This window comes from Agromyces sp. NPDC058136, from assembly GCF_042884375.1.
Taxonomy (GTDB): domain Bacteria; phylum Actinomycetota; class Actinomycetes; order Actinomycetales; family Microbacteriaceae; genus Agromyces.
Window position 1 is genome coordinate 1,011,441 of record NZ_JBHVUA010000001.1, and the last position, 56,715, is coordinate 1,068,155.

50 protein-coding genes and 3 tRNA genes (2 of these 53 running past the window's edge) are annotated in these 56,715 nt (G+C 68.9%); 20 read left to right on the plus strand and 33 right to left on the minus strand.

Annotation, left to right across the window (positions count from 1 at the left end):
* The 15 genes from lysS to tilS form a co-directional block, all read right to left on the minus strand.
* A protein-coding gene (gene lysS / locus ACFVTX_RS04820) for a lysine--tRNA ligase (RefSeq protein ID WP_386898418.1) crosses the window boundary here: on the minus strand, positions 1 to 863 show its 5' portion. The gene continues 655 nt to the left of window position 1, outside the view; the window shows 863 of its 1,518 coding nt (coding positions 1-863); its start codon is at positions 861 to 863; its stop codon lies beyond the left edge, outside the window.
* A 236-nt stretch (positions 864 to 1,099) separates the two neighbouring features.
* Complete coding sequence (gene panC / locus ACFVTX_RS04825) at positions 1,100 to 1,975, minus strand: pantoate--beta-alanine ligase (protein WP_386898419.1); 876 nt, start codon at positions 1,973 to 1,975, stop codon at positions 1,100 to 1,102.
* Positions 1,972 to 2,730: a Rossmann-like and DUF2520 domain-containing protein gene (locus ACFVTX_RS04830; RefSeq protein WP_386898420.1), complete on the minus strand. Its 759-nt coding sequence runs from the start codon at positions 2,728 to 2,730 to the stop codon at positions 1,972 to 1,974. The genes panC and ACFVTX_RS04830 overlap by 4 nt, the downstream gene beginning before the upstream one ends.
* On the minus strand, positions 2,720 to 4,579 hold the full coding sequence (locus tag ACFVTX_RS04835; RefSeq protein WP_386898421.1) for a PH domain-containing protein: 1,860 nt from the start codon (positions 4,577 to 4,579) through the stop codon (positions 2,720 to 2,722). Before ACFVTX_RS04835 ends, ACFVTX_RS04830 begins: the two co-directional genes overlap by 11 nt.
* Complete coding sequence (locus ACFVTX_RS04840; RefSeq protein WP_386898422.1) at positions 4,576 to 5,118, minus strand: PH domain-containing protein; 543 nt, start codon at positions 5,116 to 5,118, stop codon at positions 4,576 to 4,578. The genes ACFVTX_RS04835 and ACFVTX_RS04840 overlap by 4 nt, the downstream gene beginning before the upstream one ends.
* A complete protein-coding gene (locus ACFVTX_RS04845; RefSeq protein WP_386898423.1) occupies positions 5,111 to 5,584 on the minus strand; it encodes a DUF3180 domain-containing protein in 474 nt (157 codons plus the stop codon). The genes ACFVTX_RS04840 and ACFVTX_RS04845 overlap by 8 nt, the downstream gene beginning before the upstream one ends.
* Positions 5,581 to 6,066, minus strand: coding sequence for a 2-amino-4-hydroxy-6-hydroxymethyldihydropteridine diphosphokinase (folK, locus tag ACFVTX_RS04850; protein WP_386898424.1), 486 nt, complete (start codon positions 6,064 to 6,066; stop codon positions 5,581 to 5,583). Before folK ends, ACFVTX_RS04845 begins: the two co-directional genes overlap by 4 nt.
* Positions 6,063 to 6,446 carry a dihydroneopterin aldolase gene (gene folB / locus ACFVTX_RS04855; protein ID WP_386898425.1) on the minus strand — a complete coding sequence of 128 codons (384 nt, stop codon included), beginning with the start codon at positions 6,444 to 6,446 and terminating at the stop codon, positions 6,063 to 6,065. The genes folK and folB overlap by 4 nt, the downstream gene beginning before the upstream one ends.
* Complete coding sequence (gene folP, locus ACFVTX_RS04860) at positions 6,439 to 7,230, minus strand: dihydropteroate synthase (RefSeq protein ID WP_386898426.1); 792 nt, start codon at positions 7,228 to 7,230, stop codon at positions 6,439 to 6,441. The genes folB and folP overlap by 8 nt, the downstream gene beginning before the upstream one ends.
* A 130-nt stretch (positions 7,231 to 7,360) precedes the next feature.
* Positions 7,361 to 7,954: a GTP cyclohydrolase I gene (folE, locus tag ACFVTX_RS04865; RefSeq protein WP_386898427.1), complete on the minus strand. Its 594-nt coding sequence runs from the start codon at positions 7,952 to 7,954 to the stop codon at positions 7,361 to 7,363.
* Positions 7,955 to 7,978: 24 nt separating this feature from the next.
* A complete protein-coding gene (gene ftsH, locus ACFVTX_RS04870; protein ID WP_386898428.1) occupies positions 7,979 to 9,994 on the minus strand; it encodes an ATP-dependent zinc metalloprotease FtsH in 2,016 nt (671 codons plus the stop codon).
* Positions 9,995 to 10,194: 200 nt separating this feature from the next.
* Entirely contained in the window at positions 10,195 to 10,923 is a 729-nt protein-coding gene (locus ACFVTX_RS04875) for a DUF2652 domain-containing protein (protein ID WP_386898429.1), read from the minus strand.
* Positions 10,924 to 10,954: 31 nt separating this feature from the next.
* Entirely contained in the window at positions 10,955 to 12,658 is a 1,704-nt protein-coding gene (locus ACFVTX_RS04880; protein ID WP_386898430.1) for an MFS transporter, read from the minus strand.
* A 218-nt stretch (positions 12,659 to 12,876) separates the two neighbouring features.
* The gene (gene hpt, locus ACFVTX_RS04885) at positions 12,877 to 13,428 is read right to left on the minus strand and encodes a hypoxanthine phosphoribosyltransferase (protein ID WP_386898431.1); all 552 of its coding nucleotides are present in this window, start codon (positions 13,426 to 13,428) and stop codon (positions 12,877 to 12,879) included.
* A gap of 100 nt (positions 13,429 to 13,528) precedes the next feature.
* Positions 13,529 to 14,620, minus strand: coding sequence for a tRNA lysidine(34) synthetase TilS (gene tilS / locus ACFVTX_RS04890; protein WP_386898432.1), 1,092 nt, complete (start codon positions 14,618 to 14,620; stop codon positions 13,529 to 13,531).
* 62 nt (positions 14,621 to 14,682) lie between these two features.
* Here tilS and ppa point away from each other — a divergent pair, with 62 nt between their 5' ends.
* Complete coding sequence (gene ppa / locus ACFVTX_RS04895) at positions 14,683 to 15,168, plus strand: inorganic diphosphatase (protein ID WP_386898433.1); 486 nt, start codon at positions 14,683 to 14,685, stop codon at positions 15,166 to 15,168.
* Positions 15,169 to 15,284: 116 nt separating this feature from the next.
* On the opposite strand, the gene ACFVTX_RS04900 is transcribed toward ppa, so the two are convergent.
* Together ACFVTX_RS04900 and ACFVTX_RS04905 are read right to left on the minus strand one after the other, a co-directional pair.
* Complete coding sequence (locus ACFVTX_RS04900; RefSeq protein WP_386898434.1) at positions 15,285 to 16,577, minus strand: NlpC/P60 family protein; 1,293 nt, start codon at positions 16,575 to 16,577, stop codon at positions 15,285 to 15,287.
* Positions 16,570 to 17,883 (minus strand): M23 family metallopeptidase, encoded by a 1,314-nt coding sequence (locus ACFVTX_RS04905; protein WP_386898435.1) that lies wholly within the window; start codon positions 17,881 to 17,883, stop codon positions 16,570 to 16,572. Before ACFVTX_RS04905 ends, ACFVTX_RS04900 begins: the two co-directional genes overlap by 8 nt.
* 269 nt (positions 17,884 to 18,152) lie before the next feature.
* On the opposite strand from ACFVTX_RS04905, the gene ACFVTX_RS04910 reads away from it, so the two are divergent.
* From ACFVTX_RS04910 to ACFVTX_RS04920, 3 genes are all read left to right on the plus strand, one after another.
* Positions 18,153 to 18,225 (plus strand) — tRNA-Glu (locus ACFVTX_RS04910).
* Positions 18,226 to 18,279: 54 nt separating this feature from the next.
* Positions 18,280 to 18,353 (plus strand) — tRNA-Asp (locus ACFVTX_RS04915).
* Positions 18,354 to 18,423: 70 nt separating this feature from the next.
* Positions 18,424 to 18,496 (plus strand) — tRNA-Phe (locus ACFVTX_RS04920).
* 37 nt (positions 18,497 to 18,533) lie between these two features.
* Here ACFVTX_RS04920 and ACFVTX_RS04925 read toward each other — a convergent pair.
* Together ACFVTX_RS04925 and ACFVTX_RS04930 are read right to left on the minus strand one after the other, a co-directional pair.
* Positions 18,534 to 19,796, minus strand: a complete 1,263-nt coding sequence (locus ACFVTX_RS04925; protein WP_386898436.1) for a tyrosine-type recombinase/integrase — start codon at positions 19,794 to 19,796, stop codon at positions 18,534 to 18,536.
* Positions 19,796 to 19,993 carry a hypothetical protein gene (locus ACFVTX_RS04930; protein WP_386898437.1) on the minus strand — a complete coding sequence of 66 codons (198 nt, stop codon included), beginning with the start codon at positions 19,991 to 19,993 and terminating at the stop codon, positions 19,796 to 19,798. The genes ACFVTX_RS04925 and ACFVTX_RS04930 overlap by 1 nt, the downstream gene beginning before the upstream one ends.
* 138 nt (positions 19,994 to 20,131) lie before the next feature.
* On the opposite strand from ACFVTX_RS04930, the gene ACFVTX_RS04935 reads away from it, so the two are divergent.
* Together ACFVTX_RS04935 and ACFVTX_RS04940 are read left to right on the plus strand one after the other, a co-directional pair.
* Entirely contained in the window at positions 20,132 to 20,845 is a 714-nt protein-coding gene (locus tag ACFVTX_RS04935; protein WP_386898438.1) for a hypothetical protein, read from the plus strand.
* 250 nt (positions 20,846 to 21,095) lie between these two features.
* Positions 21,096 to 21,713: a TIR domain-containing protein gene (locus ACFVTX_RS04940; RefSeq protein WP_386898439.1), complete on the plus strand. Its 618-nt coding sequence runs from the start codon at positions 21,096 to 21,098 to the stop codon at positions 21,711 to 21,713.
* A 331-nt stretch (positions 21,714 to 22,044) separates the two neighbouring features.
* On the opposite strand, the gene ACFVTX_RS04945 is transcribed toward ACFVTX_RS04940, so the two are convergent.
* Genes ACFVTX_RS04945 through ACFVTX_RS04955 form a run of 3 tightly spaced genes read right to left on the minus strand, consistent with a single transcriptional unit; the run spans position 22,045 to position 25,716 of the window.
* Positions 22,045 to 24,003 carry a DUF3732 domain-containing protein gene (locus ACFVTX_RS04945; protein ID WP_386898440.1) on the minus strand — a complete coding sequence of 653 codons (1,959 nt, stop codon included), beginning with the start codon at positions 24,001 to 24,003 and terminating at the stop codon, positions 22,045 to 22,047.
* Between the two features lie 4 nt (positions 24,004 to 24,007).
* A complete protein-coding gene (locus tag ACFVTX_RS04950; protein ID WP_386898441.1) occupies positions 24,008 to 24,535 on the minus strand; it encodes a three component ABC system middle component in 528 nt (175 codons plus the stop codon).
* Positions 24,532 to 25,716, minus strand: coding sequence for an ABC-three component system protein (locus tag ACFVTX_RS04955; protein WP_386898442.1), 1,185 nt, complete (start codon positions 25,714 to 25,716; stop codon positions 24,532 to 24,534). The genes ACFVTX_RS04950 and ACFVTX_RS04955 overlap by 4 nt, the downstream gene beginning before the upstream one ends.
* A gap of 220 nt (positions 25,717 to 25,936) precedes the next feature.
* Between ACFVTX_RS04955 and mobF the strand changes: the two genes are divergently transcribed.
* From mobF to ACFVTX_RS04990, 7 genes are all read left to right on the plus strand, one after another.
* Positions 25,937 to 28,567 carry a MobF family relaxase gene (gene mobF, locus ACFVTX_RS04960; protein WP_386898443.1) on the plus strand — a complete coding sequence of 877 codons (2,631 nt, stop codon included), beginning with the start codon at positions 25,937 to 25,939 and terminating at the stop codon, positions 28,565 to 28,567.
* 159 nt (positions 28,568 to 28,726) lie between these two features.
* Positions 28,727 to 29,344 (plus strand): helix-turn-helix domain-containing protein, encoded by a 618-nt coding sequence (locus ACFVTX_RS04965; RefSeq protein WP_386898444.1) that lies wholly within the window; start codon positions 28,727 to 28,729, stop codon positions 29,342 to 29,344.
* Positions 29,345 to 29,381: 37 nt separating this feature from the next.
* Positions 29,382 to 29,645, plus strand: a complete 264-nt coding sequence (locus tag ACFVTX_RS04970; protein WP_386898445.1) for a hypothetical protein — start codon at positions 29,382 to 29,384, stop codon at positions 29,643 to 29,645.
* A 299-nt stretch (positions 29,646 to 29,944) separates the two neighbouring features.
* A complete protein-coding gene (locus ACFVTX_RS04975) occupies positions 29,945 to 30,424 on the plus strand; it encodes a hypothetical protein (RefSeq protein WP_386898446.1) in 480 nt (159 codons plus the stop codon).
* 120 nt (positions 30,425 to 30,544) lie between these two features.
* Positions 30,545 to 30,979: a DUF4279 domain-containing protein gene (locus ACFVTX_RS04980; protein ID WP_386898447.1), complete on the plus strand. Its 435-nt coding sequence runs from the start codon at positions 30,545 to 30,547 to the stop codon at positions 30,977 to 30,979.
* 983 nt (positions 30,980 to 31,962) lie between these two features.
* Positions 31,963 to 32,436, plus strand: coding sequence for an SRPBCC family protein (locus ACFVTX_RS04985; protein WP_386898448.1), 474 nt, complete (start codon positions 31,963 to 31,965; stop codon positions 32,434 to 32,436).
* 62 nt (positions 32,437 to 32,498) lie between these two features.
* A complete protein-coding gene (locus ACFVTX_RS04990; protein WP_386898449.1) occupies positions 32,499 to 33,662 on the plus strand; it encodes a hypothetical protein in 1,164 nt (387 codons plus the stop codon).
* A 56-nt stretch (positions 33,663 to 33,718) separates the two neighbouring features.
* Here ACFVTX_RS04990 and ACFVTX_RS04995 read toward each other — a convergent pair whose 3' ends face one another.
* Positions 33,719 to 34,093: a hypothetical protein gene (locus ACFVTX_RS04995; RefSeq protein WP_386898450.1), complete on the minus strand. Its 375-nt coding sequence runs from the start codon at positions 34,091 to 34,093 to the stop codon at positions 33,719 to 33,721.
* Positions 34,094 to 34,194: 101 nt separating this feature from the next.
* Between ACFVTX_RS04995 and ACFVTX_RS05000 the strand changes: the two genes are divergently transcribed.
* Positions 34,195 to 34,830 carry a hypothetical protein gene (locus ACFVTX_RS05000; protein WP_386898451.1) on the plus strand — a complete coding sequence of 212 codons (636 nt, stop codon included), beginning with the start codon at positions 34,195 to 34,197 and terminating at the stop codon, positions 34,828 to 34,830.
* A gap of 121 nt (positions 34,831 to 34,951) precedes the next feature.
* Here the strand turns inward: ACFVTX_RS05000 and cls are convergent, their stop codons facing one another.
* From cls to ACFVTX_RS05020, 4 genes are all read right to left on the minus strand, one after another.
* Positions 34,952 to 36,421, minus strand: a complete 1,470-nt coding sequence (gene cls, locus ACFVTX_RS05005; RefSeq protein WP_386898452.1) for a cardiolipin synthase — start codon at positions 36,419 to 36,421, stop codon at positions 34,952 to 34,954.
* A 230-nt stretch (positions 36,422 to 36,651) separates the two neighbouring features.
* A complete protein-coding gene (locus ACFVTX_RS05010) occupies positions 36,652 to 37,284 on the minus strand; it encodes a glyoxalase (protein ID WP_386898453.1) in 633 nt (210 codons plus the stop codon).
* 106 nt (positions 37,285 to 37,390) lie between these two features.
* Complete coding sequence (locus tag ACFVTX_RS05015; protein ID WP_386898454.1) at positions 37,391 to 38,239, minus strand: EamA family transporter; 849 nt, start codon at positions 38,237 to 38,239, stop codon at positions 37,391 to 37,393.
* On the minus strand, positions 38,236 to 40,440 hold the full coding sequence (locus ACFVTX_RS05020; protein WP_386898455.1) for an alpha-galactosidase: 2,205 nt from the start codon (positions 40,438 to 40,440) through the stop codon (positions 38,236 to 38,238). The genes ACFVTX_RS05015 and ACFVTX_RS05020 overlap by 4 nt, the downstream gene beginning before the upstream one ends.
* A gap of 122 nt (positions 40,441 to 40,562) precedes the next feature.
* Here ACFVTX_RS05020 and ACFVTX_RS05025 point away from each other — a divergent pair, with 122 nt between their 5' ends.
* Positions 40,563 to 41,540, plus strand: coding sequence for a LacI family DNA-binding transcriptional regulator (locus tag ACFVTX_RS05025; protein ID WP_386898456.1), 978 nt, complete (start codon positions 40,563 to 40,565; stop codon positions 41,538 to 41,540).
* A gap of 128 nt (positions 41,541 to 41,668) precedes the next feature.
* On the opposite strand, the gene ACFVTX_RS05030 is transcribed toward ACFVTX_RS05025, so the two are convergent.
* From ACFVTX_RS05030 to ACFVTX_RS05045, 4 genes are all read right to left on the minus strand, one after another.
* Positions 41,669 to 43,438: a beta-galactosidase family protein gene (locus ACFVTX_RS05030; protein ID WP_386898457.1), complete on the minus strand. Its 1,770-nt coding sequence runs from the start codon at positions 43,436 to 43,438 to the stop codon at positions 41,669 to 41,671.
* Positions 43,439 to 43,514: 76 nt separating this feature from the next.
* A complete protein-coding gene (locus tag ACFVTX_RS05035; protein ID WP_386898458.1) occupies positions 43,515 to 44,840 on the minus strand; it encodes an extracellular solute-binding protein in 1,326 nt (441 codons plus the stop codon).
* A 98-nt stretch (positions 44,841 to 44,938) separates the two neighbouring features.
* A complete protein-coding gene (locus ACFVTX_RS05040) occupies positions 44,939 to 45,886 on the minus strand; it encodes a carbohydrate ABC transporter permease (RefSeq protein WP_386898459.1) in 948 nt (315 codons plus the stop codon).
* On the minus strand, positions 45,883 to 46,863 hold the full coding sequence (locus ACFVTX_RS05045) for a carbohydrate ABC transporter permease (RefSeq protein ID WP_386898460.1): 981 nt from the start codon (positions 46,861 to 46,863) through the stop codon (positions 45,883 to 45,885). The genes ACFVTX_RS05040 and ACFVTX_RS05045 overlap by 4 nt, the downstream gene beginning before the upstream one ends.
* A 140-nt stretch (positions 46,864 to 47,003) precedes the next feature.
* Here ACFVTX_RS05045 and ACFVTX_RS05050 point away from each other — a divergent pair, with 140 nt between their 5' ends.
* From ACFVTX_RS05050 to ACFVTX_RS05060, 3 genes are read left to right on the plus strand one after another with little or no spacing between them, the layout of a single operon-like run.
* Positions 47,004 to 48,692 carry a glycoside hydrolase family 13 protein gene (locus ACFVTX_RS05050; RefSeq protein ID WP_386898461.1) on the plus strand — a complete coding sequence of 563 codons (1,689 nt, stop codon included), beginning with the start codon at positions 47,004 to 47,006 and terminating at the stop codon, positions 48,690 to 48,692.
* Positions 48,689 to 50,806, plus strand: coding sequence for a DUF5054 domain-containing protein (locus tag ACFVTX_RS05055; RefSeq protein WP_386898462.1), 2,118 nt, complete (start codon positions 48,689 to 48,691; stop codon positions 50,804 to 50,806). The genes ACFVTX_RS05050 and ACFVTX_RS05055 overlap by 4 nt, the downstream gene beginning before the upstream one ends.
* Positions 50,803 to 51,945: a metallophosphoesterase family protein gene (locus ACFVTX_RS05060; protein WP_386898463.1), complete on the plus strand. Its 1,143-nt coding sequence runs from the start codon at positions 50,803 to 50,805 to the stop codon at positions 51,943 to 51,945. The genes ACFVTX_RS05055 and ACFVTX_RS05060 overlap by 4 nt, the downstream gene beginning before the upstream one ends.
* Before the next feature lie 73 nt (positions 51,946 to 52,018).
* Here the strand turns inward: ACFVTX_RS05060 and ACFVTX_RS05065 are convergent, their stop codons facing one another.
* A complete protein-coding gene (locus tag ACFVTX_RS05065) occupies positions 52,019 to 53,941 on the minus strand; it encodes a glycoside hydrolase family 5 protein (RefSeq protein WP_386898464.1) in 1,923 nt (640 codons plus the stop codon).
* Between the two features lie 198 nt (positions 53,942 to 54,139).
* Between ACFVTX_RS05065 and ACFVTX_RS05070 the strand changes: the two genes are divergently transcribed.
* Both ACFVTX_RS05070 and ACFVTX_RS05075 read left to right on the plus strand, forming a co-directional pair.
* Entirely contained in the window at positions 54,140 to 54,475 is a 336-nt protein-coding gene (locus ACFVTX_RS05070; protein WP_386898465.1) for a DUF3467 domain-containing protein, read from the plus strand.
* A gap of 7 nt (positions 54,476 to 54,482) precedes the next feature.
* Complete coding sequence (locus ACFVTX_RS05075; RefSeq protein ID WP_386898466.1) at positions 54,483 to 56,111, plus strand: FAD-dependent oxidoreductase; 1,629 nt, start codon at positions 54,483 to 54,485, stop codon at positions 56,109 to 56,111.
* Between the two features lie 24 nt (positions 56,112 to 56,135).
* Here the strand turns inward: ACFVTX_RS05075 and ACFVTX_RS05080 are convergent, their stop codons facing one another.
* Positions 56,136 to 56,715 carry the 3' portion of a PHP domain-containing protein gene (locus tag ACFVTX_RS05080; protein WP_386898467.1) on the minus strand. It continues 434 nt past the right edge of the window, so 580 of the gene's 1,014 nt are visible here — the last part of the coding sequence; its start codon lies off the right edge, out of view; its stop codon occupies positions 56,136 to 56,138.

The following is a 56,715-nucleotide window of genomic DNA, read 5'->3' on the forward strand; positions in this document are numbered from 1 at the left end:
GCCTCGTAGGCCTCGAGCATCGCGAACTCGGGCGAGTGCGTCGAGTCGGCGCCCTCGTTGCGGAAGTTGCGGTTGATCTCGTACACCCGCTCGATGCCGCCGACGACGGCGCGCTTGAGGTACAGCTCGGGCGCGATGCGCAGGTAGAGCTCGGTGTCGAACGCGTTCGAGTGCGTGACGAACGGACGCGCCGAGGCGCCGCCGTGCATGACCTGCAGCATCGGGGTCTCGACCTCGATGAAGCCGAGGCCCGTGAAGGTGGCGCGGAGGCTCGCGTTGACATTCGCACGGTCGATGACGTTGCGGCGCGCCTGCTCGCGGGCGATGAGGTCGAGGTAGCGCGAACGCACCCGGTTCTCCTCGCTGAGCTCGTTGTGCAGGTTCGGCAGCGGCAGGATCGCCTTCGACGCGATGCGCCACTCCTTCACCATGATCGACAGCTCGCCGCGGCGGCTCGTGATCACCTCGCCGGCGACGAAGACGTGGTCGCCGAGGTCGACGAGATCCTTCCATGCGGCGAGCGACCCCTCGCCGACCTCGGCGAGGGAGACCATCGCCTGGATGCGGTTGCCGTCACCCGACTGCAGGGTCGCGAAGCAGAGCTTGCCCGTGTTGCGGGAGAACACGACGCGGCCGGCCAGCCCGACCTGCTCGCCTGAGGCTTCGTCGACGCCGAGGCCGACGAAGCGGTCGCGCACCTCGGGGATCGTCGCGGTGATCGGCAGCGACACCGGGTACGCGCCGAGACCGAGGTCGGATGCCTCGTCGATGAGCCGGGCGCGCTTCGCGAGCCGCACGGCCTTCTGCTCACTGATCTCTTCGGCAGTGGGTTCGGCGGGCAGGTTCGGCGTCTCGTCAGCCATGGTTCTCTCTCGTCGGTGCCTCGCAGGCAGAATGTCCGTGCACTCTCGTCGGTGCCGCGGGGGCGGAGTCTCAGTGCATGCTCGTCTCGCCCGATCGGGCGGAATCGTGCGGGTCAAGCCTACTTGCGCTGCCTGTGCGCCAGCACCTCGGAGATCTCCACCGCCTCGGACCGGATCCGCCCGGAGCATCCGAAGCCGTGGCGATCTCCGACGCAGCGGCGCCGCTGTGCGTGCGCTCAGCCGAGCTCGAGCACCCGGTTGTCGATGAGTCGGGTCTTGCCGACCCGGGCCGCGACGAGCGCGAACGCGGAACCCGTCGCGTCGCCGGTGACCGGGAGGAACGTCTCGGGGTCGACGATGACGAAGTAGTCGAGCTCGACGCCGTCGTGGTCGCCGAACGCGCCGGCGGCCTCGGCGAGCGCCTCGGCGGGGCCGTCGACCGCAGCTTCGGAGGCGGCGGCGAGCGCCTCGGAGAGCACGAGCGCGGTCTGCCGTTCGGCATCGTCGAGGAAGCGGTTGCGGCTCGACAGCGCCAGCCCGTCGGACTCGCGCACCGTCGTCACGATCTCGAGCGCGAGCGGCAGGTCGAAGTCGCGCACCATGCGGCGCACGAGGAACACCTGCTGCGCGTCCTTCTGGCCGAACACGGCGACCTCGGGCTGCACGATGTTGAAGAGCTTCGCGACGACGGTCAGCATGCCGTCGAAGTGCCCCGGCCGCGACGCGCCCTCGTACAGGCCGCCGACCTCGCCCGCGACGACGCGCGTCGAACTCGGGCCGTCGGGATACATCTCGGCTGCGGACGGCGCGAACACGAACTCGACCCCGAGCGGCGCGAGCGCCGCGACATCGGCGTCGAGGGTTCGCGGGTAGCGGTCGAGGTCTTCGCTCGGCCCGAACTGCAGCGGGTTCACGAAGATCGACACGACGACGACGTCGGCGAGCTCGCGAGCTCGCGCCACGAGCGCGAGATGGCCGTCGTGCAGGGCCCCCATCGTCGGCACGAGGGCGACGGATGCCCCGCCCGCACGCCGCTCGGCGAGGAGCCCCCGGAGTTCGGCGATGGTCGACACCACGCGGGTGGTCGTCTTCGCGTTGTTCGTTCCGCTCACGCGTCGCCTCCCAGCGGCCGGTCGAATCCGGCCTCGTCGATCGTACCGGCGCCGTCGGGCCACGGCCCGCTGTCGTGACGGGCGAGCGCGTTCTCGACGGCGCTGCGCGCGAGCGCACCGAGCACGGCGCCCGGGCGGGGCACGCCGATCCCGCTGAGTTGCGCGCTCGCCTGGTCGACGATCGCGCTCGAGAACGAGACGACCGTGTCGACCGCCTCTCCGTACGCCGCACGGTCGTCTTCGGCGACGACGAACGGTTCACCGCCCATCTCGACGACGAGGGCCTGCGCGATCGGGAGCACCGGGGCCGGCGCGGTCACGGCGAACCAGGTGCCGGGGAGGCGTGCGAGGTCGAGGCTCGTGCCCGTGAAGGTCATCGCGGGGTGCACCGCGAGCGGAATCGCTCCGGCCCGGCGGGCTGGGTCGAGGACGCCCACGCCGTGCTTCGCCGAGGTGTGCAGCACCAGCTGCCCCGGCTGCCACACCCCGGCCTCGGCGAGACCCGCGACGAGGCCGGCGAGTTCGTCGTCTGGCACGGCGAGCAGCACGAGTTCGCTGCGCTCGACGATCTCGGGCACGGTGAGCACCGGCACCCGTGGCAGCATGACGGCGGCGCGTTCGCGGCTCGCCTCGGAGACGGCGGCGACGCCCGTGAGCGCGTGCCCCGCTCCGCCGAGCGCGGCGGCCAGCACGGCGCCGACCCGCCCGGCACCGACGGTGCCGACACCGAGTCGTCCTGCGCGCTCAGCCGACATGGTCGGCACCGTCCGCGTTCGGCGCGACGGGCGCGGGCGGCTCGGCGTGAGCGGTCGGCTCGGCGTGAGCGGTCGGCTCGGCGTGAGCTGGCTGCTCGGCGGGCGCGTCCGCGGGCTGCTCGGCGTGAGCGGTCGGCTCGGCGGTCGCGCCCCAGTGGTGCGTGGTGTCGACGGCCGCGCGATCGACGGCCTCGTGCGCGAAGCGCTCGAACGCCTGCTCGGCCTCGGCCCGGTCGATGGCGGGCACCACGGGGCTCACCGGGCCCGTCACGGTGTGCAGTCGCAGCTTCGCGAGCCGCAGGGCCCGGTCGATCGGCCCGGCCGACACCGCCACCGACTGCATGCGGGCGAGCGGCACGAGGGTGAGGTTGCGCAGGATCGCGCCGCGGCGCAGCAGCGCGATGCCGTCGACGGTCGCCCACCCGATGCGGCGCCACGAGAGCGGACGCAGCCAGGCTGCGCGGCGCGGCGCAGCCGCGTAGCCGCCGTCGGCGCCCTTGCCCGTGAGCCCGGCGTTGACGAACGGTTCGACCTCGGTCGTGGCATCCGGCAGCAGCAGTGCGAGCACCCGGTGCACGTCGGCGGGCGTGCCGACCGGCAGCACGAGCGTGCGCTGCGCCATCTCGTTCGCGTTCGAGATCGAGGTGCCGGCGACGTTGATGCGGATCGACCACCAGCCGAACGGCCGCCAGAAGACCCACTGGGTCACGTCGACCGCGTGGATGCGCCCGGGCGGGATGGTCTGGTTCGCCGTCGAGAGCAGCCCGTGGCCGATGCGCACCCCGTCGGGGGTGCCGGCGATCGAGTAGCGCAGCGACTTCGTGATGCGCGACCACGTGTAGCTCACGACACCGATGGCGGCGGGCACGAAGCTGAACAGCAGCCACGTCTGGCGGGTCGCGACGCCCACGATGATGATGCCGACGAGTGCGAGCATCCAGATCATCGAGGCGCCGAGCAGCGTCGAACCGATGACCCGCCCGAGCGGGAGGTGCACGACCGACTCGGGCGCCGCGAGCTCGGGGTCGAGCTCGGGCGCGAGGAACTCGTCGACGCGCTGCCCGACGAGTGCGCCGGCGCGCGCGGCGACCGGGGTACGGGCGGGCTGGCCCGGTGCGACCGGCTCGCCGGGCGCGCCTGGCACGGCCTGCACGGTCGGCTCGGTCGCGAGGGCTGCCGCAGACGCCGGCCCCGCGGCATCCGCCCCATCGACGGCAGGGCCTGCGGCCGCAGCGGCGGCCGCCGCCTTCTCGGCCCGAACCCCCGATGCGAGTCGCAGCACGTCCGCGCGCAAGCCGTCGGCGAGCGCCGAACCGAGGTACGCGAGTTGCACGTCGCCCGACTGGCCCGCGACCGAGATGTCGAGCTTCGCCGTGCCGAACAGGCGGGCGAAGAGCGGCCGCGCCACGTTGATGCCCTGGATGCGGTCGAGGCGTGCGCTGCGGTGCGAGCGGAACACGATGCCGCTGCGCACCTCGACCGCCTCGGGCGTGACCCGGAAGGTGTGCATGCGCCACGACAGCCAGAACGCGAAGATCACCACGACGAGCATCGCCACCACGCCGAGCAGCGCCCAGCCGACGAGCCCGTTGTTCACGATGCCGCCGATCGGGTCGTTCGCCCACTCGTCCTGCCAGCTCTCGTAGCGTTCGTCGACGCCGTCGCCGCCCGAGGGCCCGAACATCGGCAGGAACAGCTCGACGGCCCGCTCGCGGAGGTTCGCGATGATGAAGCCGAGCACCGCGATGAACACGAGGCCGCCGCGCAGCAGCGGACTCGCGGGGTGCAGCCGGTGCCACTCGCCGTCGGCGAGCGGCGTCGCCGGCGCCTGGCGCGCGGGTGCCGTCACAGCCCCGCCCGACGGGTCTCGGCGAGGGCGACGAGCTCGTCGCGCAGGCGGTCGGCCTCCTCCATCGGGAGGCCCGGCACGGTGACGGCGCTCGCGGCGGCCGCCGTGACGAACTTCAGCTCGGCGAGGCCGAGCGCGCGCGCGACGGGGCCGCGCGTGATGTCGACGAGCTGCATGCGCCCGTACGGCACGGCCACCTGACGCTGGAACATGATGCCGCGACGGAACACGAGGTCATCGGCGCGCAGCCGGTACTGGATCGAACGCACGCGACGCGGCTCGAACGCGATGCCGAGCAGCGACACGACGCCGATGCCGATCGCGACCCACAGCGCCCACTGCTGGTGCCAGAGGAAGTACACCGCGAGGAACGCCCCCACGAAGATCACCATGCCGATGAGCGAACCGATGACCTCGGCGACGACGTACTTCGGGGAGACCCGCCGCCACTCGTCGGTGCGGGCGTCGGGCGCAGGGTTCGCCACCGGGTTCGCGACCTCGTCGGGCGTCGGGGTCGCGACCTCGTCGTGCTCAGGCATGCGCGTGCTCTTCTTTCTGGCTGTCGGAGTCGTCGGGGGGCAGGGTGCAGAACCACTCGGCGAGCAGGCCCGCGCCGGCGAGCAGCGCGGCGCCGATCGCGGTCGCGAAGGCCAGCCACACGGTGTCGGCCGTTGCGACGACGCTGCGGGTGAGGAGGAAGAACCCGATGCCGAGCCCCACCCCGAGCACGAGCGCACCGCTCAGACTGCACGCCTTGGCGAGCACTGCGACCCGCATCGCCCGGAACGGGTCGAGGCGCTTCGTCGCCTTGCCCTTCACCGCGCGGCGGATCGGCCACGCGAGGATCAGCACGATCGCGGCGACGCCGACGAGGGTGATCGGCAGCGACAGCGGCGGCACGAGCGCCTTGGCACCCGTGCTCACGATCGCGAGGTCGCCGAGATAGCCGATGACGATCCCGCCGAGCACGAAGAGGAACAGGGTCGAGAGGTGGGTGCGCTTCATCGCCTCACCACCACGTCGGATGCCTCGGCGCGCAGCGCCGCCACCCCGCCGCGACCGGGCAGCACCGCGTCGGGGTCGAGGTCGAGCCACGGTGCGAGCACGAACGCCCGCTGCCACGCCCGCGGATGCGGCAGCTCGAGGCGCTCGTCATGCAGTTCGCGGCCGTCGAAGTCGATGAGGTCGAGGTCGAGGGTGCGGTCGCCCCAGCGCTCGGCGCGCACCCGCCCCTGCTCGGTCTCGATGCGCTGGAGCACGTCGAGGAGCGCGTGCGGTTCGAGCGCCGTCTCGATGATGAGCACGCCGTTGAGGTAGCCCGGGGCGTCGTGGTCGACGCCCGTCGTCTTCAGCGCCGGCGTCTCGTACAGCGGCGACACGGCGAGGAGCTCGACGCCCTCGGCGTCGGCGAGTGCGCGTGCGGCGGCGGCGATCGCCTGCTCGCGGTCGCCGAGATTCGCCCCGAAGGCGACGACGGCCCGGCTCACGCCCGACGCCTGACGATCGTGACCGCGACATCCGCGAACGGAACCGTGATGGGCGCCTGCGGCTTGTGCACCGTGACCTCGACCGCCTCGGCCGCCTCGAAGGAGAGCGCGACGGCGGCGACCCGCTCGGCGACGGTCTCGATGAGGTCGACGGGGTCGCGTTCGACGGCGGCGACGACCTGCTCGGCGAGCTCGCCGTAGTGCACGGTGCGGGCGAGCTCGTCGCCCGCGGACGCCGCCGCGAGGTCGACGCCGACGATCACGTCGATCACGAACTCCTGGCCGTCGGCGCGTTCGAAGTCGAACACCCCGTGATGGGCGCGCACGCGCAGCCCCGTGAGGGTGATTCGGTCGCCCTGGATCTCGCGCGTCTCAGCCACGTCGTCCACTCTGCCACGCACCGAGGACGTCGAGGGCGCGCCGCGTGCCGACGACGTCGTGCACGCGCACCCCCCACGCGCCCGCCTGCGCCGAGAGCACGCTCACGACCGCGGTCGGCAGGTCGCGTTCGGCGACGGATGCCCCGTCGGGCAGCAGTGCGCCGAGGAACCGCTTGCGCGACGCCCCCACGAGGATCGGCAGCCCGAGCTCGTCGATCACGTCGAGCCGGCCGAGCAGCTGCCAGTTCTGCTCGCCGCGCTTCGAGAACCCGAGCCCCGGGTCGAGGATGAGCCGGTCGCTCGCGATGCCCGCCTCGAGCAGCGCCTCGACGCGCGCGGCGAGCTCGTCGCGCACCTCGACCGCGACGTCGCCGTACTCGGAGAGCTCGTCCATGCGGTCGGAGTGCCCCCGCCAGTGCATCGCCACGTAGTGCGCGCCCGTCTCGGCGGCGACGCGCGCCATCTCGGCGTCGGCGAGCCCCGCCGAGACGTCGTTGATGATCTCGGCGCCCGCCTCGACCGCGGCGCGCGCGGTCGCCGCGCGCATCGTGTCGACGCTCACCCGGATGCCGCGGCCCACGAGTTCGCGGATGACCGGCACCACGCGGCGCAGCTCCTCGTCGGGCTCGACACGGGCCGCCCCGGGCCTCGTCGATTCACCGCCGACGTCGACGAGGTCGGCGCCCTGCGCGACGAGCTCGACGCCGTGCGCGATCGCCCTCTCGGCGTCGAACCAGCGGCCGCCATCGCTGAACGAGTCGGGGGTGACGTTGACGACGCCCATGACGACGACCGCGGGTCGAGGAGGCTCCGCTGGTTGAGGAGCGCCCGACGAAGGAGGACGCGTCTCGAAACCCCCACCCGCAGGTTGAGGAGCGCCCGACGAAGGAGAACGCGTCTCGAAACCGGGCAACTCACCCATCGCGGGCCCCGATGAGGGCGATGATCTCTGCGCGGCCGACGGGCTCGGCGAGGGCGCCGCGGCTCGCGATCGTCACGGTCGAGCTGCGCTCCTGGCGCGAGCCGCGCGTCGTGACGCAGCGGTGCTGCGCGTCGAGCACGACGAGCACGCCCTTCGGGTCGAGCCCGGCGACGAGCGCGTCGGCGATCTCCTCCGCGAGCCGCTCCTGCAGCTGCGGACGACGGGCGAGGGTGTCGACGACCGCGGGGATGCGGCCGAGGCCCACCACCCGGTCGCCCGGCAGATAGGCCACGTGCGCGGTGCCGACGAAGGGCAGCAGGTGGTGCTCGCACACCGAACGGAACGCGAGGTCGCGCAGGAGCACCACGTCGCTCGTCGCCGGCACGCCGGCCTCGGTCGAGCCGAGCGGCACGGTGTCGGCGAGGTGGCTCAGCGGGTCGATGTCGAGGCCGCCGAAGAAGTCGGCGTACGCCTCGGCGACCCGCTGCGGGGTGCGCTCGAGGCCGGGACGCGCGGGATCCTCCCCGATCGCGAGGAGGATCTCGAGCACGGCCCGCTCGATGCGTTCGGCATCCACTCCGGCCATGTCAGCCCTTCGGGTCGGTGCCTGCTACGCCGTCGCCGGACGCGGGTTCGAGCGCGGTGCGCGCGCCGCGGGCGTCTCCTCGGGCAGCTCGCTCGAGTCGACGCCGCCGTCGACGGCGCCCTGGTCGATGGGCAGCTTGTCTTCGGGGAACGTGATCGGCGGGATGTTCGAGACCGGGCGCTTGTCGCTCGAGAGCCACAGCGGGCGCTCGGGCAGCTTGCGGACGTCCTTGAAGATCTCGGCGATCTGGTTGTGGTCGAGGGTCTCGTGCTCGAGGAGCTCGGCCGCGAGCTTGTCGAGGATGTCGCGGTTGTCGTTGAGCACCTGCCACGCCTCGTCGTGCGCCTGCTCGATGAGCGTGCGCACCTCGACGTCGACCCTGTTGGCGATCTCCTCCGAGTAGTCGCGCTGGTGGCCCATGTCGCGGCCGAGGAAGACCTCGCCCTGCGACTGTCCGAGCTTGACGGCACCGACGTTCGCCGACATGCCGTACTCGGTGACCATCTTGCGCGCCGTCGACGTGGCCTTCTCGATGTCGTTCGAGGCACCGGTCGAGGGGTCGTGGAACACGATCTCTTCTGCGACGCGCCCGCCCATGGCGTAGGTGAGCTGGTCGAGCAGCTCGTTGCGGGTGACCGAGTACTTGTCTTCGAGCGGCATGACCATCGTGTAGCCGAGTGCACGGCCGCGCGGGAGGATCGTGATCTTCGTGACGGGGTCGGTGTAGTTCATCGCCGCCGCGGCGAGGGCGTGGCCGCCCTCGTGGTACGCGGTGATGAGCTTCTCCTTGTCCTTCATGACGCGGGAGCGACGCTGCGGACCGGCGATCACGCGGTCGACGGCCTCGTCGAGGGCGCGGTTGTCGATGAGCTGCGCGTTCGAGCGGGCGGTGAGGAGCGCCGCCTCGTTGAGCACGTTCGCGAGGTCGGCACCCGTGAACCCGGGGGTCTTGCGCGCGAGCACCTCGAGGTCGACGCCGTTCGCGAGCGGCTTGCCCTTCGAGTGCACCTCGAGGATCTTCTGGCGGCCCTTGAGGTCGGGGGCGTCGACGCCGATCTGACGGTCGAAGCGGCCCGGGCGCAGCAGCGCCGGGTCGAGGATGTCGGGGCGGTTCGTCGCCGCGATGAGGATGACGTTCGTCTTCGGGTCGAAGCCGTCCATCTCGACGAGGAGCTGGTTCAGGGTCTGCTCGCGCTCGTCGTGACCGCCGCCGAGACCGGCGCCGCGGTGACGGCCGACCGCGTCGATCTCGTCGACGAAGATGATGGCCGGCGCGTTCTGCTTGGCCTGGTCGAAGAGGTCGCGCACGCGGGATGCACCGACGCCGACGAACATCTCGACGAAGTCGGAGCCCGAGATCGAGTAGAACGGCACGCCCGCCTCGCCGGCGACGGCGCGCGCGAGCAGGGTCTTGCCGGTGCCGGGAGGGCCGTACAGCAGCACGCCCTTCGGGATGCGGGCGCCCACGGCCTGGAACTTCGCGGGCTCCTTCAGGAACTCCTTGATCTCGTGGAGCTCTTCGATCGCCTCGCTCGCACCGGCGACGTCGTCGAAGGTGACCTTCGGGCTCTCCTTCGAGACGAGCTTCGCCTTCGACTTGCCGAACTGCATGACGCGGTTGCCGCCGCCCTGCATGCCCGACAGCATGATCCAGAAGAAGACGCCGATGAGCAGCAGCGGCAGGAGGATGCCGAGCATCGACATGAACCAGTTCGGCTGCGGCACCTCGTCGTTGTAGCCGTCCTTCGGGTCGGCGGCGTCGACTGCCGCGACCACGTCGGCGCCGCGGGGCGTCACGTAGTAGAACTGCACCTGCTTGCCGAGCTTCTCGTCTTCTTCGGCGAGCGTCAGGTCGACGCGGTTCTCACCGTCGACGATCTTCACGGCGGCGACCTTGCCGTCGTCGAGGAGCTCGAGACCCTTCTGGGTCGACACCTCTTTGAAGCCCGACGCGGTGATCAGGCTCGAGCCGATCCAGACAGCGACGATCGCGAGCAGGATGTAGATGATCGGCCCGCGGAAGACCTTCTTCATGTTCATGATCTTGCAAGGCTACCTCGCGGGTACTGGGCGGCGGCTGCCTGTTCGCTGAAAGCGCGCACGGTGGTCGAGGAGCACGGGTCTCGCGATCGGTTCACCGGGTTTCGAGACGCGTCGTCGCTGCGCGCCGTCGCTCCTCAACCAGCAGGGCGCCCCGCTGGTCGAGGAGCGCCGACGAAGTCGACGCGTCTCGAGACCCGCTACTCGACCGCCGATACCGCGGCCGACCCGCGCCGACGGCGTTTGAGCCCGAGCAAGTACGGCATCCCGAGCCCGGCCGCCGCGAAGGTGCGCCCGAGGCGCCCGCGAACGGATGGCCCCGGCAGGGGCGGGAGCTCGGCGTCGAGGTCTCCGACGTCGACGAAGTACGCCCGCACGGTGCCGATGCCCTCGAGGTCCTGCGAGATCTCGTGCACCTCGGCGGTCACGGCGCCCGCCCCCGTTCGGTGGAGCTCGTCGGAGAGCAGCACGTACTCGGGGATCTCGACCGGGTTCTTGAGCATGCGGTGGACGTGGATGACGTCGATGCCGACGAGCTTGATGCGCTCCCGGATGGTCTGCGTCGCGACGTCGCCGACGTGCGCGACGAACTTGAGCTTGAGCTCGGCGGCCTCCTTGCACCCGGCGCACGGGCAGAGGTTCGCGGCGACGTTCTGCCGTTCGAGGTGGAAGGCCCGGTGCATCGCGGCAGCGGTCGAGAGGATCTGCGCGACCGTGGCATCCGGGTCGTGGCCGTTCGCCTGCCTCGAGAGGAACGCCGCATCGCCCTCGATCTCGATGAGATCGAAGCCGGGAGCGGCATCGATCATCTTGTCGAGCATGCGCGCCGTATTGACCTCGGCGTGCGCGAGGCTGAACCGATGGGAGCTCATGTAGTCGGTGTAGCCACCGATGTCCGCGATGAGCAGTACCGCCCGTCCGGACTCCATCCGCTCAGCGTGGCACCGTCGGGCGCCCGCTTCAACCCCGCGAATCGGGGGTGCTCGGCCGCCCGTCGTCGGGCGCACGCGGTTCGTAACGCCCGAGGCGGTCGTCGACCTCGGCGGTGGCCAGCCGGGCGCTCGGCGTGTAGCCGAGCACGACGGGGAGGAAGCGATCAGAGCCGAGCGCCCGCAGCCGGAGCTCCGTCCCGGCGATGACCGTCGCCGTCCGTCGCGTCCGGCGCAGCAGCGCGATCTCGCCGAACCCCTCCCCCGGACCGAGCGTCGCCACCACCCGGCCGTCGCCCACGACCTCCGCCCGGCCGGCCTCGATCACGTAGTAGCGATCGCCGAGCTCGCCCTGGCGGAAGACCGTCTCGCCGCCGGCGACCGCGACCGGCTCGAGCCCCCGGGCGAGCTGTTCGACGGCCGGGAGCGGCAGGGTGCGGAACATCGCGACCTCCCGCAGCAGGCGCACATCGTCGTCGAGCACGCCGACCGTGCGATCGAGACGGCGCAGCGGCACCCAGGTCAGCGCCGCGAGCACCGGGCACAGGAGCCCGATGGCGATGAGGGCGGTCTGCACGCCGAACAACCCGACGAGCGTCGACGCGACGACGGCACCGATGCCGATGAAGACGGCGACGAGGCTCTCGAGCACGCCGAAGACCCGAGCGAGAACCTCGTCGGGGGCGAGCCGGCCGATGAGCGTGAACCCGGCGACGTCGATGAGCGCGTTGCCGACGCCGATGAACGCGAGGAGCCCGAGCGCCGTCGACTGGTGCGGTGCGAGCCCGACGAGCGCGAGCGGCAGACCCCAGAGCCCGACCCCGACCGCGAACCAGGCGCCGAGCCGGCCGGTGCCGACGAGCAGGGAGGCGGCGAGCGAACCGAGCACCGCCCCGACGCCGACGGCGGTCATGAGGGCGCCGACCCCCGGCTCGCCGAGATCGAGCAGCTCGATCGCGACGACCACCGACAGCACGGTGAGCGCTCCGCGGGTGAGGGCCTGCGCCGAGGCGAGCCCGAGGATGAGCAGGAGTCCGGGACTGCGGGCGACGGCGCGGAGGCCGTCGAGCGCCTCGGCGGCGAGGTTGCGGCGGGGCGGGGCGGCCGGGCGCCGCGGCGACTCGTATCGGAGCCCGACGAGGAGACCGGCGGCCCCGAACGAAGCGGCGGCCGCGACGGCGAACACGAGGTCGACCCCGGCGAACTGGAGGAGGACTGCGGCCAGCAGCGGGCCGACGAGCGTCGCGGCCGAGTCGAGGAGCCCGCGCACCATGTTCGCGCTCGCGAGTTCGTAGCCGGTACGGCAGAGGGAGGGCAGGAGCGCCGAGTGCGCGGGCCGGTACAGGGTGGCCGCGATCGTCGAGAGCACGGCCAGCGCGTAGACGACCACGGCCGGCCCGGCGACGGCGACGGCGATCGCCGCCGCGGCGGTCGCGAGACCCCGGACGAGCGAGACGAGGATGAGCACGCGCTCGCGCCGGCCGCGGTCGGCGATCGGGGAGAGCAGCGGGGCGAAGACCGCGGAGGGCACCATGCGGAGCAGTCCCACGAGCCCGAGCGCCGTCGCGCCGCCGTCGCGGTACGCGACGATGCCGAGCGCGACGGTGAACGCCCATTCGGCCGTCCACGCGGCGAGGAAGCTCAGCTGGGCGCGGCGGAGATTCGGGTTCCTCGCGTTGCTCGCGAAGGCGGCGGCAGCGTCGTGCAGTCTGCTCCGGCGCCCGCCCTCGCCCATGGCACGACTCTAGGCCGTGGCGTGCGGCGCCGTTCGGGGCCGGTCACCCCAGTCCGGGTGACCCGACGAAGTCGCCCCCCGCTGGTCGAGGAATGCCGACGAAGTCGACACCCGCCGGTCGAGGAGCGCCGACGAAGTCGACGCGTCTCGAGACCACTCGCCCGGTCTCGAGACGCGAGCTCCTTCGTCGCCCGGCTCCTCGACCAGCGGTGCGGGGCTCAGCTGTAGACGTGCGGCGCGAGGATCGCGACGTCGCGCAGGTTGCGGTAGCGCTCGGCGTAGTCGAGGCCGTAGCCGACGACGAACTGGTTCGGGATGTCGAAGCCGAGGTACTTCACGCCGACCTCGACCTTGGCCGCTTCGGGCTTGCGGAACAGGGCGCAGATCTCGACCGACTCGGCGCCGCGCGACTCGAGGTTGCCGAGCAGCCAGCTGAGGGTGAGGCCCGAGTCGATGATGTCCTCGACGATGAGCACGTGGCGGCCGGTGAGGTCCGCGTCGAGGTCCTTCAGGATGCGGACGACACCGCTCGACTGCGTGCCCGCGCCGTACGAGGAGACGGCCATCCAGTCCATGTTGACGTGGCTCTTGAGCTCACGGGCGAGATCGGCCATGACCATGACCGCGCCCTTCAGCACGCCCACGAGCAGCAGGTCCTTGCCCTCGTAGTCGGCTTCGATCCGCCGAGCGAGCTCGGCGAGTTTCGCGTGGATCTCGGCTTCGGTGACGAGGGTCTCGGTGAGGTCGGCCTGAATCTCGCGCGCATCCATGCGTAAATCCTAACCACCGCGTCGGTCGAGTAGCGCGAAGCGCGTATCGAGACCACGTCGACGGTGGTCTCGATACGCTTCGCTCCTCGACCGACGTGCGTCAGTGGTCGTGCTCGAGGACCTCGGTCGATCCGGTCGTCGAGAACACGAGGTGCCCGCCGGCGCGGGTCGCGAGCGCCCCGCCGGGCAGGTCGATCGGGCCCTGACCATGCCAGTCGGTCGCGAGCCGCGCGACCTCGAGCGTCTGGGTGCGCGAGAGCGACACCCCGAACTCGCTCGCGACGACGTGTCGGATGATGCGCTGCCTGAGCGCCGCCGGGTTCGCGGCGAGGGCTGCGACCGAGACGGCGATGCCGGCCTCGGCGGGTTCGCAGATCTCCTCGATGAACTCGTCGATCTGCTCGGCGAACGCGGTGTCGTCTTCGCGGAGCTGTTCGGCGGTGCGGGCGAGCGCCTCGGCGATGCCGGGCCCGAGTTCGGCTTCGAGCACGGGCAGCACCCGTTCGCGCACGCGCACGCGGGCGTACGCGGGGTCGACGTTGTGCGGGTCGTCCCACGGTTCGAGGCCGGCGTCGAGGCAGGCCTGCCGGGTCGTCGCGCGGCGGATGCCGAGCAGCGGCCTCGCATACCGCCCGCTCACGGGCGCCATGCCCGAGAGGCTCGCCGCGCCGGCACCGCGGGCGAGGCCGAGCAGCACGGTCTCGGCCTGGTCGTCGAGGGTGTGACCGAGCAGGACGAGGGTTGCGCCCGTCTCGCGGGCGACCTCGTCGAGCGCGGCGTAGCGGGCATGGCGGGCGGATGCCTCGGGCCCACCCTCGACACCGACGGTGACGCGCCGCACGACGACGGGGTCGAGTCCGAGTTCTCGGGCGGTGGCGGCGGCGCGCTCCGCGACCTCCGCCGAGCCGGGCTGGAGGCCGTGGTCGACGATCACCGCGCCGGCGGCGATGCCTGCGCGGGGCGCCTCGAACGCGGTCGCCGCGGCGAGCGCGAGCGAGTCGGCGCCGCCGGAGAGGGCGACGAGGACGAGGGGGCGGGGTGCGGGGGTCTCGAGACGCGTCGCCTCCGGCGGCGCTCCTCGACCAGCGGCGGGACCGACGGTGGTGCGCACGGCGCGACGGACGTCGGCGATCGGCGGCGTCAGTCGCGGTCGACGGGGGGCCGTGGCATCCATGTGCTGGTCAGAAGGCATCGGGGTAACCTTATTCCGCCGTGTGCCGAGCGCCCGGCGAGACTTCACAACAAGGAGAGAGCATGGGCGAGTACGCCGCCGTCATCGAGATCCCCAAGGGGAGCCGCAACAAGTACGAGGTCGACCACGAGACGGGTCGCGTGTTCCTCGACCGCGTGCTCTACACGACGTTCGTCTACCCCACCGACTACGGCTTCTTCGAGAACACCCTCGGCCTCGACGGCGACCCCGTCGACGTGCTCGTGCTGCTCGACTACCCGCTGTTCCCGGGCGTCGGCGTCAAGGTGCGCCCCGTCGGCGTCTTCAACATGACCGACGACGGCGGCAGCGACGCCAAGGTCATCGCGGTGCCGGCCGGCGACCCCCGCTGGAACCACATCCAGGACGTCGACTCGATCCCCGAGTTCACGCGCAAGGAGATCGAGCACTTCTTCGAGCACTACAAGGACCTCGAGCCCGGCAAGTGGGTCAAGACCGAGGGCTGGGGCGACGCCGCCGAGGCCGAGGCGATCATCCAGGCCGGAATCGCCGCGTTCCCCGGTCACTGAGACCAGGTCGGTCGAGTCGGCGCGCCAGCGCCGTATCGAGACCCGCGGATGCCACGTGGCATCCGACGCAGCGAAGGGGGCGAGCCGCACGGCTCGCCCCCTTCGTCGTTCCCGGATCAGCCGGCCGGCCGCGCCGCGGCTGAGGGGCTGCCCCAGATGAAGTACTCGCGCACCGGCACGCCTTCGCGCGGTGCTTCGAGGATGCGCCCGCCGCCGAGGTAGATCGCGACGTGGTAGTAGTCGCCGCCCGACCCCCAGAACAGCAGGTCGCCGCGCTGGATGTTCCCGAGCGAGACGGCCTTGCCTCGTCCGGCGAGCGTGTAGTACTGGTTCGTCGCCGAGTGCGTGCCGATGCCGATTCCCGCTGAGGCGTAGGCGGCGCGGGTGAGGCCCGAGCAGTCCCACACGTCGGGCCCGGCGCCGCCGAGCACGTACCGTTCGCCGAGCTGGGCGCGCGCGAAGGAGATCGCCGTCTCGACGGCGTTCTGGTTCGCGGGGGGCGGGTCGGGGTTCGGGGCAGGAGTACCGCCACCGCCGGTGCTGCCACCACCGCCGGTGCTACCGCCGCCCGAGCCGCCGCTGTTGCCGTTGTTGGCGTTGTTCGCTTCCTCGGCCGCTTCGAGCGCCGCTTCCGCCGCTTCGCGCGCCTGTCCCTCGACCCGCTCGCGCTCGAGCGCCGCCGTCGTGTCCTTCAGGGTGGCGAGCTGCGCGTACAGCTCGGCCGAACGCTGCTCGGCGGCGGCGACCGCGCCGAGTGCCGCGTCGGCGGCGGCGCGTGCCTCGGCCGCTCGCGACTCGGCGAGCGCGGTGAGCCGTTCGTGCTCGGTGCGCGCTTCGACCGCCTGCGCGCCGAGCGACTCGGCGGCGTTGCGGTCGGCCGCGGCCTGCTCGTACACGGCCTGCGACTGCTCGCCGAGCTTCGAGGCGGTGCCGAGCTGCTTCAGCAGCCCTTCGACGTCGTCGCCCGAGAACACGAGCTCGGCCGAGAGGTCGTTGCCCGCCGTGCGGGCGAGATGGGCCGCGAGGAGGCCCGCGCGCATCTTCGAGATCTCGGCGACGGCCTCGGCCTCCTCGGCCTGGCGTGCGAGCTTCTCGACCCGCTCAGCGGCCCGGTCGCGGGCGTCGACGGCGACCCGCCACGACTCGTCGGCGACCATCGAGACCTGCACCGCGGCATCCGCCTGCTGCTGGAGACCCGCGAGGAGCTCGCCCAGGCGAGCGATCTCGGCCTGCTTGGTGGCCTCGTTCTGCTTCGCCTGCTCGATCTCGGCCCACGAGGGGTAGTCGGGCTCTGCCGCCGCTGGCGGCCCGACGAGCCCGACCGACGCGGTCACCGCACCCACGGCGACCGCGGAGAAGACCGTCGCGGGCTTCACCCGCGAGATCGGCCTCGTGCGGTTCTCAGCCAAGGTAGACCCCCCGGTCGGCCATGAACGGCACCGGGTTGATGCGGCTGCCGCCGTTGTAGACCTCGAAGTGCAGGTGGCAGCCGGTCGACGCGCCCGTCGTGCCCGACCAGGCGATCTGCTGCCCCGCCGACACCCACTCCCCCGAGCCGACGAGCCGGCCGCCGTCGACGATGTGGGCGTAGCCCGTCGAGATTCCGCCGCCGTGGTTGATCTTCACGAAGTTGCCGTAGCTGCCCGAATAGCCCGAGAAGGTCACCGTGCCGCTGTTGGCCGCGTAGATCGGCGCCCAACACCCCGTCGCGAGGTCGGTCGCGTAGTGGAACGAGCTCGAGCAGCCGCCGCCGCTGCAGATGACGTCGCGGGGGCCGAAGCCGTCCGAGATCCACCCCGAGGCGGGCAGCGCCCAGCCCGAGGTTGCGACCCCGCCCGGGCCGCCGTTCTGCATGGCCTCCTGGCGTCGCCGCTCCTCCTCCTGGCGCCGGCGCTCCTCTTCCTCCTTGCGCTTGCGCTCGCCCTCCTCGTACGCCGCGGTCGTCTTCGCCTCGGCATCCTTCAGGAACGCGAGCTGCGCTTCGAGCTCGACCTTCTTCGCCTGCGACTCGGCGAGCGCCGCCTCCGCGGCCGCCTGCGCCTCCTGCGCCGCCTGCAGTGCCGCCTCGGCCGCGACCCGCAGCTTCTCGCGCTCCACCTGCGCGACCTCGGCCTGAGCGCCGAGCGACTGCGCCGAGTTCGCCTTCTGCTGCGCGGTGCGATAGACGCCCGCGCTGCGCTCGACCATCTGGTTCATGTTGCCGAGCTTCGAGAGCAGCGCGTCGGTCGACTGCGTGTTGCCCGCCTCGAGGAACAGGTTGACGCTGAGGTCGCCCGTGCCCGTGCGGTACAGCTGCGAGGCGACCTGCCCGGCGTTGCGCTCGGCCGCGACCGCCTCCGCTGCCGACGCATCGGCCGCGGCCTGGATCTGATCGGCCTTGTAGACCGCGTCGTCGTACTTCTGCTGCGCGACGAAGAGTTCTTCGGTGCGGCGCTCGGCCTCGATGCGGGTGCGCTCGACGTTCGCCTCGAGCTCGGCGATGAGCCCCGTGATCTGCTCGACCGCCGCGGCACCCGCCGCGGTGTTCGCCTTCGCCTGCTCGACCTCGGGCCACGAGGGGTAGTCGGCAGCGAACGCCGTCTGCGGCGCGGCCACCGAACCGACGAGCGCCACCGCGACGAGGGCGGTGACGGCGAGGGCGCGGCGGGCGACACTTGGGCTCTGCGGGCTCGTTCGTGCTCGGGCGGTCTTCGGTCGACGTGTGGTGCGGTCCATGGTTCCCCGTCCACGCGGGCTTCGGGACCCCGCGCTCCTCGCTCTCGAATGCAGGCAGTGGCAGCCTTCACGATAGGCAGAGCGCGGCGGCTTCTGGGGGATTTGGCGGGCATGTCTGCGGATGTCACGGGGCCGGCGCGAGGCATCCGATGCGGGTGATTCGCGCGCTCGCAGAGGCTGTTTCACGCTCGATCTGCGCTCGTTTTGCGCAGAAGCGAAACAGCACGTATGCTTGCTTCTCGGCGGTCGCGCTGAAGAGCGAGACCTCCGGCCCCATCGTTTAGTGGCCTAGGACACCGCCCTTTCACGGCGGCAGCACGGGTTCGAATCCCGTTGGGGTCACTTTGCAAGGCTATAATTGAAAATCGCAACTCAGTGTTCGCAAGAGCACTACGAGGCCCTGTAGCGCAGTTGGTTAGCGTGCCGCCCTGTCACGGCGGAGGTCGCGGGTTCAAGTCCCGTCAGGGTCGCTCAGGCGACAAGCCCTTTCCCTTACGAGAGAAGGGGCTTTTCTCCTTTCAGGCTCCGTTTCGAGCCTGAGGCTCTGTAGCTCAGTTGGTAGAGCGTTCGACTGAAAATCGAAAGGTCACCGGATCGATGCCGGTCGGAGCCACAGTCAAAACCCCCGGTTTACCGGGGGTTTTTTCGTGTCACCGGGTCATTCCGCGAGGCGGCCGGTGAGGCTGTGCCATTAATGTGCCATTAAGGGTTCGCCTGGTTCGGCGTTGTGCCATTTCCGGTTCTGGGTGGGCTGACTTGGCTGCGCTCGCATCGTTGCTTTCGTCAGCTCGCTTGAGCGCATCGTTCAGTGCTGCGCCGGCTCGGAGCGCGACGCCTTCGCGAGCGCGCGAGTAGCGCTCGGTGACCTGCAGGCTCGAGTGACCGAGGGTCGCCTGCACGTCGGGCGCGGTGGCGCCCGCATCGAACAGGATCGTCGCAAACGTGTGCCGCAGATCGTGAATGCGGAGGTCGGGCCGACCGATCGCCTCGCGAAGCTCCTCCCAGTTCACCGCGCGGCGCGCGTTGTGATTCGTGAGTCGCCCGCCATCTGCCCCGTCGAAGAGCAGGTCGCTCCCCCGCTTGCCTCGTGCCGCAGCTTCGGCGTACAGACGCAACGCGTCGATCAGCGGGACATCCCTCGATTTGTGGCTCTTCGGCGACTGCTCGATGAGCTCGCCGCGCATGCCCGGACTCAGCGAACGGCTGACGCGGATGACGCCGCGCGCGAAGTCGACGTCGCCGACCCGCAGCGCAGTCGCCTCCCCCGCGCGCATGCCTGTGTAGACGAGGGCGGCGAAGTACCGGCGGTAGACGCCGTCGGGAATGAGGTCGAGCAGCATGCTGATCTGTTCGAGCGTGAGCGCCCGCGACACCGGCGAGATCGACTCGCGCATGCTCGGGCGTTTCACCTCGCGGGCCGGGTTGTAATCGATGAACCGCGAGCGGCGGGCGCCGTCGAGGAGGCGCGAGAGCACCGCGAGCGCGTCGTTCTTGGCGGATGCCCCACCCGACCAAGCGACCATCGCCGACTCGATCATGGGCGAGGTGATCTCGTCGAGCCGGTGCCGGCCGAGGCTCGGCTTCACTCGGAGCCGCCAGGCCACGCCGTAGCTGCGGGCCGTCGCCGGGCGGATGGACGACTCGATCGCCGGCCAGTACTTGTCGTACCACTGGTCGAGCGTCATCGAGCCGTTCGGGTTGCGGCCGGCGACCATCTTCGCGAGTTCACGCTTGGCCTCGGCGAGAGTCAAGAAGGTGCGCGATCGCTCGGCAGCGCCGCCCTCGACGCTCGGGCCGACGACGCGGATCTGGTAGCGCTGGCGGTCGGCGCGCCAGCGGATGCCCTCGGGCAGCGGCCGACCCGTGCGCGGATCGACCCGCGACGGGGTGTCTTTCGTCGGCCGCCCGGCCATCAGTGTTCCGTTCCACCCCGCGCAAGCAGTTCGTCGATCGTGTCGGTGCTCCAGAGCAGGTGCTTGCCCATGCGGGCGTCAGGCTCGGGAATCAGCCCGTCGTGGCGCAGCTTGTCGAAGCTCGAGACCGGGATGCGACACCGCTCGGCCGCCTCGACTCGGCTCAGGTACTCGACCCTCCACGCGGTGTCGGCCATGACGCTCCCCCTCGACTCATCGGCCGCCGGCTGGCATCTCGTGCATGCCGACACACACGCGGCTATTTGCAAGTACCTGAGATTATCACCGCACGCGGGTTTCGGCAAGTATCTGAGTTGTGTGGCTAGACTCGTGCCATGGACCTACCCGAGGCTTCCCAGTGGCCGGACCAGTCTCGAGACGGACTCCTCGTCGCAGACGACCTCCCCGAAGGGTGGTACCTGCATCTCAACTTCCCGGGCGACCGCGGTGATGACCCGTCGCTCGAGATCGACGAACTGCTCGGCTACGACCGATGGCTCACCGCGGAGCACGAGCAGTACCGCGTTGCCGTGTCCGACCAGAACGAGACGATCGACGGCCGCTGGCGATACATCGAACACATTGCGACGCACACACGCGTCATGATCCGCCTGCAGCGCCAGACGTTCGCCGTACCGGAGGAAGTGCGCATCACCGGCGTCGTCTACCTTCCTTGGCGGGGCGGCCAACCGATCACGAGCCAGCTCCTCCGCGAGCTGCCGACCGCCCGCATCGAAGCCGCGATCAACAAGCGCCTCTTCGCGATGAAGCGCACCGAGACGATCACCGGCGGCAAGATCGTGCTGCCCTCAGGCCACAAGATCAGCGAGCGCGACCTTCTCAAACCGCTCGGCGACCCGAAGAAGGTGCCCGACTTCTACGAGCTGGTCGCACTGCAGCACGGCCAGCTCACCCGGGAGGGCGACGCGAACCCGAGCGCGACGATGGCGCAGATCAACGGCGTCGCCCTATCGACGGCACAGGGTTGGGTCACGAAAGCGCGCGAGCGCGGGCTCCTACCGCCCGGGCGCCGCGGGCGGGCAGGATAACGCCGCAACGGCCTGGGCAGCCTCCAAGATTGGTGGAGGCCCCGAATCGAGCTACGGCGCACTTGGCGCGTGGACACCCACCTGCTGGCCGCTTCCAGACGGCGGCCCTTGTTGCAGTTGAACACGACAGCTCCCGTCTGGCTCGGGCAACGTCTACGTCGACCCACCGACGGCTTAGGCCCGCCGTTCGTGCGGCGAGCTGCGCGGGAGTCCGTCGCGCATTCTGTTACCAGCTGGCTATCTTGATTTCATGCCGAAGCTGAGCGCAGTCCACGACTACTTTCTTTCTCACGCCGGGCCCGACAAGGACTTTGTCAAAGGTGTTGGCACACGAATGCAACTCGCCGGACGCGAGGTCTTCCTCGACGAGTGGTCGATTGAATACGGCGAATCAATTCCAGGAGCAATTGAGACTGCGCTCCGAGAGAACGAGGCTTTCGTGCTCTTCTGGTCGGAGAAGGCGAAGGAATCCGCATGGACGACCAAGGAGTATCGCTCGGCGGTCAGTCGGTTCATCGACGATGATGATCGCACCCTTGTTCTCGTTCGGCTCGACGACACGGAGGTGCCCGAACTGATTCGGGACATGAAGTGGATCGACGGGCGAGGCGGAGATCCTGACGCCGTAGCTGACGCCCTCATGGGGATGAGAGGCAATGACCGCTTAATCGCTATGCAGAACACGCTCAGCGAACTCGGTATTCGGATGGAGTACTTCCACGGCTATGGGGTACTCCTAGCTTGTCCAAAGTGCGGCGCGACCGTCGACAAGCTTGCCGGTTGGAGCGAAACTGACGACGAGCGCGATGACACGTACGCGGGAGCCCGGTGCACGGTGTGCGGCTGGCACGACGGCGGCGAAATATAGCTCCGAGTATGGGGTGATCATCAGCGACCTCAACTAGAAGCGTAGGAGTCTGCAGAGATGCGCGACCGCAAGTAGGGGCAGATGGATGGCGTGAGGATCGTCACCATCGACGACGCCAGCCTCCTCGTGGTCGACTAGGTCGCACAGGAGATCACCGCCGACCGCCCGCATCGAAGTCGTAATCAACAGGCGCCTCTTCCCATGAATCGCACCGAGACGACGACGGGCAGCAGGATCGTGCTGTCCTCGGGTCGAAAGGTCAGTGACCGCAACTCGCTCGAGGCTCCTACCCCTAACGACGACGCCGAAGTAGGTATCAGGTCAGACGGGGTTACTCAATCCAATCCGCCGGGACGAGAGCATCACCTCTCCAGTTGTATGCGATTGAGTCTTGGAACCAGCCTTCTTCGGTCAAGTCAGCGTGGTCGCTGACCACGATCTGAAAGTGTGGCGCAAGGTCCTGCACGAAGTCGAAAAGGAGTCGGAACATGCGGGTGACTGAAGCATGATCCTCGTCAGCGGGCACCCCTGTCTCTTCAATTGCGGCTCGAACCGCCTTCGACTTGGACTCATAAAACACCTGCGTCGGCTGGTCGAGCATCAACAGGCGCGGCACTGGCGCACCTTGGTTGAGGAACGTCCTGTGTAGCGCAAGGTGGGTCGCGAGGTGGTAACCAAGCCAATTGGCGCCGGATCCGAGTCCTGAAAGCTGCACGGGGCCATCTGCCGTGTCAGTGACGACGGTCAACTTTGCCAGATCGAGCCGCACGCTCTCCTCAGAGTTCTCAAGATTGAGTTCTTGTGCAAGTCGGGTCATCTCTCGCCCAAGCGAGATGAGTGCGGAGGTGAGTCGCTCGCGCGCGGCATCATCATCGAGCTCGCGTTCCAGCGATTCAACCCGCTGCTTCGCTGTGTGTACGGCTTCGTGGAGAGCACGAATGTCCGTGCCTCGCCTGAGCGCCAAGCGCCCCACGGTTGCATCGATGCGTCCACGTACGAACTGCTGACGCTTCGGATCAAGTGGAGCAGCGTCAGCCGCCTGCGCGAGCTCGGTAGCGGCAATCGCCGATTCGACAGCCGTCAAGCGTTCGCGCGTCGCGTGAATCTGACCAGAAACAGCTGTCAGCGCCTTATCTCGACCAGGCTGAACCGCCGCGAGTACTTCGAGCTCTGAGGCCAAGTCAACGAGCCTTGCTTGTAGCTGGATCGGAGTCGGGTCCTCATCGGCCAGGTGCTGGTTGCACACCGGGCAAACATGGGAAGACGAATCTGCTTTGGACGGCAACAGCTCGACACTTCGGAGTCGCTGCAGTTGCTGTGCGATAGCTCCTTCGTAGCTTCCTTCCGTCGCCGTCGACTCGAGTAGCATGCCGCGCTCGTCCAAGAACTGACCCAGTTCCGCCCGCAAGTGGTTCCGCTCCGCGCGAAGCGCACGATGGCGATCTTGAGTCTCAAGATCGAGGGTCGGTAGAGGTTCTGAAGGGACCGTCCTCAGAATGCCCTGAAGGACTTCCAGCGCCAGTTCGGTCGTCGGCGCTCTGTCGATATCAGCGAGCCCGCTAGCGAACGCCTCTGCGAGGAGCGATTGGATCTGCGTGTCATACTCGGAGGCCTCGACCTCAGCCGCTTCCAGCGCGACCTCCGCTCGACGAAGCTGTCGACGCGCAGCCCGGAGTTGCTGATGCTTCTCGGCGTGGTCACCCTTGACGACTCCGAGGAAGAACGGCAATGAATCCTTGATTGACTCTTTCATCCTCGATTCGTCTTGACGGTGGAACAGTAGCGATTTGTTTGCAACCTCTCCCTGGGTCTGAAACAGGAAGATTGCGGCCTGCCCGAGACCAACCTTGTATGGGCTGCGGGTTGATCCTTCCGGCGGATTTAGACGCGCACCCCCGATACCCAGCCGCGCCCCAATCTGGTCTCGCAGGCTGTCTGAGTCAGTGTTCGGAAAGAGCTCGGTGTACGCGGGTAAGTCGAGCTCTTTGCCGCCAAGAAGAAGCATCGCCTGCGTAGTCGAGCTCCGCCCAGGCTTGATCGTTGGCCGGCCGAGGAACGCACGCGTTCCATCGGCGAGCTCCCAGAGAGTTCCGTACCATGCAACTGGCCTGAATGCTTTAGTCCGCGGGATCGGGGCGTCGTCGCGACCAAGGCAGAAATCAACGATGTCTAACAGGGCGCTCTTACCCGTCTTCGAGAACCCTGTGACGATGTTTAGGGATCCGGGCTTGAAGTCAATCGGCTTTTGCCGGCCATCGAAGTTGTAGATCGCTAAGCGGAGTAGCTGCACGACCTCATGGTTGCACACCGAGAAGCGCAAAGAGCGTTGCAGGTGAACCGACGTGTGCGAACCATCGGCCCAAGAAGGCTGCTCGCCCGACGATGTATGTGAGCTCAGGGTCGCGAGTCTTGTTGAGCTTCCACTCAGGGCGCCCAAGCAGCAGCCCTTCCCCTGTAAGCGAGAGCGAGCCCGACCGTAGTCCGTATCGAAGCCCTTCTCTCGTGTACGGCCGCATACTCACGATCCTCCCTGGCAGTGTCGCAAGCAGTGCGGCATGCTCGGTTACCCACTTTGACGCGTGAGAGTCCACGCGAGTAGGCAGTGCTTCCCGGGTATCACGGTGAAGAGCCATTGGAGCCACCAGGAACGCCAGTTCCCACGGCATGCCGTCCTCGGACTCGGATTCGAATGTGTTGGCAGCTGCGACAAGAGATGCCGCAACCAACGCCGGATTGATCATGCTCGCCGTAACCCACGAGCGGTTGTTCCAGTTTGGAAGTTCCATCGCTGTTCGAATCCCAGGCTGGCTTACGTCGGTCATGACGCTCCGATGGTCAGCGTCTTCACCATCTGCTCGAAATCAGGGTGCCATCCCTTGGTGCAGCCGTCCGCGAGCTCGTGCCTGATCCCGCGGGCATAGTAGACCTCCGTGTACCTCGGGCGTACCTGAACTGCAGTGGAGTCCCGCAGCCGCCGATACAGAGCGTTGCCAGCCTTACTTCGATCCTCGTCGCTTGCCGAATCTGGGAGGTCCTGCATCATGTCGTCGTATGCCAACTCCCACTCATCAGCGAGGGCATCCTTGAAGTCGTCAAACTCGGACATCTCGATAAGGTTTCGATCGACCCAGTGAGTCGTTTGGGCTACAGCACGATGAAAATCTGCGACCGCATGCGTCAACATCACCGGGCTCGCGTCGATCCACTGCAACTGATGGACGAATGGCCGGGATCCATAGAGGTCCATTACCTCGTCACCCTTTATGCGTGGGACTGTTGTGATGAGGTTGTCAGGCTGAAAGCCGTCCCGAATGTCGTCCAGTTTCGCCTTGAGCTCCCCCGCACGGATCGACTTACGCGCCTTTCGGAGAAGATCCACTGAGACTCTCAACCACCACGCGTCGAGAACCGCAAGGAAGTCCGCAGCTCGCCCCTGCGGGGCAGCGAGCCACAGCGAGTCCTCCAGAGCCGCGTCAAGATCTTCGATCCGGGCGTGGTTGTCGAGAACGTGGACTCGCTGCAGGATTCCGAGTCGCTCGCTTTCCGTCAACTTCAACCATTGAGCTCGAGCCACCGCGGTCTTAAGCTTCTCCGTCGACGAGCGTGCTGCCTTTTCCAAGAGCTGCGCTGCTGCTACGACATTTCTCTCGGCGTCATCGCGGAGGAGCGCGGCAGCCGATCCTGATGGAGCGGTAGCTGTCGTAACGATCGATAATTCCGGGCCCTCGCTATTTCGTAGGCGAGGGTCATCCATCCATACCTTCAGAGTGCGCCAAAGGTCAGCACTCTTGTCGGTAAGTGACCCGTTCTTATGTTTGTGATGCTTCAACTGGAGCAATTCGGTCGGGTTGCCGCCAGAATCCTCCCAAGCCACGTCGTCAAACCTCTCGAGCGTGAGACTCATGTCAGGCCGGGTGTTCGATCCGCGAATCAGCTCGAGCAGTGCCCAACGCACCTGGTAGATGTACCCGATGGCGCTTCCGGATGCGTCGTGCGATACCACGGGTCCTCCTTGCTAGCGTCTTGCCATCTCTTGAGTATCTTGGCAGGCACCGACACCCGAGCGGAGCCCCTCGACACAGCAAGGCTCGATCCTGAACAGCAATCACTTCCTCTGCGCTCCCTTGCTCGCCCGACAGGCAAATCAAACCTGAATGTACGTATGCTACCGTAGGTAGTTGCAAGAACCTGAGCTAGCTCGGAGGAAGGCGATGCGTGGTGGAGTGATCCTGTACCGGGGTTCCGGGGCCGACGCGCGCCGGTACCTCGAGTCGGATCGCTCCCGCGCAGACGACTACTACCTCGAAGGCGGCACGGCGCTGGCCGAGTTCGCCGTCGTCGACGGCAACTGCGAGCTGATCGGCGAGGGCGCACTCACCCCCGACCAGTACGCCCAGTGGGTCGACTGGATCAACCCGCTCACCGGCGAGCCGATGGGTACGCCCCGCCATGCCGGCGACGCTCGCCACGGATCGCCACGGTTCGCCGAGATGGTCGTGAACGCGCCGAAGTCGTTGTCGATCGCCGCGGCGCTGCACCCCGAGGTATCCGATGCCCTCGATGCGGCGCAGCGCGATGCGGTCGCCGAGATCCGCGTCTGGCTCAGCCAGCACTCGGTCACGCGAGTCGGCCCGCGCGGAGCGCAGCGGGTGGTGCCAGTGGAGCAGCTCGAGACGGTCGCGGTCTCGCACAAGACCTCGCGGGCGGGCGATCCGCACCGGCACATTCACTTCCAGATAGGCACGCGAGTATGGGCGGATGCCGCGTGGCGAGGTCTCGACACGGCGGCGCTGTTCCGGCAGCAGGGCGCGACGCGCGCGCTCGGCACGGCGGTGATCGCAGCGCACCCGCGGCTCGCGGCCGCGCTCGACGCGCATGGCCTGACGCTCGATCCGGTGACAGCCGAAGTGACCGAGCTGAAGCCGTTCAACGCGGCGATGAGCAAGCGTGCCGAGCAAGTCGCGCGCAACCTGGCACGCTTCGAGAAGGACTGGCACGCGGCGCATCCGGACCAGAAACCCGGACCCGCCGCGATGTCGCGACTGACCGCGATGGCGTGGGATCACGAGCGGCCGCACAAGAAGCCGACCCGGCTTGGTAGCGAGGATGCGTGGCGACGCGAGCTCGAGGCATTCGGCTATCGACCTGATCTCGACCGAGTGCCGACGCAACGGGCCGTCGCGCTCGATGAGCTGAGCGTCCAGGATGTCGCGTCCCGCGCGCTCGATCGCTGCGCGGCCGCCGCGTCGACGTGGACGGTGCACGACATCCAGGAGCACGTGTCGCACCTCGTGACCGAGGCCGGTGTGCGAGCCGACCCGACGCCGCTGCGCGAGTTCGTCACGCTCGCCACAAAGCTCGGCGAGGACAACTGCCTGTCGGTGCTGCCGCCCGAGGTGCCGCATCCTGAGCACGTCGCGCACCTCACGAGCGTGCACGTCATCGCCGTCGAGACTCGGCTGCGCGATCTGCTCACTGCCAGGGCCAAGCGGCCGCAGCAACGCATCCCGGACCTGTCGCGCATTTCACAGCGACTCCGACTCGACCCGGCACAGGCGCACGCGGCTGCGGCCGTGGCATCCGCTCAATCGCTCGTCGTCGTGGAGGGCGCAGCCGGCGCGGGCAAGACGACGATGCTCGCCGCTGCGATCAAAGCGGCGGCGATGCAGGGTCGCAAGACGCGCGTGGTCACGCCGACGAAGAAGGCGGCCGACGTTGCGCACCAGGAGCTCGGGGTTGCGGCCGACAGCGTCGCCAAGCTCGTGCACGAGCACGGGTGGCGCTGGAATCGCGACGGCGTGTGGATGCGGCTCGCCATCGGCGACCACGACCCCGATACGGATGCCGCGTACGCCGGCCCCGCGGCATCCGCTCGACTGCGCCACGGCGAGAGAATCGTCGTCGACGAGGCGGGCATGCTCGACCAGGACACCGCGCTCGCGCTGCTGACCGTCGCCGATGAGGCGGGCGCCACGGTCGCCCTGGTCGGCGACCGTGCGCAGCTCGCCGCGGTCGGCCGCGGCGGTGTGCTCGACATGGCCGCGCAGCTGCTCCCTCGCGTGCATCGTATGACGACCTTGCACCGATTCGTCGACCCCGAGTACGCCGCGCTCACCGTGCAGATGCGGCGCGGGGATCATCCGGAAGCCGTCTTCAATCGGCTGTGCGAGCTCGGTCTCGTTGCGATTCATGAGAGCCCGGAGGCGCAGCTCGAGGCGCTTGCGCGGGAGTGGCGTGAGGGGTGCGCAATGACCGTCGCGACGAACGACGAGGCGCGCGAGCTGAATGCGCGGATTCGCGAGGAGCGGGTGCGGGCTGGCGAAGTTGATGACAGTCGCACTGTGATCGGGAGCGATGGGCTGAGCATCGGGTGCGGTGATGTGATTCAGACGCGGCGAAATGACTCCGGCGTACGCGTGGCGAATCGGCAGCTGTGGATTGTTCGGGGCGTGGGCGAGGACGGCGCGGTGTGGGCGACCGAGCGAGTCGCCGGCCATCGGCCGAGATCAGTGCGGTTGCCTGCCGAGTACGTCGCGGAGTTCACGCATCTCGCTTACGCCGCGACTGCGCACGGGGTGCAGGGCATGACGGTGTCCGAGTCGCACACAGTCGTCGGCGATGCGATGGGTGCCGCTGGTGTGTATGTAGGGATGACGCGTGGTCGGGACGCCAATCTCGTACATCTCGTGGCAGCGGATCTGGAAGAAGCGCACGATCAGTTTGTGCTCTCGATGGATCGGGATCGCGCCGATCGCGGGCATGTGCACGCGACGGCAGCAGCACGCGAGTCTGTGTGGGGGCTCACGGTCGACAGGGCACCCAGGAGGACTCCAGTGACAGAGCTGATCCGATGAGGATCCGAGACTCACTGGCGCGGCCCGTCCGAAACGCGAAGAAGTAGGCCTCGCAACAACACAACGGGTGTGACCCCGGCGAAATGGGGTACCAAATCAGATGATGCGTTCAAGTCGGAAATCACATACTATGGCATTCACAAATCGAATGGAGGTCGAATGGATCCGCACGATGCCAAACTCGACAAGCTCATCGGCCGCAACATCGCCACCCATCGCGGATCCTGGTCTCAAGCAAAGATCGCCCGCATGATGGTCGAACGCGGCTGGCAGTGGACTCAAACGACCGTCTCCAACGTCGAGAACGGCAGTCGATCATTGAAGATGACCGAAGCGGCCGACCTTAGCTCCATCCTCGGGGTCACCTGGCGCGAACTCATGTCAGAGAACGCCGAGCAGATGAAGGCCCTGAATGACGGGCTCAGGCATTATGCGGAGACCACCAGAGCACTCAAGAGTTCACTGGATGCGATTCAGGAGGCCCGAACGCACGTGTTCAGCCTCTCTATCGGTGTTGAACAGGCGGGCCTCGAGTTGAGCGAGCTCGACTGGTTCAGGATCTCCGCGGCGATCGACACGCCGATCATGGCGCTCATCGAGGAGTACCGGCTCGACATGAGGTCCGAATTCGCGAAGAACGACGTGCTCAGCGGACACTCCGAATCAGCCGAAGGGACAACCAAGACGTCGAGGCGCGACCCCCTCAAGTACGAGTCACTACTGCTCGAAACCCTCGACAAGGAACGCCAGTGGGCCGCAGGCGCCTCAGCGATCTAGCTCGCTTAGATGGCCGGAGCTCCGATACGGTGACCACGTGAGCTATGCGGACATTTACGAGCTTCTTGGTGGCGTCGAAGACTTCGAGCTGAGGGTGAACAATCGGACAGTCGTGGTGCGCCGAGTCGCACCCGAGCAATGGCTCGTCTACCTCGACGAGGATCTGATTGGTTCGTTTGTGCAGCGCAACCAAGATCGCGCAACCTTCTTCGAGTCCGAGATCGCCAGCGAACCGGGCACTGTCAACTGGGTCAGCGACGACGTGACGGGCCTAATCAGCCGGATGATCACGCTGGCGTAGGCGGCGAGGAGAGGTCAGACAGCCATCCGTCTGCGGGCGGTCTCCGACGCGGATGGATTCCGATTGATCGGCGAGCTCTGCTCGAACGCATTCGGGCCGTGGCGTTCGGGAAGCGATAACGCGGGCCTGCTCTCGATGGCAATGAGATCAAGATCCGACCCGAACGAGAGTGGCCAATTGAATCACGCCGATTCGGTCGCCTCTCAGACCGGCTGTTCGACCGACGACGCAACGAGCTCCATGAATCTGCTCGCGAGCTGCGCGCGTCCCGTGCCACTATCGACCGACATACTGTCGATGTGACGGTTTGTCCAGAAGCACAGCCCAAAGGCATCCAGGGTCTCGTCACGGCCCGAGCTCTGTGGGCCGTTCGTGCCAGCGCCGCGCAACAGGCCATTGACGCTGCAACACTCGCGCTGACCGAAGGCGTCGATAGCGACCCCCTTCGCGAGCTCGCCGGCGCAAACAAGGACATGAACGTGTTCGAGTTGGGCGGGTTGATTGACAGCGCGTTGAGCACCGCGGGTGTCAATGTCGGCGACATGACCGAAGACGACGCCTTGATGATTTCGGCCCGGCACTACGCAAACTGCGTGCTGCAGGGCCAGATGTCAGTTCGCGAGCTAGCCGCCTGGGCGCACTCGAGGTTAGGGCACGAAGGTCCTGAATGGGCTCAAGAGCTTGTAGAGCTCGACGACGCGTTCGATGCGCTCGATGGAGGCTGGGGACGCGAGCCAGATTGGGAGCAGATCCTTGGGCGATTTCTGGTCTCGCGCTAAGGCGCCGACAGTTCATGGTGACGTGACGTCGAGCCGAGCGACCCGATCCGACTGCGCGCGGCGATATGTCCCGGCGACGCTGCGTGCCAGCGGTCTATGCGCTGGCTCTACACTCGGCTCATGATTCAGTCCAGTCGAGCGTCATTCATCGTCTCGTCCTCGGAGACGGATCCCGAAGCGATTTCGAATCTGCTCGGGCTCGAGCCGACCAGGGTCATGAACGCAGGCACACCGCGCGAGTCTGGCCGCGTCTCCGATCACCACACCTGGAGCATCGACACCGGCGAGGTCGACAACACAAGCGACGACCAGACGGGTACGGGCGCCGTTCGAACACTCCTCGAGCTGATCCAACCCGCGCTCGGCAGAGTCTCGCACCTCTCGCCGGATTGCGAACCCCGCATCCAATGGTCGGCCTACTCGGATTCCGTTCAAGGCGGATTCGTGATGCCCGCCGATCTCGCGGCAGCGATCGGCGAGTTCGGTGTCGATGTATACGGCACGGTCTATCTCGACGACATTGAGGACGTTCACGCGCACGCGTCGCTTCGCTGATCCGGTGCCGGCTTTCGGCCGACACGGCCCCGCCGTCAGCCGAAATCTGTGCCATTAATGTGCCATTAAATGCGCGAAAACCAACTGAAACCAACTGTGACAGTTTCGAAGAATCCCTGATCAGCGCGATATCGCTTCCACAAAAATTGAGCGAAAACCGCCCAGGCTCACTGAAAATCGAAAGGTCACCAGATCAATGCCGGTCGGAGCCACAGTCAAGAACCCCGGGAGACCGGGGTTTCAGTTTGCCCAGGACAGCCCTCCTGACCACGGTTGAACCAGCATCTGGACAGCACTGTGACAGCACACGGCCCGAAGGTCGACATCGAGCCGGTAGCTGCTTTCTCGTAAGCGCGAGCGGGGCAGCCTCGGGCGACATCGGGGTGAGCAGAGACCGGCATCTGGTTAGGGGACGCTGTCGTGGGCCTGAAACATCACGCGGTGTTCTCGAGCCGTATGCGAACGGCCTGCACTGCGTCGTTCAAGGTCTCGTATCGCCTGACGACCCCAGGACGCGGTCGCATCCACAGCATCTCGTAGGCTCCGCCCGCGTGGTCGAGGTACCCGATGATCCGGCGGCTGCGGCCTTCCTCGAATCGAGTGTCGCAGACCCGCCACAGACCCTCTTTGAGAGGAACGAGATCGACAAGGTCCCGGCTGATTGTGCTCGCCATGATGGTTCTCCCGCTTGTGGCAGTGGCGGGTGAACCCGGGCAGAACCCCACGATGAGAATGTGGGCGGCCTCGATCCCGAGCCGGCCCGGGTTCACCGGTCAACGACGGCGACATTCGTCTTCATCATTGATGAGGGAATTCTCGATCAGGAGAGGGTGTCTCACAAGACCCCGGTTCGGGGTAGATCAGTGCGGGACATCCATCACGCCGAGACCTCAAGTCCAAGGGGTTGATCGACCTCCGCTTGCTCGGATGGGCGAGGCGTCACCGACGGCCGACCGCGTGACGAGGCGTGTGACGATGTGTGCATGGGATATCGCTCGTTCACGAACAGCCGCAGCATCGAGACGACCCCGGATCGGCTCTGGGAGATCCTGCTGGATCCCAGCGCGATGTCGGAGTTCGCCGACCATCCAGTTCTTGTTGAGCCTGCCGGCCCGTTGCAAGGCGTGGTCGGGGAGACCTGGGCTGAGACACACGGGCCTGAGTGCGACGACGACCGCGTGCAGTGCAAGCTCATCGCGGTCGACGCTCAACGACGGCTTCGCCTGAGCGTGAAGCAGCGGGGCGTCAAGCAGACCGTCGAGTACACCCTGACCCCGATCGACGGCTCACGCACCGAGCTCCAGGAGCGGATCGTGTTTGCACCGACGTTCGCGGGCAAACCCGGGCAGCACGTCGTCTCGTGGCTGCTGCTCGTCACCGGACTGCTCGCGAAGTTCGGAGACGACGAGGGCGAGTCCCTCGAGGCGCTCGCTCGCGCAGCTACCAGCGAAAGCTGACCTGGTCCGCGGCTGAGACACCCGCGGCCGTAATGATTGACCCCGCCTGTAATGATGGAGTCGTGTCGCTTGAAGATGTCATCCAGCTCTCGCTGACGGGCCCGGGTAGTCACCGGCTGAAGATGCGTCCTGGGGTGGGCGTCGTCATCATCGGCCCGAAGGGTTCGCTGCCGAAGCCCGACTTGATGGTGGACCCGGCCGATCGGATCGATTGGTCGGTGTTCGACTCGATTCAGATGTCCTCAGGTTCCCTGTGGCCGCGCCGAATCGTGTACCGCGGAGTCGATACGGCGGTGTTCGCCTGGGCCGATGAGGGCAGACCCGTCGAGCAGTTGGACTTCTTCGCCACAGGCCCTGTCGATCTTGATGCGAGCGAATCGGAGATCGGTTGCTTGCGGGTCGTCTCTTCGGGTCACAGTGTCGGCATCCGTCTTCCGTCTGCCACGCGGTGTCGCCTGCTCGTGTTGGACGGCGATCCGACGACCTTCTCCGTGACGGCGCACACTGACGGTGCAATCCCACCGACCGTGCTCCGCCTCGGGTCATCGCCGCACACACCGACCTCTGTCTCGGCTCCAAGAGCTCTGCCCCCGATGTCAGCGCTCGAAGCGCTCACCGACCTGTCGGTTGAGAACGGCCCGCTCGACGCCCCGTTCGATCTCGGGACTCTTGACCAGTTCCCGGGGCTTCGACGGCTGAAGCTCGCTGGATCGGTGACCGGTCTGGAGCGGCTGGCTTCGCGTGATCTTGATGCGCTCGAGTTGCGCTACATCCCGGATCTGGCCGGCCTCCCTTCGATCGCGACTTGGCCGAAGCTCAGCACGTTCATCATGTGGAATTGCGATGCGAAAGCAAGCAAACTCGTCACACAGGAACTCCGACGCCTTCCACCGACTGAACATCACCGGTCCGTGTCCCAGCCCCGGGACCGGGCGTGGTTCATCCAGGAATACGGTCTCCCGTTCTCCGCATGGCCGGCTCGTTCAGCCAAGCAGGCATCAGCCGCATTCAAACGGGCAGCGAAACTCATCAGCGCCGCCAAGTCCGAGGACGCGGCGCTGGCGGCAGTCGGTGAATTCACTCAGGCAGCGAATCAGATCGACGGACTCGCGACCACTGAACGTGAAGACCTCGCTGATGCGGTGCACCTGCTCGCAGGTCTTAGCCCGATCACCATCAGCGAGAAACTGGCCCTGCGTAAGTTCGACGCAGTGCGCGGCTTCTGACCCCGCTGCCCGGACGGGCAACAGGGGTCTCACGAGGGAGTGGCGAGCAGTCGGAGTCAGATCGACCTGCATGCGACTTGGAATTGCGACTGGGTCGTGTCGAGCAGGGTCGCGAGGGCTGCATCATCGACGAGCAGGTGTGCCCCCAGCCGGTCAGGGGGACCTGAGGTCACCACGTCAGCGAAATCGAGCCAGCCCTCGCGGAATCGCCCTCTGCATACCCACGTTCCGCGAGGCGCCTTCTGAATGAACGGCTCAACTACGGTGGCGAGAAGTTCCGACAGGGTGACATCATGCCCCACCTCGATCTGTTGCTGGCGCCCGTGTGAATCAGCAGCATGCGCGTCCAACCGGTCGATGTCCACGACCACCCCACCCGGTGACAGAGCTGACGTCGAGCGATCTGATGCACTGCGCTTGGACATGGTCATACCCTCAATCATCGCCGCCATACTCAAGTACGGGGGCAGCGGGGCCGCGCGGGTATCACCATCTCGTCAGCAATGTTCGACCTTGCACGCGATGATGCATGATGAGCTTCGATGTTGAGGGTGTGGATCGGAGTCCAGGCGTGACCGGCAAACAGTACGACAGAAGGGCAGTCGCGATTGAGCGCCGCCCGATGCTGTGGGTGATGTTCGGCGGTTCGATTCTCGGAGCCGCGTTGATTTGGGCCCTCTGGGTGCTGCCGATCGCCGCATCCATTGGCAACGCCACCCCCATCCCGCTCGGCGCTGCAGAGGATGTCCAAGTGCGCGCCGGAGACCAACTCGGGATCTGGACGTCGGCGCCGGTCCCTGAACTCGTGCAGTGCGCAGCATCGCAGGCCAACGGGGAGGAGGTCAGCTTCTCTCACGGTCCGACGACGGGGTGGGACACGACGCTCTGGTGGGTGACGCCAGGAGACGGCTTCACGCAACGATTCAAGATCGACGCGCAGACCGAAGGAACGATCAGCCTCCGATGCTGGTCCGGCGCCGCGGGCCCCGGAGGCGACTACCTCATCGCGGGTGACACCTTCATCGACGGCACCATCGGGCTCGGACGAGCGGGTAACAACGACTACCCGTTGAGTGCCGTACTCGCGATCGGGGCCGTGCTCCTCCCGTTCCTTGCCCTCGTGCTCCTTCCGGTCTTGATCTTCGGCCCCCGACGAAATCGCGGCTGACGCGGCACGCGGGCTGCGCCGGCTACGCGACGCACGTCACCGGCAACCCCAACATGCATCGACGCCGACGACCCCGAGTACACGAGCGCCGCGCGAACGAGGCGCACACGTGGCATCCGCCCTATTGCAGCGCGGAGGTCAGCCGCGCGACCCCGTCGAGGAACGTCGCCGTCGCGGGCTCCTGGTTCCACTCCTCGAGGGTGAGCTCGCGGCTGATCGCCCGGTACCCCGCCTCGACCTCGCGCATGTCGCGCACGAACGACTCGCCGCGCACGAGCATCGAGATCTCGAAGTTGAGGTTGAACGAGCGGATGTCCATGTTGCTCGACCCGATGACCGCGACGTCGTCGTCGACCGAGAGGTGCTTCGAGTGCAGGATGTACGGCCCAGGGTAGAGGAAGATGCGCACCCCCGCCTCGAGCAGCGGGCGGTAGTACGAGCGCTGCGCGTGCCACACCGAGCCCTGGTCGCCGATCTCCGAGACGAACAGCTGCACCTCGAGCCCGCGGTACTTCGCCGAGGTGATGGCGTACATCATCGCCTCGTCGGGCACGAAGTACGGGCTCGTGATGATGACGCGCTCCTGCGCCGCGTTCACGAGCGAGAGGAAGAGGCGCAGGTTCGTCTCCTGCGCGAACGACGGACCGCTCGGCACGATCTGGCAGACGAGCGCCGAGGCATCCGGCGCCGCGATCTCGCGAACCGGCACGTGCGCGGTCTCGAGGAGCGACTCCCCCGTCTCCATGAACCAGTCCGAGAGGAAGACGGCATTGACGGATGCCACGACCGGACCGGTCACGCGGGTGACGAGCTCCTGCCACATGAGCCCGCGCTTCTGGTTCTTCGGCGAGTCGTAGTCGCGCGAGATGAGGTTCTGCGAGCCCGTGAACGCGACCCGCCCGTCGACGACGACGAGCTTGCGGTGGTTGCGCAGATCGGGCCGCTGGTACTGCCCCTTCAACGGGCGCACCGGCAGCAGGTAGTGCCACTCGACGCCGATGCGGTCGAGTTCGGCGGCGGTCGCGTCGGCCACGGTCACCCGGCGGGATGCCACGTGGTCGGCGAGCAGGCGCACCCGCACACCGCGGGCGACCGCACGCTCCATGGCGGCGAAGAATCCGCGGGTCGTGTCGTCGAAGGCGACGATGTAGAACTCGACGTTGACGAAGTGCTCGGCCGTGTCGATCTCGGCGGCCATGCGGTCGATGGAGGCCTGGTAGTCGCCGATGAGCTCGGCACGGTTGCCGCCGACCGCGGGGAGGGCGGTGAGCGCCGCGTTCTGCTCGGTGATCGAGCGGAACAGCGCCGGCCACTCCGTCTCGCCGTCGGGCGGCGCCAGATCGGAGGTGCGGCCCGCGATCTCGGCGTCGATCTCGCGCTGGCGCTCGAGGCGCCGCTTCGGCAGGCGCACGTTGCCGATGAGGAGGTACAGCGCGACGCCGACGAACGGGATGAGGAACACCGCGAGCAACCATGCCATCGCGGCCGTCGGCTTGCGGTCGCGCGGGATGACGATGAGGGCGATGATGCGGATCGTCCAGTCGGCGATGACGAGGGCGACGGTGGTGACGACGGCGGGATCGATGTTCATGAGCGCGCGCTCTCGGCGGTGTCGCGGGGCATGGTCCTCCTCGAACGGTGCCGCCCGGCGGCCAACTCGCCGTCAGGTCGGATCGGCTCAACGATAGCGACGAATACGCGCCCCGCCCGGGATTCGCGCGGCGACGCGCAGTCGCGGATGCGACCGGCTCAGCCGGCCGGGCATGCGCATGACGACGCGCGGTGCCGCACTCCGGCACCGCGCGTTGCTGCGGTCGTGGCTCAGCTCTCGGCGGGCTCCCACTCGAAGCCGTCGGGGTCGGTCACCCGTGAGCCGCCGCCGACGAGGACGAGGCGGTGCGACCCCGAGCCTTCCTCGGGCACCCCGGCGTCCTTCGCGAGCAGGCCCCGCCGGTAGAGGCCGAGCTGGATCGCGCCCGCCTGGTTCTCGAACTCGACGTAGCTGCGGCCGAAGCTCTTGCCCACGCGGAAGCCCTGCTCGACGTAGAAGCGCTTGCTCGCGAGGATGTCGTCGCCGCCGAGCAGCAGCACGATCCGCTCGATCTCTCCGGTGTCGGGTGCGGTGTCCTTCTTCGCGGAGGTCGCGATCTTCCAGACGCTGCCGTCGGGCGCCTGCACGACGCCGCCGATGCCCCACATCGACTTCGCGACGGGCTTGACGACGGTGGCGCCGGCGGCGACGGCCGCGTCGACGATTCGACGCACGGCGGCGGGCTGCGAGACCACGAGCGAGGCCATGTACCCGCGGAAGCCGGTGGAAGGCGAGTCGGTCGCACGGACGCGGATGCGGGATCCGAGACCGAAGGCCTCGGCGTAGAAGCGCTCGGCCGCGGCCGGGTCGGCGGCCTCGATGATGATGGAGTCGATGGCGGTGGAAGCGGTGATCGTGTTCATGTCGATCACGCTATTTCGGGGCCCGCGCGGGCCGCTTCTCGATTCCTGACCGATCGCGACGCGGGCTGGAGGCGACGCCGGACGAGGCCGGCGCCGCCCCGCCCGGTCACCCCCCGAGCCGGATCGCGACGATGCCTGCGACCGCGCAGGCCGTCGCCGTCATGCGCCAGCGGCTCAGCGGCTCGCGGAACACGAAGTACCCGATCGCACCGGCCGCGAGCACCCCGGTCTCGCGGAGCGCCGAGACGACCGCGAGCGGGGCGAGCGACTGCGCCCACACCACGATCGTGTAGGCCGCGAGCGAGAGGACCCCGCCGAGCGCGCCCATCGGCGCGTGGCGTCGCATGCCGCGGAGCATCTCGGTCTTGTCGCTCGACAGCACGAAGCAGACGAGCGGGATCGTGATGCCCTGCAGGAGGAACAGCCACGAGGCGTAGCCGAACGGCTCCCCCGAGAGCCGCACGCCCATGCCGTCGATCACCGAGTACGCCGTGATCGTGATGCCGACCGCCACCGCCATGAGGGTGCCGGCCGGGCCGCCGCGCTTGCCCTTCGGCGACCACGACAGCGCGAACAACGCGATGGCCACGACCGCGACGCCGGCGATCTGGGCCGGCGTCATCCGCTCCCCGAGGAAGAGCGTCGAGATCAGCGTGATGCCGAGCACGGCGATGCCGCGGGTGAGCGGGTAGGTGCGACCGAACTCGGTCTTCGCGTAGGCCGCCGTCAGCAGCACGAGGTAGGCGGTCTGCACGGCGGCCGAGATCAGCAGGTACGGCCAGACCTCCTCGGGCGGGAGCGGGAAGACGAAGCATCCGATCGCCCCCACCACGAGGTAGACCGCGCCGATGAGCGCCGACGAGACGAGGCGGGCCGGAATCGCCTTGGCGATCGCGTTCCAGCTGCCGTGCAGCAGCGCCGCCCCCAGGACGGCGAGGACGATGCCGCCGCTCACGCGGCCGAGCCGCGCGAGTCCTGCCCGTCGACGCGGTCGACGCGCAGCAGCACCGCCTGCTCGGGACGCAGCCTCGGCATGACGACACCGATCGAGCCGAGCGCGGCACCGTTCAGTTCGACGGGCCCCGCCTCCCACCACGGCGCCGGGTCGGCGCCGTGCGGGAGGCCGCCGACGAGCGCCGGCTCCACGCGGTAGACGGCGGTCGGCAGGAGGCCGGGCAGCCGGATGCGCCCGGGGCTCGCGACCGTGGCCCGGGCGAGCGAGACGTACGCGAACAGGGCGGCCGAGCCGTCGGGGGCGACGACGCCGTTGACCGAGGTCGTCTGGTCGGGGTGGTCGAGGCGCACGAGCTCACCGCCGTGCAGCAGCTCGCGGTGCGCCTTGTGCAGCCGGATCCACTCCCCGAGCTCCGCGAGCTCGGCCGGGTCCGAGGTGCGCAGGTCCCACTCCACCCCGAGGTGCCCGAACAGCGCGGTGATCGCGCGGAAGGAGAGCGCGTGGAGCCGGTTGGTGATGTGCGACGCCCCTGAGGCGATGTGGCAGCCCATCAGCTCCGGCGGCACGAGCTGGGTGGTCCAGCGGTTCGCCTGCTGGCGGTCGATCGGGTCGTTGTTGTCGGAGACCCAGATGCGGTCGGTGCGGTCGACGGCGCCGAGGTCGACCCGGCCGCCGCCCGACGAGCACGACTCGATCTCGAGTGCGGGGTAGCGCGACTTCAGCTCGTCGACCAGCCGGTAGTAGGCCAGGGTCTGCTCGTGCACGCCGGCCCGCCCGGTCGACTGGGTGCCCGCGTCGACGAGGTCGCGGTTGTGATCCCACTTGATGTAAGCGATGTCGTACTCGTCGAGGATCGCGCACATGGCGTCCCTGACGTACGCGTAGGCCTCGGGGATGCCGAGGTTCAGCACCTGCTGGTGGCGCGACTCGACCGGCAGCCGGCCGCCGGTCGCCATGATCCACTCGGGGTGAGCCCTCGCGAGGTCGGAGTCGAGGTTCACCATCTCGGGCTCGAACCAGAGGCCGAACTGCATGCCGTGGCCGCGCACGCGGTCGACGAGCGGGTGCAGCCCGTCGGGCCAGACGTCGCTCGAGACGGTCCAGTCGCCGAGGCCCGCCCGGTCGTTGCGCCGGGCGCCGAACCATCCGTCGTCGAGGACGAAGCGCTCGATGCCGAGCTCGGCCGCACGGTCGGCGAGCTCGACGAGGGTGTCGACGTCGTGGTCGAAGTACACCGCCTCCCAGACGTTGAGCGTCACCGGGCGCGGCGAGCGGGGGTGCTGCGGCCGGGCACGGAGGTGACGGTGCATCCGCCTGGCCGAATCGTCGAGGCCGGCGCCGTAGATGCCGTAGACCCACGGGCTCTCGTATCGTTCGCCGCGTGCGAGGCGGACCTCGCCCGGCAGCAGCAGCTCACCGCCGCCGAGCAGCTGCTCACCGGTCAGCACCCGCTCGACCTGGTGCACGTGGTTGCCCGACCATGCGGTGTGCACGCCCCAGACCTCGCCGTCGGCGAACCCGAAGCCCGGTGTGCCCACCGAGAGGATCATCGCCGAGTCGAGCCCGGTGCGGCCGCGCCGGCCCTCGCGCCGGTGGGCGCCGACGGTCATCGCCCGGCGCTGGGGTGCGCGCTCACCCGACCAGCGGCCGGCGAAGTCGAGCACCTCGCTCGCGATGGCGGGGGTGGGCAGGCAGAGCAGGAGGTCGTCGACCTGGTAGGCGAGTTCGCCGAGGTTCTCGACCTCGGCGCGGGTGCGCACGACGCCGGCCTCGCTGAGCTCGACGGTGAGGGTGAGGGCGAGCGAGGCCGCGTCGTCGACCGCCGTCACGACGAGCGATCCCGCACCGTGATTCACGACACCGGCGTCGGATGCCACGCCGAACACCGTGCCGTCGAGGCTCGCCGAGGTCACGCGCCAGATCGGCGACCACGCCGTCCCCTCGCGCGAGCCGCTCAGCCCGGGGCGCCCCATCCAGCCGCGGGCGTGCTCGGGGAGGATCGCGATGCGGACGGGCTCGTCGACCTCGCTCGGTGCGACCGGCAGGACGCCGCTCGCGAGGAGGGCGGAGTAGCCCGCACCGTCGAGCTCGCCGCAGTCGGCTCCCCAGTGCACGACGGCGGGGAGGCCCCCGCCGAGGTCGAGCACGAGGGCGACGTCGCCGGCGCGCATCACGACGCCGGAGTTGGAAATCGGGGTCATCATCGGATTCCTCTCGGGGGTGGCTTCAGAGTAGTGTTTACGTCACCATGACGGTTGAATCGAACATTTTGTCCGGACCCGCGTCGGCGCCCAGGGCACGCGCCTCGATCAACGACGTCGCCATGCATGCCGGGGTCTCGGCGCAGACCGTCTCCCGGGTCGCCAACGGGCAGACGAACGTGCGCCCAGCGACGCGCGACCGCGTGCTCGCCTCGATGCAGGCGCTCGGGTACCGCCCGAACAGCGCCGCCCGCAACCTCAAGTCGGGGCGGTTCCGCAGCATCGGCGTCGTGAGCTTCAATCTCGAGACCCTCGGCAACGAGCGTACGCTCGACGCGATCGCCGTGGCGGCCGCGGCCGCCGGATACACGACGATGCTGCTGCCGGTCGCCGACCCGACCGAGCTCGAGGTCGCAGGGGCCTTCGGCCGCCTCGAAGAACAGGCCGTCGACGGCATCATCCTCATCATGTCGGCCGAGCTCGGCTCGCCCGACGAGCTCAAGCTCACCGCGGGCCTCCCGCTCGTCATCGTCGACTCCGACGCGACGCCGCCGTACACCGTCGTCGACACCGACCAGGAGCAGGGCGCGCGTCTCGCCGTCGAGCACCTGTTCGAGCTCGGCCACCGCGACATCCTGCACGTCGCCGGCCCCGAGAAGTCGTTCTCGGCCCGCCGCCGCAGGGCCGGCTACCTGCGCACCATGGAGGCCGCAGGGCTGCCGACGCGCCCCGTGCTCTTCGGCAACTGGACGGCGAGCTCGGGCCGTGCGCTCGGCGAGGCGATCGTCGCGCAGGCCGAGCCGCCGACCGCGGTGTTCGCCGCGAACGACCAGATGGCGCTCGGGCTGCTGAACGCCTTCCACCGACACGGCTGGCAGGTGCCCGAGTTCATCAGCGTCGTCGGCTTCGACGACGCCGACGACGCCGCCGCGTACTGGCCGTCGCTCACGACCGTGCACCAGCGCTTCGACGAGGTCGGCCGCCGCGCGACGACCGAGCTCATCGCGATGATCGACGGTGAGACCGACGAGCACACCACGAGCCTCATCCCGACGTCGCTCGTCGTGCGCGAGAGCAGCGGCCCCGCACGACGCGGCTGACGCCGCGGGCACCGCGGGGCCAGCGGCCCCGCCCGACGCCGCTGAGGGGGCGCGCAGCGCCCGCACGCCACGAGCGGCGGGCACGCGCGACCTGGTCGGCGTGCCCGCCGCGGTTGACGCGGGCATGCTCAGACCTCGGTGGGCCCGAGCTCGGGGCGGGCGACGAAGCGCACGGTCGCCGTGCGGGCGCCGACCGTCTCGAACACGACGAGCTCGTTCTCGCCCGCACGGAGCACGGGCGCGGGCACGAAGTACGTGCGCTGCGGCCCGCGCGACCAGTAGCGGCCGAGGTTGACGCCGTTGACCCAGATCACGCCCTTCGTGAATCCGGGCAGCTCGAGGTGGAGGCCGGCGGGCTCGTCGAGTGAGAACGTCGCCGCGGCGAACACCGGGCCCGACAGCGCGGCACCGGCGCCGTCCTCGCTCTGCGGCGCCGCGACGAGCGCCGCACGCACCGCCTCGAGGCCGACGTCGTCGAGCCGAACCGGTGCGGCCCGCCACTCGGTGAGCGGCACGCCGTCGAGCGTCGCCGGGCCGATGAGCCCCTTGGGCTCGCCGAGGCGCGGCCCGTAGTTCACGCCGCCCTGGTTCTCCACGAGCAGCGTCAGTTCGCCACGTGCCTCGGCGGGCAGCGGAAGCATCCGCTCGTGCAGCTCTCGATCGAGCGTGCCGAGGAAGGTGCCGTCCAGGAAGACCTGTGCGCGATCGCGCACGCTGCGGAAGGCGAGGAGCCCGCCGTGCTCGATCGTCGTCGAGTACCGCATGAACCCGCGGGTCGACCCGAACTCGGCGGCGGCGGGCAGCCGGTCGAACGACTCCCCCGCCTCGGCCGGCACGTCCCAGATCGCGACGCTGCGGTCGAGGGTCACCTCGAAGGCCGGAGCATCCGTACGCTCGGCCGGAACCTCGTCGGGCACGGGTGCGTACTTCGCGATCACCTCGCGGAAGCGGTGGAACTTCTCGTTCGGCGTGCCGTCCTCCGCGAGGGGCGCGTCGTAGTCGTAGGAGGTCGCGATGGGGCGGAAGGTGCCCTTGTGGTTCGCCCCGTTCGTGAACCCGGGGTTCGTGCCGCCGTGGAACATGTAGATGTTGACGGATGCCCCGGCCGCGAGCAGTTCGTCGAGCTCGCGCGCCGAGTCCTCGGCGCTCGTCACGTGGTGCACCTCGCCCCACGTGTCGAACCAGCCGCACCAGAACTCCGAGCACATGAGCGGGCCGGTCGGCTGGTGGCGTCGCAGCGTCGCGAGCCGCTCGGCCGAGCGCGAACCGAACGAACCGGTGCGGTGCAGCTCGGGGAGGCCGCCGTTCTCGAGCATGTCGTCGTAGGGCTGGTCGACGGTCGTCAGCGGCACGTCGATGCCCTGCTCGCGCGTGATCGCGGTGAGCCGGCGCAGGTACTCCTTGTCGGCGCCGTACGCGCCGTACTCGTTCTCGATCTGCACGAGGATCACGCTGCCGCCGAGGTGGATCTGGCGGGGGCGCACGATCGCGTAGACGGCGTCGAGGTACTCGCCGATGGCCTCGAGGTAGGCGGGGTCGCTCGTGCGCAGCACGAGGTCGGTGTCGGCGACGAGCCACGAGGGCAGGCCGCCGTCGTGCCACTCGGCGCAGATGTAGGGGCCGGGGCGCACGATCGCGTGCATGCCCTCGGCAGCCACGAGGTCGAGGAACCGGGCGAGGTCGAGCCGGCCGGCGGTGTCGAACTCGCCGCGCACCGGCGCGTGCTCGTTCCACGGCACGTAGGTCTCGATGGTGTTCAGGCCCATGAGCCGGGCCTTGCGGATGCGATCGGCCCACAGGTCGGGGTGCACGCGGAAGTAGTGGATGGCTCCGGAGAGCACGCGGTACGGCGCACCGTCGAGGAGGAAGTCGGTGTCACCGATGGAGAAGCTGTGCATGCGCGGATTCCTGGGGTCGTCATGGGACGCGGGGCAGCCGCCGGCCGGCGACTGCCCCGCGAATGATGTTGCGTACTTACTTGTTGACCGAGAAGCCCTGCTCGTTGCCGAACTCGACGAGCGTCTCCTGCCATTCGACGAGCGCGGCGTTCAGGTCGCCGTCCGAGCCGAGCGCCTTGCCGACCGAGTCGGTGAAGACGTTGTTGGCGTAGCCCTGGTAGGGCAGGTACTGCCAACCCTTCAGGACGGACTCCGCCGACAGCGCACCCTGCTGGTTCGCGGGCTGGCCGCCGTACGACTCGTACGCGAAGTCGAGGAACTCGGGGTTCTCGAGGTCGGCGATGGTCGACGGGAAGCCGTTCGCGTTGATCAGCTCGCGGCCCTCACCCTCGGAGAGGTACTTGAGGATGCCGGCTGCCGCGGCCTTGTTCGCGCTCTGCGAGGTGACCGTGAGTGCGCTGCCGCCGTTCTCGGCCGAGGCGGGCTGGCCGTCCCACGAGGGGATCTGCGCGACGCGCCACTTGCCGAGCGTGCCGTAGTCGTTCATGCCGCTGATCATCCAGGAGCCCATCATGAGGGTGCCCAGCTTGTCCTGCGTGAGGGCCTTCGACCACTCGTCCGACCAGGTCGGGACGCCCGAGAGCTCGCCGGCGTGGAGACGGGCGTTCCAGAAGTCCGCGAACTTCTTCGAGCCCTCGTCCTGCAGGTCGATGGTGATGTTCTCACCCTCGGTCTTGAAGGGCTGACCGCCCGATGCCCAGATCATGCTGGTGAAGAAGCCCGCGTCGCCGCTGTTCGCGATGTAGGCCTCGGGGTCGTAGGCGTGGATCGCGGCCGATGCGGCCGCGAAGTCGTCCCACGTGGCGGGCGCCTCGGTGATGCCCGCCTTGTCGTAGAGATCCTTGTTGTAGATCATGACCATGGGGCCCGAGTCCATCGGCATGCCGACGAGCTCGTCCTGCACGTTCACGGCGTTCCACGTCGACGCGGTGAAGGCGTCGGCGTAGTCACCGAGGCCGTAGGGGGTCAGGTCGGCGAGTGCGTCGCCGAGGGCGAGCTGCGGCAGCGTCTGGTACTCGACCGGCATGAGGTCGGGGGCACCCTTGCCCGCCTTGATGGCGTTCTGCAGCTTGGTGACGGCGGCATCGGGGTTCTCGAGCTTCACGACGTCGAAAGTGACGTTCGGGTAGACCTTCGAGATGGCGTCGGCCTGCTCCTGGGTGCTGTCGCTCCAGGTCCACCAGGTGAGCGTGACGTCTTCCTTGAGCGCCGCGTCGGTGTCGGTCGAACCGCTGTCGGTGCTGGAGGCTGCGCCGCTGCAGCCCGCGAGTGCGACGAGCATCGCGCCGGCGCCGACGACGGCTCCGAGTCGCGCCCATCGGCGAGTGATGTGCTGTGCCATTGCTGTGGTGCCTTTCGCTTGGTGTTTCAGTGGGGTGTTTCGGGTGGGTACCGGGAGGTCCAGGAGCGCGACGTACCGGAGGTGCCGGGGGTGCCGGACTACTTCACGCTGCCGGCGGTCAGTCCCGACTGCCAGTAGCGCTGCAGGTAGAGGAAGGCTGCGGTGATCGGGATGACCGTGAGCAGCGAGCCCGTGATGACGAGGTTCGGGATGGGATCGGTGCCGACGCCGCTCGCCTGCGCCGACCATTGGGCGAGACCGAGGGGAAGCGGGTACCAACGCTCGTCGCTCAGCATGATCAGGGGCAGGAAGTAGTTGTTCCAGGTTGCGACGACCGCGAACATCAGGACCGTGATGAGTGCGGGCGCGAGCTGACGCAGCGAGATCTGGAAGAAGATGCGGATCTCGCCTGCACCGTCGAGGCGGGCAGCCTCCATGAGCTCGTCGGGGATCGCCTCGCGGGCGTACACCCAGACCAGGTAGAGCCCGAAGGCACTGACCATCGACGGGATGACGACCGACCACGGCGTGTTCGTGAGGCCGAGGTTGCTGAACAACAGGAACTGCGGCACGGCGAGCACGGACCCCGGGATCGCCATGGCGCCCAGGATGATCGCGAACACCCACTTGCGACCGGGGAAGTTGTACTTGGCGAGCCCGTAGCCGGCCAGGGTCGCCAGCACGGTCGCGCCGCCGGCCCCGAGGACGACGTAGAGCACGGTGTTGCCGAGCCAGCGCATGAAGATGCCGTCGGCGTAGGTGAAGGTATCGACGATGTTCTGGAAGAGTGCGAACTCGCCGCTGAACCAGAATGCGAAGGAGTCGTAGAGCGAGTCCAGCGTCTTCGTCGAGTTCACCACGAGCCACCACAGCGGGAGGACGCAGTAGAGCAGCATCGCGGTCATGAGGATGCCGAGGGTGATGGAGGCGCGCTTGTGCCTGGGGGTGCGTGCCGATCGCTTCGCCACTGCGCGGGGCGGCAGGCTGCCGCTCGCGAGCTTGCTGGGCGCACGGCCGGAGCGGATGCCCGATTCGACGGCGCTCATGCGCTCTTCTCCTTCTTCTCGCCGTTGAGCTGCACGAGGTAGGCGACGACCATGGTGACGATGCCCGAGAGGATCGCGATCGCGGCGGCGTAGTTGAACTGCGAACCGATGAACGACAGGTTGAAGGCGTAGAGGTTCGGGGTGAAGTACGAGGTGATCGAGTTCGGCGCGATGGTCTGCAGGATGGAGGGCTCGTTGAAGAGCTGGAAGCTGCCGATCACCGAGAAGATCGTCGCGATCACGATGGCGCCGCGGATCGACGGGAGCTTGATCGAGAAGATGGTGCGGAACGCTCCCGCACCGTCGATCTCGGCGGCCTCGTAGAGCTCCTGCGGCACCGCCTTCAGTGCGGAGAAGAAGATGAGCATGTTGTAGCCCACGAACTCCCACGTCACGATGTTGCCGATCGACATCATGATCAGGTTCTCGGAGAGCGGAGAGGGCAGCTCGACGCCGAAGAATCGGTTGATGTCGGCCACGAGACCGAACTGCGAGCCGTACATGTAGCCCCAGATCATGACCGCGACGACACCCGGAACGGCGTACGGCAGGAAGATCGAGAGCCGGTAGAACGGCACCCAGCGCAGACGCGCACTGTCGAGGGCGAGCGCGGCGAAGAGCGCGAGGCCGAGCATGATCGGCACCTGAACGAGGAGGAAGATCGTGACGCGCAGCATGGCGTCCCAGAACTTCGGGTCGACGAGGGCCTTGCCGTAGTTCTCGAGCCCGACGAAGGAGTTGCCGCCGATGAGGGTTTCACGGAAGAGGCTCAGGTAGATCGCGTAGAAGAGCGGTGCGATGAGGACGAGCGTGAAGATGAGCATGAACGGCCCGACGAACCACCAGCCCGACCAGTCGCGGCGGTTCTTCTTCCGGTTGCGGCCGGGCGCCTTGGCCGCTGCCGCGGCGGTCGAGAATGCGTAGGTCTCGGTCGACACCCCGGCGGGTGGTTCTGCGTGCACGTGGGCCACGGTCATCTGCGGCCTGCTTCCGCGCCTCGGGTGGGCGACTTCTTCGTCATGCGCGTACGCACTCCTTCGTGAATGTTTGCGTTCCCATTGGAGTATAGGCGAAGATGATGTTTGCGCAAACACACTCCCTCGATCCGAAGGTCACAATGACGTCACGCAGCCCGATAGCCCCCGCTTCGGCACCTGAATCCGGAGATCTGCCGGCATCCCGGCTCGACCCCTCGACGGCCACCCCGAACGCGGATTGGTGGCGCACCGCCACGATCTACCAGATCTACCCGCGGTCCTTCGCCGACGCGAACGGCGACGGCATGGGCGACCTCGCCGGCGTGACCTCGCGCCTCGGCGCACTCCAGGAGCTCGGCATCGACGCGATCTGGCTCTCGCCCTTCTACACCTCACCGCAGCGCGACGCCGGATACGACGTCGCAGACTACTGCGATGTCGATCCGCTCTTCGGCACCCTCGCCGACTTCGACGCGCTCGTCGCCGAGGCGCACGCACGTGACATCCGCGTTATCGCCGACCTCGTGCCGAACCACTCGAGCTCCGAGCACCCCTGGTTCCAGGCCGCGCTCGCGGCCGCACCCGACAGCCCCGAGCGTGCCCGCTACCTCTTCCGCGAGGGCCGCGGCGAGGGCGGCAGCGAGCCGCCGAACAACTGGCGTTCGCACTTCGGCGGGCCCGCCTGGACCCGCGTGGTCGAGGCCGACGGCACGCTCGGCCAGTGGTACCTGCACCTCTTCGACAGCTCGCAGCCCGACTTCGACTGGACCAACGAGGAGGTGCACGACGAGTTCCGGCGCATCCTCCGCTTCTGGCTCGACCGCGGGCTCGACGGCTTCCGCGTCGATGTCGCGAGCAGCCTCGTGAAGGCCGAGGGCCTCCCCGACTTCACTCCGAGCGACGATGACGAGATGCCGCCGTACGACGGCCGGCCGGCCGTGCACGACATCTTCCGCGACTGGCGGCGACTGCTCGACGAGTACCCGGGCGAACGCATCCTCGTCGCCGAGGCCTGGATCAAGCCGCTCGTGCGGCGCGCCGACTGGGTGCGCCCCGACGAGATGCACCAGACCTTCAACGACGTCCTCGACGTCTGGGACGCCGCGCCCCTGCGCGACTCCATCGACGGCGCACTCACGGCATTCGATGCCGTCGGTGCGCCGACGGCCTGGGTCGCCTCGAACCACGACGGCGTCCGCCCCGCCACCGCCCTGATGCTCACGCGTGCCGAGCGCGACGGCGGCCTCGGGCCGCGCACGACCGGCATCCCCGCCTATGACGTGTCCCTCCCCCGGGCACGTGGCATGGCGATGCTCATGCTCGCGCTGCCGGGCTCGGTCTACTTGTACCAGGGCGAGGAGCTCGGCCTGCCCGAGGTCACCGAGATCCCCGATTCGGCACGACAGGATCCGACCTTCTTCCGCACCGAGGGCGAGCAGTACGGGCGAGACGGATGCCGCGTGCCCATCCCGTGGGAATCGGCGGCACCCTCGTACGGGTTCGGCCCGGGCGACGCGTCGTGGCTGCCGCAGCCCGCCATCTGGCGGCGGCTCGCACGCGACCGGCAGGAGACCGACCCCGAGTCGACGCTCAACCTCTACCGGGCGGCGATCTCGCTCCGCCGATCGCTCGGCCTCGACCGGGGCGCCATCGAATGGCTCGACGGCTACCCACCCGAAGTACTCGCATTCCGGAACGGCGACACGATCGTGCTCGCCAACACGAGCACCGAAGAAGTACCGCTCCCCACCGGCGAGGTGCTCCTCGCGAGCGCGCCGATCGAACACAATGTCCTCACCCCCGACACCGCAGTTTGGATTCACGCATGACCTCGACCATCCACGTCGTCTTCAAGACCCACCTCGACCTCGGCTTCACCGACACCGCCGCGAACGTCACCGACCGGTACGTGCACGAGTACCTCCCGCGCGCGATCACCCTCGCCGAAGAGCTCGAGCGACGCGGCGGCGACGCGCGCTTCATCTGGACGACGGGCTCCTGGATGATCCACGAGGCGCTCCGTCTCGGCACCCCCGAAGAGCGCGAGAACCTCGAGCGTGCGATCCGCGCGGGCCACGTGACCTGGCACGCCCTGCCCCTGACGACGCACACCGAGCTCATGGACCCGGGACTCGTCGAGCACGCCATCGCGATCAGCAAGAAGCTCGACGCCCGGTTCGGCCACCGTACGACCGCCGCGAAGATGACGGACGTCCCCGGCCACACGATCGGCCTCGTGCCCTTCCTCGCCCGCGGCGGCATCGAGTACCTGCACCTCGGCGTCAACGGCGCCTCCGCCGTGCCCGAGGTGCCCGAGTTCTTCGTCTGGCGCGCACCCGACGGCAGCGAGGTCGTCGTCAACTACGCGATGAGCTACGGCGCCACCGAGCTCGAGGTCGCGGAGGTGCCGGGCGGCACCGACGCCCTGTACCTCGCGCACACGGGCGACAACTTCGGCCCGCCCCCGGTGGAGGACGTCGAGGCGCTGTTCGCCGAACTCCAGGCGGCCTACCCCGAGGCGCGGGTGATCGCCTCGACGCTCGAGGCGTTCAGCGCCGGAGTCGTGGCGGTGCGCGACAGCCTGCCCGTGCTGGAGCAGGAGATCGGCGACTCGTGGATCCACGGCGTCGCGAGCGACCCCGTGCAGACGGCTCGCCTGCGCGCCCTGCTGCGGCTCCGCGCCGAATGGGTCGCCGCGGGCGAGCTCGTGCCCGGCACCGCCGAGTGCGACGCCTTCAGCGACGGCCTGCTGCTCGTTCCCGAGCACACCTGGGGCGAGGACCTGAAGACCCACCTGCCCGACTACGTGAACTACGAGAAGGCCGACTTCCAGCGCGCCCGCGCGGCCGACGTGATCGACCCCACCAAGAACCCCGATGAGTTCGACGTGTACGCGTGGGCCTACACCGAGCACCCGAACCCGCAGGGCCTGCACTACTCGGCGTTCGAAGCGTCGTGGGCCGAGCAGCGCGCCCACCTCGACCGGGCGCTCGCGGCGCTCTCGCCCGAGCGGCGCGCGGCAGCCGAGTCGGCGATCGCGGCGACCCAGCCGAGCGACGACGACCGGCCCGACGCCCCCAAGGCCGACCGCATCCCGCTCGACCCGACCGCCGAGCACGAGGCCGGCGCCTACCGGGTGCGATTCGGCGCCGACGGCGCCCTCGTCTCGCTCGTCGACGCCGAGGGCACCGAGTGGGCGGGGCCCGAGCACGCCCTCGCCGCCTACCGCTACGAGACCTTCGACGAACGCGACGAGGCCCGCTGGGTCGAGGAGTACTGCCGCGACCTCGAGCAGCACGCGATGTGGGCGATCCCCGACCAGGCGAAGCCCGGGCTCGCGATCGCCGAGACGCTGCCCGCGACGACCTTCGCGCCGCGCGTCGTGTCGGCCGAACGGGTCGGCGGCGGTGCCGAGGGCGACGGTGCCGACACGGTCATCGTGCTGCGGCTCGCCCTCCCCGAGGCCGCGTGCGAGACGTGGGGCGGAGCCCGTGACATCCGGCTCGCGTACCGGTTCCCGGCGGAGCCGGGGCCGATCTCGATCACGCTCGACCTGCGCGACAAGGACGCCTCGCGGCTGCCCGAGGCGGGCTGGCTCGGGTTCCGCCCGCGCGTCGAGCCCGGCGACTGGCGTCTCACGAAGATCGACACGCCCGTCGACCCGCAGGACGTCGTCGTGAACGGCAACCGCAGCCTGCACGCGGTCGCCGAGGTCTCGCACACCGCCGCGGACGCGGGCCGCGCCTTCGCGCTGCGCCCGATCGACTCGGCACTCGTCGCGGTCGGTCGCCCGGCGCTCTATCGCTTCGACAACACCGTGCCCGACCCGAACGACGGCATGCACGTGAACCTGCACAACAATATGTGGGGCACGAACTTCACGATGTGGTTCGACGACGACCTGCGATTCCGCTTCACCCTCGACCTCGGGAGCCGCCGATGACCGACCACGACCGCCTCGTCGCGGGCGACCGGCTCGTGACGAGCCACCCCGTCGTGATGGCCCCCCGCACCGACGGCTTCGAGGTCGTGTGGGGCGTCGGCCGGCTCGCCCGCGGATGGCTCGAGTGGGAGGCGCCCGACGGGCGGACGGGCACGGTCACCGCCGACGCGTTCGGCATGGTGCCGCAGCACGACCGGGTGCTGCGCGTGCGGGTGAGCGGGTGGCCCGCGGGTTCGGCACGTCGCATCCGCGCGGTCACCGAGGCGATCGCCGGCGCTCCTGAGCGCCACGAGAGCGGGTGGAAGACGGTGCGCACGCTCGACGAGGCATCCGCCACCGCGCGCTTCGCCGTTTGGAACGACACCCACGAGCGCGAGGAGACCCTGCGCGCCCTCGACGACGCGACCCCCGAGGTCGACGTCCTCGTCTGGAACGGCGACCTCTGCAACGACTGGAAGGATCCGGCGTCGTTCACCTCGACGGTGCTGAACCCCGCCGGTCGCGACGTGAGCGCGGGCCGCCCGCTCGCGATCGTCGTCGGCAACCACGACGTCCGCGGCACGTGGGCGTACCAGCTCGAGGACTTCGTGGCGACGCCCGAGGGGCGGCCGTTCAGCGCGTTCCGCATCGGGCCGGTCGCGTGCCTCGTGCTGCACACCGGCGAGGACAAGCCCGACGCGCACCCGACCTTCGAGGGCCGGGTCGCGTTCGAACCGCTGCGCGCCGAGCAGGCCGAGTGGCTGCGCGAGGCGACCGCCCGACCCGAGATCCGGGATGCCCCGTACCGGGTCGTGTTCTGCCACATCCCCCTGCGGTGGATCGACGAGAGCCCCGTCGACTACGACGACGAGGGCTACGACTGGTTCAGCCGCATGAGCCGCGACGCATGGCACGACGCCCTCGTCGCGTGGGGTGCGCAGATCGTCGTCTCGGGGCACACGCACTACCGCACGCTCATGCCGGCGACCGGGGAGTTCCCGTACGTGCAGCTCATCAGCGGCGGGCCCGACTTCGAGGTCGACTCCGACGAGGCGGCCGCGTGGATCGAGGGCGTCGCCGACGCCGAGGCGCTCGTGCTGACGCTCCGCGACCTCGACGGGGTGGCGCACCACGAGGTGCGGCTCGCGCCGCTCGCCTGACGACGGCACGACGAAGGGGCCGGGTCGCGATCGCGACCCGGCCCCTTCGTCGTTCAGCGCCGCTGGGCTCGGCTCAGCTCAGCGGCTTGCAGAGCAGCGCGTCGGGCACGCCGCCGTGGTTCCACCGGTAGGTGTAGGCCACACCGGCGATGTACTCGGTGTCCTTGCACTGGCCCTTGTAGCTGCCGGGGGCCCAGTCGCTCGCGGTCGAGCCGCCGCCGGCCGGGCGGTTGTCGCCCTTGTCGAACCAGATCAGGCGACCCTGGCTCGCGGGCAGCGCGGTGGTGCTCGTCGCGCAGACGAGGTTCCACATGGCGGCCTTGGTGCCGCCGCCGGTGCCGAGGCTGTAGCCGACCGCGACCTCGCCGGGGTTGCACTGCAGCTTGTCGTAGCCCGACGCCCAGTCGTTCGTGATGTTGCCCTGCCCGCTCTGCACGCGCGGGTTCGCGGTGGCGATGCCGCCGACGTCGGTGCAGAGCGCCCGGTTGGTGCCGCGTGCGACGCCCTGCAGGCGCTGGGTGTCGGGGCAGGTGCCCTTCCACTGGCCGGGCGACCAGTCGCCGGCCTGCAGCATGCGCAGCGACGACTGGCTGTCGGCGAAGCTGCCGCTGCCGATCATGTTCCAGCGCGGTGCGGATGCCACGGCGCCGGTCTTGCCGTTCGCGTTCACGAGCTTCACCCACTGCGGGTAGCGCCAGTCGTCGGCGATGCTCAGCTTGGTGCCGTCGGGCTTGTAGGCGAGCAGCGCATAGCCGTCGGCGAAGTTGCCCGCGGCGTCGGCCTGCGCGACGAGCGGCCACGCGGCGAAGTCGCTGTCGTTCGCGATGAGGATGTCGGTGAAGTTCGTCCACCAGGCCTTGTCGAGCGCACCGGTGTCGGCGGCGTGGCCGATGCCGAACTCGCTGAACCAGACGGGCGCGGTGTAGTGCTGGCCGGCCGTGTTGACGAACGCCGCGGCCTTCGTCACCTCGGCCGCGAGCTCTGACTTGCTGAGGTCGCGGTAGCGGGCGTCATGGGTCTCGCCGAGCCCGGTCGCGCCCGTGTGCTGCGGCCCGGTGTAGGCGTAGATGTGCGCCGCGTAGACGAGCTTGTTCGTGTTGGGCAGCGCGTTCGAGAGGTTCGCGACGGGCTTCAGGTGGGGGCGATCGTGGTAGAGCCCGTCGAGCGGGATGCCCTGCCAGTTGAGGCCCTCCATGATGACGAGCACGTCGGGGTTCGCCTGCTGGATGGCGACACCGGCCCGCTGGTACGCCTGATAGAGGTCGTGGTCGTCGCCCCATCCCCAGTTGGCATCGTTCAGGATGTCGCGGCGCACCTCGTTGCGGAGGTCCATGCCGACCACGCGGGGGTTGTCGGCGTAGCGCTCGGTGAGCATCACCCAGTCGCTGATCCACTTCTCGGTGGTCTGACTGCTGTTCCACCGCTCGTTGCCGTCGTTCGTGCCGCAGCACCAGCGCGAGGTCGTGGTGTGGTCGTTGAGGATGACGGCGAAGCCGTCGGCGGTGAGCGCCTCGACGACCGCGTCGAACACCTGCAGCGGGGTCTTGCCCCGGAGCTGCGGGTTCGCGGCGACGGCGGCGTCGGAGACGGGTGCGGTCATGCCGAGCATCTCGTTCGAGTACGACAGGCGGATGCTGTTGATGCCGAGACCGTGGAAGTCGCTCATGAGCGTGGCCATGGGCGCCCGGTCGAGGCCCATCGGGATGTCGGAGCTCATGCCGCTGTTGTGGTTGGCGGGGTCGTTCTTGTCGCCGCTGCCCGACCAGTGGCCTTGGGCGCCATCCCAGTTGGCGGACTCGAGCTTGAAGCGGTCGCCGTCGGCGTCGACGATGTAGCGGCCGACGGTGCTGAGCGGCGCCGTCCACGAGGCGGCGAGTTCGGGGCCGGTGAGCGCGACGATCGGCGGCGGCGATTCGGCCTGGGCCGGACTCGCGACGGTGATCGCGAGGGCGGCGGTCGTGAGTGCGACGGCTCCCGCGAGGAGACGACGATGCATGCTGCGAACCTCTCTGTTCGGCCGGGTCGGTGCTGCCGGGGCCTCGGCCGCCGGGTCGCGCGCGCGACGCATCGCGTGCGTGCGATGCCGTCGACCCGGCGCTCGACCTTCGTCAGGCTAGTGGCGGAATCACGCCGATGTCAACGTAAACATGACGTTGCTCTTGTCGTGCCGCTGCGGGTCCGCGAGAATACGGCGATGAGCGACGACCACCTTCCGCGCCACTTCCAGATCGAGCTGCCCGCCGACCGGGCGCAGGGGGTGTTCGCCGACTTCGCACGTGTCTGGCACACGCCGAACGTGTTCGTCATGGACTACGTCGCACTCACCCAGCCGCCAACGACCGTCGAGGACGCCGACGGCTCGCTCGCCGTCACGGTGCCCGGCCAGATCGTCAGCCGGATCCGCATTCCTCCCGAGCAGGTGTTCGAGCTCGCGAAGGCGCTCACCCAGCAGCTCGAGGCGTGGGAGCAGGAGACCGGGCGGAAGCCCCCCGAGAAGCCGATGTTCGGCGGCGGGCACTCGGCGGGCTGAGACCACCGTGATCACGGCCGAACTGCTGCGAGGCGTCCCGGCGTTCGCCGCACTGCCCGAACCGACGCTGGTGTACCTCGCCGGCGCCGTCGAGGACATCCGTCTCGCGCCCGGCGAGTACTTCGCCCACGAGGGCGAGGAGCGCGCGCTGTTCGTCGTCATCGAGGGGCGGGCCGAGATCACGAAGCTCGTGAACGGCGAGGAGCGGGTGATCGGCACCCGCTCGCCCGGCCGGTTCTTCGGCGAGGTCCCGATGACCCTGAGCACGCCGTTCCCGGCGAGCGGCCGCGCCGCCGAGGCATCCAGAATCGTCAAGCTGGATGTCACGGTGTACTACACGCTCGCGGCGATGGCCCCGAACGTGCCCGCGCTCGTGGCGGGCCTCGCCCGGCGCTACCTCGACTCCCTGCAGGCGATCGCCGCGGAGCAGCGCACGAGCGAGGTGCGCGTGATCGGGCCCCGGCAGGACCCGGGGGTGCACGCGGTCGCGACCTTCCTCACCCGCAACCAGATCGCGTTCAGGCGCATCGTGGTGGAGGCGGGCGAGGACGGCGGGGCGTACCCGGTCGTCGAGCTCGTGGGCGGCGAGCGGCTCGTCGCCCCGACGATGCGGCAGGTCGCGACCGCCGTGGGGCTCGACGTCGAACCCGCGGCGAGCGCGTACGACGTCGTCATCCTCGGCGCGGGCCCCGCTGGGCTCACCGCGGCGGTGAACGCGGCGGCCGAAGGGCTTCGCACGATCGTGATCGAGGCGCTCGCGCCGGGCGGGCAGGCGGGCACCTCGACGCGCATCGAGAACTACACGGGGTTCCCCTTCGGCATCTCGGGCGACGACCTCGCGAGCCGTGCGCTCAAGCAGGCCGGCCGGCTCGGCGCCGAGATCGTCGTGACCCGGACGGTCGAGGCGATCGACCCGGTGAACCGCGAGGTCCGCCTCGACGGCGGCACCGTGCTGCGCACCGCGCTCGTCGTCATCGCGACGGGCGTCGACTGGCGCACCCTGCCCGTCGACGGCGTCGACCGCTTCCTCGGCAACGGCGTCTACTACGGGGCCGCGCGCAGCGACTCGGCGATCGCGCAGGGCGCCGACGTCTGCATCGTCGGCGCGGGCAACTCGGCCGGGCAGGCGGCGCTGTTCTTCGCGCGGCACGCCCGCTCGGTCACGATGCTGGTGCGCGGCGACTCGCTCGAGGCGAGCATGTCGCGCTATCTCATCGACCAGCTCGCACAGCACGAGAGCATCCGGGTCGAGACCCGCAGCGAACTCGTCGCACTGCACGGCGACGGCGGACTCGACGGGGTCGATGTGGCGCATCGCACGAACGGCACCACCGCCCGACGCGACTGCCAGGTGGTCTTCGTCATGATCGGCGCGGATGCCTCGACCGGCTGGTTGCCCGAGACGATCGCCCGCGACGAGCACGGCTTCGTGCTGACCGGCGCCGAGGCGGCCGAGACCGGCGCGTGGCCGCTCTCACGCCGCCCGTTCGCGCTGGAGACGAGCGCACCCGGCGTCTTCGCGATCGGCGACGTGCGGTCGGGCTCGGTGAAGCGCGTCGCCGCCGGCGTCGGCGAGGGCGGCATGGCCATCGCGTACGCCCACCGATATCTGGCGTTGCAGCCCGAGACCGACTGACCGGCACCTCCCTGCTGGCAGGCTCTACCTGCTCGCCCACTCGAGCAGCCGCTCGACCGGCCACGTCGTGACGATCCGCTCGGCGGGCACCCCGGCCGCGGCGGCACGAGCGGCGCCGAGCTCGAGGAAGGAGAGGTGCCCGGGCGCGTGCGCATCGCTGTCGATCGAGAACAGGCAGCCCTCGTCGAGCGCGATCGCGATGAGCTCGTCGGGCGGGTCCTGCCGCTCGGGACGCGAGTTGATCTCGACGGCGACGTCGTGCTCGGCGCACGCCGCGAACACGGCCTCGGCGTCGAACTCCGACTGGGGCCGTGTGCCGCGCGACCCTTCGACGAGCCGCCCCGTGCAGTGCCCCAGCACGTTGAGGTGCGGGTCGGCGATGGCGCGGAGCATCCGCTCGGTCATCTCGCGACGCTCCATGCGGAGCTTCGAATGCACGCTGCCGACCACCACGTCGAGCCGGCCGAGCATCTCGGGCGTCTGATCGAGCGCGCCGTCCAGGAGGATGTCGACCTCGATGCCGCGCAGCAGCCGTATGCCGGGCACCCGTGCCTGCACCTCGTCGATGAGCGACTGCTGCTCGGTGAGCCGCTCGGCGCTGAGC

Coding starts and splice junctions, on each gene's coding strand:
- ACFVTX_RS04830 (WP_386898420.1), bottom strand. CDS start 2,730: ATGTCGGCTGAGCGCGCAGGACGACTCGGTGTCGGCACCGTCGGTGCC.
- ACFVTX_RS04840 (WP_386898422.1), bottom strand. CDS start 5,118: ATGCCTGAGCACGACGAGGTCGCGACCCCGACGCCCGACGAGGTCGCG.
- ACFVTX_RS04845 (WP_386898423.1), bottom strand. CDS start 5,584: ATGAAGCGCACCCACCTCTCGACCCTGTTCCTCTTCGTGCTCGGCGGG.
- folP (WP_386898426.1), bottom strand. CDS start 7,230: ATGGGCGTCGTCAACGTCACCCCCGACTCGTTCAGCGATGGCGGCCGC.
- folE (WP_386898427.1), bottom strand. CDS start 7,954: ATGGCCGGAGTGGATGCCGAACGCATCGAGCGGGCCGTGCTCGAGATC.
- ftsH (WP_386898428.1), bottom strand. CDS start 9,994: ATGAACATGAAGAAGGTCTTCCGCGGGCCGATCATCTACATCCTGCTC.
- ACFVTX_RS04875 (WP_386898429.1), bottom strand. CDS start 10,923: ATGGAGTCCGGACGGGCGGTACTGCTCATCGCGGACATCGGTGGCTAC.
- ACFVTX_RS04880 (WP_386898430.1), bottom strand. CDS start 12,658: ATGGGCGAGGGCGGGCGCCGGAGCAGACTGCACGACGCTGCCGCCGCC.
- hpt (WP_386898431.1), bottom strand. CDS start 13,428: ATGGATGCGCGCGAGATTCAGGCCGACCTCACCGAGACCCTCGTCACC.
- tilS (WP_386898432.1), bottom strand. CDS start 14,620: ATGCCTTCTGACCAGCACATGGATGCCACGGCCCCCCGTCGACCGCGA.
- ppa (WP_386898433.1), top strand. CDS start 14,683: ATGGGCGAGTACGCCGCCGTCATCGAGATCCCCAAGGGGAGCCGCAAC.
- ACFVTX_RS04905 (WP_386898435.1), bottom strand. CDS start 17,883: ATGGACCGCACCACACGTCGACCGAAGACCGCCCGAGCACGAACGAGC.
- ACFVTX_RS04925 (WP_386898436.1), bottom strand. CDS start 19,796: ATGGCCGGGCGGCCGACGAAAGACACCCCGTCGCGGGTCGATCCGCGC.
- ACFVTX_RS04930 (WP_386898437.1), bottom strand. CDS start 19,993: ATGGCCGACACCGCGTGGAGGGTCGAGTACCTGAGCCGAGTCGAGGCG.
- ACFVTX_RS04935 (WP_386898438.1), top strand. CDS start 20,132: ATGGACCTACCCGAGGCTTCCCAGTGGCCGGACCAGTCTCGAGACGGA.
- ACFVTX_RS04940 (WP_386898439.1), top strand. CDS start 21,096: ATGCCGAAGCTGAGCGCAGTCCACGACTACTTTCTTTCTCACGCCGGG.
- ACFVTX_RS04950 (WP_386898441.1), bottom strand. CDS start 24,535: ATGACCGACGTAAGCCAGCCTGGGATTCGAACAGCGATGGAACTTCCA.
- ACFVTX_RS04965 (WP_386898444.1), top strand. CDS start 28,727: ATGGATCCGCACGATGCCAAACTCGACAAGCTCATCGGCCGCAACATC.
- ACFVTX_RS04980 (WP_386898447.1), top strand. CDS start 30,545: ATGATTCAGTCCAGTCGAGCGTCATTCATCGTCTCGTCCTCGGAGACG.
- ACFVTX_RS04985 (WP_386898448.1), top strand. CDS start 31,963: ATGGGATATCGCTCGTTCACGAACAGCCGCAGCATCGAGACGACCCCG.
- ACFVTX_RS04995 (WP_386898450.1), bottom strand. CDS start 34,093: ATGACCATGTCCAAGCGCAGTGCATCAGATCGCTCGACGTCAGCTCTG.
- ACFVTX_RS05000 (WP_386898451.1), top strand. CDS start 34,195: ATGAGCTTCGATGTTGAGGGTGTGGATCGGAGTCCAGGCGTGACCGGC.
- cls (WP_386898452.1), bottom strand. CDS start 36,421: ATGAACATCGATCCCGCCGTCGTCACCACCGTCGCCCTCGTCATCGCC.
- ACFVTX_RS05010 (WP_386898453.1), bottom strand. CDS start 37,284: ATGAACACGATCACCGCTTCCACCGCCATCGACTCCATCATCATCGAG.
- ACFVTX_RS05020 (WP_386898455.1), bottom strand. CDS start 40,440: ATGACCCCGATTTCCAACTCCGGCGTCGTGATGCGCGCCGGCGACGTC.
- ACFVTX_RS05025 (WP_386898456.1), top strand. CDS start 40,563: ATGCATGCCGGGGTCTCGGCGCAGACCGTCTCCCGGGTCGCCAACGGG.
- ACFVTX_RS05030 (WP_386898457.1), bottom strand. CDS start 43,438: ATGCACAGCTTCTCCATCGGTGACACCGACTTCCTCCTCGACGGTGCG.
- ACFVTX_RS05035 (WP_386898458.1), bottom strand. CDS start 44,840: ATGGCACAGCACATCACTCGCCGATGGGCGCGACTCGGAGCCGTCGTC.
- ACFVTX_RS05040 (WP_386898459.1), bottom strand. CDS start 45,886: ATGAGCGCCGTCGAATCGGGCATCCGCTCCGGCCGTGCGCCCAGCAAG.
- ACFVTX_RS05045 (WP_386898460.1), bottom strand. CDS start 46,863: ATGACCGTGGCCCACGTGCACGCAGAACCACCCGCCGGGGTGTCGACC.
- ACFVTX_RS05050 (WP_386898461.1), top strand. CDS start 47,004: ATGACGTCACGCAGCCCGATAGCCCCCGCTTCGGCACCTGAATCCGGA.
- ACFVTX_RS05055 (WP_386898462.1), top strand. CDS start 48,689: ATGACCTCGACCATCCACGTCGTCTTCAAGACCCACCTCGACCTCGGC.
- ACFVTX_RS05060 (WP_386898463.1), top strand. CDS start 50,803: ATGACCGACCACGACCGCCTCGTCGCGGGCGACCGGCTCGTGACGAGC.
- ACFVTX_RS05065 (WP_386898464.1), bottom strand. CDS start 53,941: ATGCATCGTCGTCTCCTCGCGGGAGCCGTCGCACTCACGACCGCCGCC.
- ACFVTX_RS05070 (WP_386898465.1), top strand. CDS start 54,140: ATGAGCGACGACCACCTTCCGCGCCACTTCCAGATCGAGCTGCCCGCC.